This window comes from Streptomyces sp. NPDC104307, from assembly GCF_055584045.1.
Genome location: NZ_JBVJMU010000001.1, coordinates 1,394,214 through 1,450,118, shown reverse-complemented (window position 1 = coordinate 1,450,118; position 55,905 = coordinate 1,394,214). Strand labels below are relative to the sequence as shown.

The window sequence follows — 55,905 nt, the reverse complement described above, 5'->3', positions numbered from 1 at the left end:
GCTCCGCCGCCTCCTCGCCGTCGCCGTCGTCGTCGGCCGCCGACTGGGCCGGGTCCGGCCAGTGCACCCAGGACAGCTCGCTGTCCTGGCAGTAGCCGTTGTTGTTGCCGAGCTGGGTGCGGCCGAACTCGTCTCCGTGGCTCAGCATCGGCACGCCCTGCGACAGCATGAGGGTGGCGATGAAGTTGCGCATCTGCCGCTCGCGCAGCTCCAGCACCTCGGGCCGGTCCGTCTCGCCCTCCACACCGCAGTTCCAGGACCGGTTGTGGCTCTCGCCGTCCCGGTTGCCCTCGCCGTTGGCGTCGTTGTGCTTGTCGTTGTACGAGACCAGGTCGTGCAGGGTGAAGCCGTCGTGGCAGGTGGCGAAGTTGATCGAGGCGAGCGGCCGGCGGCCGTCGTCCTGGTAGAGGTCGGAGGAGCCGGTCAGCCGCCCGGCGAACTCGGCCAGGGTCCGGGGCTCACCGCGCCACAGGTCGCGGACCGTGTCCCGGTACTTCCCGTTCCACTCGGTCCACAGCGGCGGGAAGTTCCCCACCTGGTAGCCGCCCTCGCCGACGTCCCACGGCTCCGCGATCAGCTTCACCTGGCTCACCACCGGGTCCTGCTGCACCAGGTCGAAGAACGACGACAACCGGTCCACCTCATGGAACTGGCGGGCCAGGGTGGCGGCCAGATCGAAGCGGAAGCCGTCCACATGCATCTCGGTCACCCAGTACCGCAGCGAATCCATGATCATCTGGAGCACGTGCGGGGAGCGCATCAGCAGGGAGTTCCCGGTCCCCGTGGTGTCCATGTAGTAGCGCTGGTCGTCGGTCAGACGGTAGTACGAGGCGTTGTCCAGGCCCCGGAAGGAGAGCGTCGGACCCAGGTGGTTGCCCTCCGCCGTGTGGTTGTAGACCACGTCGAGGATCACCTCGATGCCCGCCTGGTGCAGCGCCCGTACCGCCTGCTTGAATTCGAGCACCTGCTCGCCCCGGTCGCCCCAGGAGGCGTAGGCGTTGTGCGGGGCGAAGAAGCCGATGGTGTTGTAACCCCAGTAGTTGGCGAGCCCCGCGTCCGCCAGCCGGTGGTCCTGCACGAACTGGTGGACCGGCATTAATTCGATCGCCGTGACGCCCAGCTCCGTCAGGTGCGCGATGACCTCCGGATGCGCCAGCCCGGCGTACGTGCCGCGCAGCTCCTTCGGCAGCCCCGGATGAAGCATCGTCAGGCCCTTCACATGGGCCTCGTAGATGACCGTGCGGTGGTAGTCCGTACGGGGGCGCCGGTCGTCGCCCCAGTCGAAGTACGGGTTGACCACGACGGACGTCATGGTGTGCGGCGCCGAGTCGAGGTCGTTGCGCGCGTCGGGCCGGCCGAAGGGATAGCCGTACACCGCCTCGCCCCACTGGATCCGCCCGGCGACCGCCCGCGCGTACGGGTCGAGGAGCAGCTTCGCGGAGTTGCAGCGGGCGCCGCGCTCCGGCTCGTACGGCCCGTGCACCCGGAACCCGTACCGCTGACCGGGCATCACGCCGGGCAGATAGGCGTGCCGGACGAACGCGTCGGTCTCCCGCAGTTCCACCGCCGTCTCGGAACCGTCGTCGTGCAGCAGGCACAACTCGATTCGGTTGGCGGCCTCCGAGAAGACCGCGAAGTTGGTCCCGGCGCCGTCGTACGTGGCACCGAGGGGGTACGCCTGTCCCGGCCAGACCTGCATAGATTTCGACTCTTCCACTCTGATGCGGTTGCCTGGGGAATGCGGGCTCCCTGCCAGATCTTCCCCGAAAGGGCGGCCCTTACCTAGGACCGACCGGCAATCGGGGGACGGCGTCGCACAGTCCGGTCAACATCGGGCCCCTTCTTGTCGCCCGGAACCCGAATCCGGTGGACCCGATCGGCCCGCTGCCCGGTATGCGGCTTGCCGTGGGGTGTTTAATCACTATGAATCCGCTCACTACGGCAGATCTCGTCCCCGAGAACAGGCTTGATCCGTAGGGGAGTTGAAGAAGGAGCCTGCGCATCCGGCTGCACCGGCTCCCGCTCCCGGAGTACCCTTCCTTGATCGTTGGTGGGGGAGTGGAAGGCGGTGTGCGGGTGAGCTCGGGAGGCTTCGAGCTGCCCCCAGGTGACGCTGGTCACGAGGGGGACGCCACCGATGTGCCGCCCGGCGCGGTCTCGCTCGCCCGGCCCCTGGAGATCGGCGCAGAGCTGGACTGGGGAGCGGACGCGTGGAGCGAGGTGCGCACCCGTGCGCAGCGGGCCGGGCGCGCCTACATCTGGCTGAATCTCGTCGAACAGCGGCTGCGCGCGGTGGTGGCCGCGGTGCTCCAGCCCATCTACGAGCCGGTGCACGGCGAGGACTGGGTGGTGGCCGCGGCGGGACCCGCCGGACAGGAGTGGGTGCAGCGCGCGGTCGCCGTGCGCGAGGTCTCCCGCCGCAAGGGCTATCTGCTCGACCCGGCCGACGACAACGTCCTGAGCTTCCTCACGCTGCCTCAGCTGCGTGAGCTGATGGTCCAGCACTGGCCCTGCTTCGAGCCCTACTTCGACGACCGCCGCGATGTGGAGCTGGCCCTCGACGAGCTGGAGGTCGCCCGCAACGTGGTCTCCCGCAACCGCGCGCTCAACGAAGCGGTGCTCGCCCAGGCCGAGCGCGCCTCGGCCAGGCTGCTGGAGATCCTCGGCAGCGGCGCCGGGGTGCCGTCCGCCGACCGGCTTCCCGTCGACGCCGTCGAGGAGCTGGTGGGCGACCGGTACGCGGACGTCGTCTCCGTCCACTCCGACCGGGTGCGGCTTCAGCGCCAGCTGCCCGCGGAGGACCTGTTCGGCGGAGCGCGCCGGCTGGACGCGATCGGCATAGGGCTCAATCTGCTGGTGCAGAACTTCTCGGGCCGCCGGCTGATCCGGCTGGCCGAGTCGGGCTGCCGGGTCCGGCTGCTCTTCATCAACCCGGCCAGCAGCGCGGTCAAGCGCCGGGAGCGGGAGCTGGGGCTCAAGAAGGGGGAGCTGAGCCGGACGGTGGAGATGAACATCCTCCACATGCGCCGGGTCCGCTCCAAGCTCCGCGATCCGGACGCCTTCGAGATCCATGTCTTCGACGAGACCCCGCGCTTCACCGCCTACCTGGTGGACGGCGACGGCGCCGACGCGGTGGGCGTCGTCCAGACGTATCTGCGCCGGGCCCGGGGCATGGAGGCGCCCGTGCTGGTGCTCAGGGGCGGCGGCCGCGCGGTGGTGCGGGCCGGGCAGGACAGCGAGCACGGCCTGTTCGAGACGTACCGCGAGGAGTTCGAGTCCGTGTGGACCGACTCCCGGCCGGTCTCCTGACGGACGGACCTCGGGAGGGTGCTGTCAGTGGCCCGTGCGAGGGTGGTCGTCACCTGGGGGAAGCACCACGAAGGAGGTATGGGATGAGCTGGCATCGGCATGCGCTGGTCGGCTTCGACCTGGAGACGACGGGTACGGAGCCGCTGGAGGCCCGGATCGTGACGGCCGCGGTCGTGGGTCTCCGCGACGGCGGCGCGGAGCCGGCGCGGCAGCGCACCTGGCTGGCGGATCCGGGCATCCGGATCCCCGCACAGGCCTCCGCGATCCACGGCATCAGCAGCGAGCGGGCGGCGGCGGAGGGCCGGCCGGTGCGCGAGGTGGCCGACGAGATCGCCGACACCCTGGCGGACTACTGGCGCCAGGGCGTGCCGGTCGTCGCGTACAACGCCGCCTTCGACCTGACGCTGCTGACGGCGGAGTTGCACCGGCACGGGCTCCCGTCGCTGAGCGAGCGGCTCGGCGGCGCGGGGATCGGCCCGGTCATCGACCCGTACACCATCGACCGGGCGGTGGACCGCTACCGCAAGGGCAAGCGGAACCTGGAGGCGGTCTGCGTCGAGTACGGCGTCGTCCACGGGGGAGCGCACGACGCCGCCGCCGACGCGCTGGCCGCGGTGCGGGTGGCGTACGCGATAGCCGCCCGGCACGGCTCTGTGGCCGCGTTGTCCGCGGCCGAGCTCCACGAGCGGCAGATCGAGTGGTACGCGGAGTGGGCCGCCGACTTCCAGCAGTTCCTGCGCCGCAAGGGCACGGCGGACGCGGTGATCGACGGCCGCTGGCCGGTACGGGAGCCGGTGCTTGAGCTGAATTCCAGCCCGTCCGGCGACTGAGGACACCCCTTGGGCCCGTCCGGCGGTTGAGGACGGAACGCTCAGAAGGGGTACCACCGCACGGCCGTGTCCCCGTCCCGCAGTGACGCCACGCGCCTGCGGAACTCCGCGAGCGCCTTCGGGTTGGCCGGTGCGTGCTGGGCGACCCACGCGCAGCTCGCCGTCTCCCGCGCCCCGCGCAGCACCGCGCAGCCGTCCCACTCCCGGACGTCCCAGCCGTACGCGGAGGTGAACGCGTCATAGGCCTCGGCCGGCAGCCCGTACCGGTCGCGGGACAGGGCCAGCACCACCAGATCGTGCTCGCGCAGATCCGTGGCGAAGGTCTCCAGGTCCACCAGGACCGGCCCGTCCGGACCGACATGCACATTGCGCGGCAGCGCGTCGCCGTGGATCGGGCCCGGGGGCAGCTGCGGCACCAGCGCGGCGGCGGCCGTCGCGAAGCCGTCGCGGCGCTCGCGCAGATACGCGGCGTCGGCCGGGTCGATCGCGTCGCCCGCCAGGGTCAGCCAGCGCTCGACCCCGCCGAGCAGCTCCCGCCGGGGCAGGGCGAGGTCCTCCGGGGCGGGCAGCGCGTGCACCGCGGTGAGCAGCGGCGCCAGATCCCTCGGCTCGGCCGGTCGCACCGGCTCCGGCAGCCGGTGCCACACCGTCACCGGGTGGCCCTCGACGAGCCGGGCACCGGGCTCCGCGCTCCGCACCGCGGGGACCCCGGACGCGGCGAGCCAGCGCGCGACGGCCACCTCGCGCTCGGCCCGCTCGCGCAGCTCCGGACTGCGCACGGCGTCCCGGCCGATCTTGACCACCAGGTCGCCCACGGCGAACACCGCGTTCTCGCCCAGCGCGAGGAGCTTCGCGTCGCCGGGGTGCCCGGCAGCGGTCAGTACCTCGCGCGCTCGCATCTCGTTCATGGATCCGATTTTCGCATCCGTGCAGGTTGTCTTGACGAACCGGCGGGGTCTCAGCACGATTGCGGAGGCCACCTGAGCGGCCGGAACGGTACCAAGCCGGTCGAATAACGCAAGGGGGCGCAACTATGACATTGGCGAATGCAACCGTGCAGTCCGGGCGGCACGGACCGCCGGGCGGCCCGCACGGCAAGGGGCACGCGAGGATCAACCGGAACGCCGGAACCTGGTTCCTGGTGCTGCCCGCCCTCCTCCCCATCCTGGTCCTCAGCGTCGGCCCGCTGCTCTACGGCATCGCCCTGGCGTTCACCGACGCCCAGTCGGGGCGCACCCGGTCCACCCAGTGGACCGGGGTACTGAACTTCCAGGACCTGCTGCACGACGGACTGTTCTGGGACTCGTTCCGGATCGGCCTGGTGTGGGCGGTCGGCGTCACCGTCCCGCAGTTCGTGCTGGCCCTGGGCCTCGCGCTGCTGCTCAACCAGAACCTGCGGATGCGGTGGCTGGCGCGGGCGCTGGCGATCATCCCGTGGGCGATGCCCGAGGTGGTCGTCGGCATCATGTGGCGGCTGGTCTACAACCCGGACGCCGGAATCCTCAACGAGACCATCCGCGATCTCGGCCTCGGCGACGGCCGGGACTGGCTGACCGGCCTCGCCACCGCACTGCCCGCGGTGATCCTGGTCGGGGTCTGGGCCGGCATGCCGCAGACCACGGTCGCCCTGCTGGCCGGCCTCCAGAACACCCCGCACGAACTCCACGAGGCCGCCGCCCTGGACGGCGCGGGCGCCTGGCGCCGTTTCCGTACCGTCACCTGGCCGGCGCTCAAGCCGGTCGCCCTCTCCATCACCGCGCTCAACTTCATCTGGAACTTCAACTCCTTCGCCCTGGTCTACGTACTGACCAACGGAGGTCCCGGCGGCCGCACCCGGCTGCCGATGCTCTTCGCCTACGAAGAGGCCTTCCGGTACGGACAGTTCGGCTACGCCGCGGCGATGGGCTGTGTGATGGTCGCGGTGATCTCCGTGATCCTCGCCGTGTACCTCGTGGGACGGCTCGGGGGAGGCGAGGACCGATGAGCATGCGTACCCGCAGGTCCGTGCGGGCCGGACAGTACCTCGCGCTGCTGTGCTACCTGGTCTTCCTGGCGTTCCCGTTCCTCTGGCTGATCTCCACCGCCTTCAAACCGGCGCCCGAGCTGGGCTCCCTGCACCCCACCTGGATTCCGCACCACCCGACGCTCGACAACTTCCGGGCCGCGTTCGACGAACAGCCGCTGCTGCGGGCCGCCGCCAACTCGCTGATCGCCGCCGTCTCCGCCGGGATCATCGCGGTCGTCATCGCCACCCCGATGGCCTATGTGATGGCCCGCCACCGCTCGCGGCTCTCCGCCGCCGCCACCGGCTGGGTCGTGGTCAGCCAGGCGTTCCCGTTCGTCCTGCTGATCATTCCGCTGTTCCTGGTGCTCAAGTACCTGCATCTGATCAACACACTGTGGGGGCTGATCATGGTGTACGTCGTGTGGTCGCTGCCGTTCGCGCTGTGGATGCTGGTCGGATACGTACGGGCGGTGCCGCCCGAACTGGAGGAGGCGGCGGCGGTCGACGGCGCGAGCCGGCTGCGGACGCTCGTCTCGGTCACCGCACCGCTGCTGGCCCCCGGGATCGTCGCGACCGCGCTCTTCGCCTTCATCACCGCGTGGAACGAGTTCTTCTTCGCGCTCGTCCTGCTCAAGACACCGGAGAAGCAGACCTTGCCGGTCGTACTGACCCACTTCCTCGGCGCGGAGGGTGCGAGCGACCTGGGTCCGCTCGCCGCCGCCGCGTTCCTCGCCACCCTCCCCTCGCTCGTGCTCTTCGCGTTCATCCAGCGCCGGATCACGGGCGGCATGCTGGCCGGGGCGGTGAAGAGCTGATGCGCGCAGTGGTACGCACGGCAGCCGCGGCGGCCACCGCGCTGGCCCTGCTGCTCACCGGATGCGGTGGGGACGGCGGCCGGACGGACGGCAGGATCACGATCCGCTTCCAGTCGCTGGCCTGGCAGAAGGAGTCCGTCGACGCCAACAAACAGCTGGTGAAGGAGTGGAACGCGAGCCATCCCGATGTCCGGGTCCAGTACGTCCAGGGCAGCTGGGACAGCGTCCACGACCAGCTCCTGACCTCCTTCGAGGGGGACGAGGCGCCCGACGTCATCCACGACGCGTCCGACGACCTCGCGGACTTCGCCTACGGCGGCTACCTCGCCGACCTGCGCACCCTGCTGCCCGGCCGGCTCACCGCCGACATCCCGCGGCAGAGCTGGCGCACCAGCACCTTCGACGGCGGCGTCTACGGCGTGCCCTTCCTCCAGGAACCGCGCGTCCTGATCGCCAACACCAAGATCCTCAAGGCCTCCGGGGTCCGCATCCCGACCCCGGAGAAGCCCTGGAGCTGGACGGAATTCGGGCAGGTCACCAAGAAACTCACCGGCGAGGGCCGTTACGGAGTGGCCTGGCCGCTCAAGGAACCGGTCTCCGTCACGCTCAACCTCGGCCTCTCGGCAGGCGGCGAACTGTTCCACCGGGGCGCCGACGGAAAGGTCGCGGTCGCCATGGACGAAGGCGATCTCGTCGTCCCCCGGACCATCCACGATCAGGTCAACACCGACCACAGCGCCGCCCGTACCGCGCTCGGCATGGGCGGCGGCGACGCCCTTCCCGGCCTCTTCGGCGGCAAGTACGCCATGGTGCCGCTGGGGTTCTCCTACCGTCAGCAGGTGGTCGAACAGGCCCCGAAGGGCTTCGAGTGGACGGTGCTGCCCGCCCCGGCCGGGAGCGCGGGCCTGGCCCAGGGCGTGAGCCCGCAGACCCTGTCCGTCGCCGAGGACAGCCCGCACAAGAAGGAGGCCGTGGAGTTCATCGATTTCCTGCTGCGGCCGGCGAACATGGTGCGCCTCGCCAAGGGGGACTGGATGCTGCCGACCGGCAAGGAGGCGCTGGCGGACCCCTCGCTGCACACCTCGGACCGGGGCTGGGCGACCGGCGTCGCCCTCGCGGGCGCACTGCGTTCCGCGCCCGCCCAGTCCGTGCGCGGCTACCCCGAGTGGAAGGACAAGGTCGCCACCCCCGCGTACCAGGAGTACTACAGCGGTGCGATCGACGCGGCCGAACTGAGAAAGCGTCTGGTCGAGGACGGGAACCGGGTGCTGGCCCGCTACCAGCGCTGAGCCGGAGGCGCCAGGGCGGCCCAGCACCCCGGCCGGGGTGTGCGGTCGGTAACGGGCAGTGATTGTGGAGGACTTGGGTGCGGGGCGTCGGCTTCCTGTGACGAATCCGTGGTGCGGGTGCCCCGGCGGCAGAGCGGGTCTTGATCTGAGCGCGTCAATAAGCGAGGGTTTCGAGCCAGCCCCCGGAGATCTTCCGGCCGAGGGTCAATCCCCCCACAAAGAATGACGAGGAGACCCCTCTTCATGGCACTTAACAAGCGCACCCACCGGATCAAGCTCACCGCCGCGATCACCGCCGTGGCGGCCGCAGCCGGCATCACCCTGCTGGGCAGCCCCATGGCCGGAGCGGCACCCGCCCCCGCGATGGGCAAGATCTACGGTGCCGACGCCGCAGCCGCCGTGTCCGGCAGCTACATAGTCATGCTGGACCACAAGGCCGACAAGTCGAACAAGTCGAAGCTCGCCAAGGAGTACGGCGGCACGCTGAAGCGCAACTACAGCTCCGCCATCAACGGCTTCTCCGCCAGCGGGCTTTCGCAGACCGAGGCCAAGCGGCTCGCCGCCGACCCGTCGGTCTCCAAGGTCGTCCAGAACAAGAAGTTCCACGTCGACGCCACCCAGGACAACCCGCCGTCCTGGGGCCTGGACCGCATCGACCAGACCGGGACCGCGGGCGACAACGCGTACACCTACCCGGACAGCGCGGGCGAGGGCGTGACCGCGTACGTCATCGACACCGGGGTCCGCATCACCCACGAGGAGTTCGAGGGCCGGGCCAGCTACGGCTACGACGCCGTGGACGACGACGACAACGCCGACGACGGCTACGGCCACGGAACCCATGTGGCCGGCACCATCGCCGGTGCGACGTACGGCGTCGCCAAGAAGGCCAAGATCGTGGCCGTCCGGGTCCTCGACGACTCGGGCTCCGGCACCACCGAGCAGGTCGTCGCCGGCATCGACTGGGTCACCGCGAACCACGAGGGCCCGTCCGTCGCCAACATGAGCCTCGGCGGCGGCGCGGACGAGGCGCTCGACGCGGCGGTCCAGAAGTCCATCGCCTCCGGAGTCACCTACGGAGTGGCCGCCGGCAACGAGTCGGGCGACGCGAGCGAGAGCTCCCCGGCGCGCGTCCCTGAGGCCATCACGGTCGCCTCCTCCACGGTGGACGACGAGCAGTCGTCGTTCTCCAACTACGGCTCGCTGGTGGACCTCTACGCCCCGGGCTCGGACATCACCTCGGCCTGGAACGACAGCGACACCGGGTCCGACACCATCTCCGGTACGTCCATGGCCACTCCGCATGTCGTCGGTGCCGCCGCCCTCTACCTGGCGGGACACCCCGACGCCACCCCGGCGGACGTCTCCACGGCCCTGACCGACGGAGCCACCCCGGACGCCATCAGCAACGCCACCGCGGGCACGGCGAACAAGCTGCTGAAGGTCGTCGAGTAACAGCACCGCTCCCTGAACCGGCGGCCACCGCGCCCTCCCCCACGGGGCGCGGCGGCCGCACGGCTCGGGCTGATCGTCCTATGGTGTGCCCATGACGATGTACGCGGCGCTGCTGCGCGGGATCAATGTGAGCGGCCACCGCAAGGTCCCGATGGCCGAACTCCGCACCCTGCTCACCGGACTCGGCCACGGCGACGTCGCGACGTACCTGCAGAGCGGCAACGCGGTCTTCAGCAGCGGGTCCGGCGACGAGAACACCCTCGCGGCGGAGCTGGAGCGGGCCATCGAGGACCAGTTCGGCTTCGCGGTGGAGTGCCTGGTGAGGGACGCCGCCTATCTCGCCGGCCTGGCCGCCGGCTGCCCGTTCCCGGCCGCCGAGCTCCAGGGCAGGCAACTGCACGTCACGTACTTCGACCGGCCCGTCGACGCCGCCCGCTTCGCCCCGCTGGACGCCACCGCCTTCCTCCCCGAGGAATTCCGGCTCGGTGACCGCGCCCTCTACCTCTACGCCCCCGACGGGCTGGGCCGCTCCAAGCTCGCCGCCGCTCTCTCCCGGCCGTCCCTCAACAAGGGCCTCGTCGGCACCTCTCGCAACTGGAACACCGTCGTCAAGCTCGTCGAGATGACCGGAGGCGAGGCGTGAGCGAACCGACGCCCGGCGTGGCCGCGGCGGTCGAGGGCGAACTCCGCCTCCTCGACCCGCTGGTGCGGGCCTCCGCCGAACTCCTCGTCCAGGTCCTGCACCCGGACTTCCGCGAGGTCGACACCACCGGCCGGCACCGGGACCGGGACACGGTCATCACCTCGCTCATCACCGGCACCGCCGCGCGCCCCGGACAGCTCACCGCCTCCCGCATGCGCGGGGTCCAGCTCGCGGACGGACTCGTCCACGTCACCTTCGACACCGAGGCCAAGGGGGCGCGCGCCCACCGCAGTTCGCTGTGGCGGCTCACCGCCACCGGCTGGCTGCTCTACTACCACCAGGCCACCCCGTTCGTCACCGGACCGGAGACCGACAGCCCCTGAGCCGGGCGGCACCGTCAGCGGCAACCGTCAGCCACGGGGCGTCCGCCGGGCCCGCGCCGCCCACCGGCCGTCCGTACGGGAGATCCGCACCGGATGGCCGAAGCAGTCGCTGACCCGCTCCGTGGTCAGCACCTCGTCCGCCGGGCCCGAGGCCAGACACCGCCCGCCGCGCAGCAGCATCGCGTGGCTGGTGGAGGCGGGCAGCTCCTCCAGATGATGGGTGACCAGCACCGTCGCCAGCTCCGGGTGTTCCTCGCGCAGCGCGTCCAGGCTGTCCAGCAACTGCTCCCGGGCGGCCAGGTCCAGACCGGTGGCCGGCTCGTCGAGCAGCAGCAGCCGGGGCTGCGGCATCAGCGCGCGGGCGATGAGCGTACGGCCCCGCTCGCCCTGCGACAGCGCGGGCCAGCGCGACCCCTCCTTGCCGCCCATGCCCAGCATCTCCAGCAGCCGCTCCGCCCGCTCCCGCTGCTCCGGGCCGGCCGACCAGCGCGGTACCGGCTCGACCGAGTTGGTCAGCCCCGTCAGCACCACGTCCTTCACCGAGAGCGGGGAGCGCAGCGGATGGCGCGGATCGACGTGTCCCAGCAGCGTCCGCAGCTCCCGCAGATCGACCCGCCCGAGGGTGCGGCCCAGCACCTCCACCGTGCCCGTGGTGGGGTGCCTGATCGCGCCGAGGAGCCCCAGCAGGGTGCTCTTGCCGGCACCGTTGGCGCCGAGCAGCGCCCAGTGCTCCCCGCTGCGCACCGTCATCGAGACCGAGTCGAGCAGGACCTTGCCGTCCCGTACGAGCGTGACGCCGTCGGCCCTGATCACCGGAACCGGAACCGGGTCCGTGGCCGAGGAAGGGGGCAGGGGTGCGGTGGTGGTCACGTGCGGTTACTCCTTCATGCGGATGCGAGCGCCTCCAGGAGGCTCATGTCGTCGGTCGACAGCGAGATCTCCCCGGCCCGGAGGTTCTCCGCGAGGTGAACGGGCGAACCGGTGCCCGGAGTCGGGCACAGGACGGGGGAGTGGTGCAGCAGCCAGGCGAGGGCGATCTGCCCACGGGTGGCGCCGTGGCGTTCCGCGATCCCGGCGAGCGCCTCGGCGCCCTCGCCGGTCAGCGCGCCGTTCGCCAGCGGGAACCAGGGCAGGAAGGCCAGGCCGTGGGCCTCGCACACCTTCAGTACCGCGTCCGACGAACGGTCCAGGAGATTGAACCGGTTCTGCACCGAGGCGATCCCGGTCAGGGAGAGCGCCTGTTCCAGCTGGTCGGCGGTAAGGGTGTCCAGACCGATGTACCGGATCTTACCCTCCTGGCGCAGCTCATCCAGAGCGCCCAGCTGCTCGGCCATCGGCACCTGCGGATCCAGCCGGTGCAGCTGGTAGAGGTCGATCCGCTCTGTCCGCAGCCGGCGCAGACTGGACTCGCACATCGCCCGCAGGTCCTCGGGCCGCCCCGCGATGTGCCAGGCGCTGTCACTGGTGCGCACGACACCGCCCTTGGTCGCGATCACCAGATCGTCGCGGTACGGGTGCAGCGCCTCGGCCACCAGCTCCTCGGCGACCCCAGGACCGTAGTTGTCCGCGGTGTCGATCAGGGTCACGCCCCGGTCGACCGCCGCCCTGAGTACGGCCAGCGACTTCTGCCGGTCCGCGGGAGGCCCCCAGTACCCCGGGCCGGTCAGCTGCGCGGTGCCGTAGCCGAGACGGCGCACGGGCAGCTCGCCGCCGAGGAGGAAGGTGCCATCGGGAGACCGGAACTCGTTGAACATGGAAGAACAGTAATCCACCCACCGGCTGTCGCTTTTGTTCAATACCCGGGGCTGGACCCCGTCCTAGCCTGGCGTGCATGAAGACAGAGCACGCCCATATGACCGAATGCGCGGCAGAGGCGGCCCGGGTCGCCCGCGCCGTCCGTCCCGTACAACTCGACGGCTCCGCCACCCCCTGCGAGGGCTGGGACGTCCGGGAGCTCGTCAACCACTGGGTGCTCTACACCTCGCACGGCATGGAGCACCGCGCCCTGCGCACCGAGATCCCCGAGGAGCTCACCACCCGTGACTTCACGGCGGACGCCGACTGGGCCGAGCGGTACGCGGCTCAGCTGGACCGCGCCGTCGCCGCCTGGTCGGACCCCGCCGTCTGGGAGGGCACCATCGGAGAAGGCGAATCGGCCTCCCCGGCCGAGGACACCGCCGAGATGCTCATCATGGAGACGGCGCTGCACGGCTGGGACGTCGCGCGGGCCACCGGCCAGGAGTTCCGGCTCTCCGACGGCACGGCCGGCTACGTACTGAAGACCGTGGAGAAGACGGCCGGGCTCTACCGGCGGTACGAGGGCTTCGCCGCCGAGATCACCGTCGGGAACCCGGTGTCCGGCTTCGAGCGGGCCCTCGCCCTCAGCGGTCGCGATCCGCAATGGACCGCAGCCTGAAAATGGCCCAGCCGGGAAGCTGCTGAATGGCCCGGGGGATTGCGCCACTGGCTGGCTAGGCTCATCCCATGACCACTCACCGCAGCGCGGAAAGCACCCCGGAACAGAGCCCCGAGCAGAGCCCCGAACGGAGCCCGGAACAGAGTTCGGAAGGCAGCCGGAACGCGGGCAGGCCTGTCGTCGACTTCTGGTTCGACCCGGCCTGCCCGTTCGCCTGGATCACCTCCCGCTGGATGCTGGAGGTGGAGCGGCGGCGCGACATCGAGCTCCGCTTCCATGTGATGAGCCTCTACCTGCACAACACCGGCAACGAACTCCCCGACTGGTACCGAGCCCTGGTCGACAAGTCGATCGGACCGGTGCGGGTCGCCGCGGCCGCGGCCGAGCGGCACGGCGAGTCGGTCCTGCGGGATCTGTACACCGCCTACGGCACCCGGATCCACCAGCGGAAGAACGAGGACTTCGACGAGGTGATCGCCGAGTCGCTCGACGAGCTGGGCCTGCCCGCAGAACTGGCCGCCGCCGCCAGCACGGAGACGTACGACGAGGCGCTGCGGCGCAGCCACGACGCGGGCAAGGACCCCGAGGCGGACGCGTATGTGGGTACGCCCACCCTCCATGTCGACGGGACCGTCTGGTTCGGCCCGGTCCTGCGCGCGGTGCCGCGCGGAGAGGAGGCCGCGCGGCTGTTCGACAGCTTCCGGGTGCTCGCCGGCTACGACGACTTCTTCGAGCTCAAGCGGACCCGCACGGGCAGCCTCGACGTGGGCTGAGCGGGGCCGGACTACGCGCTGAGCGACGCCATCCCGGCGGAGGCCGGCACCCGGGCCTCTTCGTACCGGTCCAGCAGCAGCCGCGCCAGCTCCGGCGACGGGCCCAGCACCCCGGCCAGTACCTCCGCACCGGCCTCGGCCGCCCCCGCCGCGATGCGGTCCGGGAGGCGGCCCGGCGCGATCACGTAGGGGGCCACCGCGATCCTGCGCACGCCCTCCGCCCGCAGGGCCCGTACCGCGTCCTCGGTATGGGGGTAGCCGCCGGCGGATACAGCGGAGGCGAACGCAGGCCGCACGGAACACCAACCGGTGTGCCGCAGCTCCCGCGCGATTTCAGCGATCACTGCGATCGCCTCCGGGTCTGTGGAGCCCGCCGAGGCCAGGACGAGCCCGGTCGAGCCTCTGTCACCGGGGCGGACCCCGGCCTCCTCCAGCCGCCGTTCCAGGGCGGAGTTCAGCAGCGGCGAGGGGCCGAGCACCTCGGCCTGGCGCACCCGCAGCCGGGGCAGCCTGCCGCGCGCCTCCCGCAGTACCGCCGGGATGTCGGACTTGGCGTGGAAGGCGTGGGTGAGCAGCAGCGGAAGCGCCACCACGTCACTCACGCCCTGCGCGTCCAGCCGTTCCAGGACCCTCGGCACCGACGGCGCGTTGAAGTCCAGGAACGCGGTCTCCACCCGCAGCCCCGGCCGCAGCGCCCGTACCCGTGCGGTGAGCGCGTGCACGGTCGCGGCGTGCCGGGGATCGCGGCTGCCGTGGGCGATGACGAGGAGGACCGGAGAAGTCATGTCGGAGCTCAGTTCTTGACGAGGAGACCGCGGCTGCGCAGCACCCACCGCTCCAGCGGGCTGAAGATGAGCAGGTCGATGGCGATGCCGACGATCAGGATCAGGAAGATGGCGAGGAAGACCATCGACATGCTGCTGGTCTCCCGGCCCTGCTCCAGCAGCTGTCCCAGGCCCACGCCCAGGTCGGGCGAGGAGGCGATGATCTCGGCGGCCATCAGTGAGCGCCAGGAGAAGGCCCAGCCCTGCTTCAGACCGGCCAGATAGCCGGGCAGCGAGGCGGGCAGCACGATGTGCCAGGTGCCCCGCAGCCCGGTGGCGCCCAGCGTCTTGCCGGCCCGCAGGTGCAGCGGCGGGATCTGGTCGACACCGGCGACGAGCCCGTTGGCGATCGACGGGACGGCGCCGAGCAGGATCACCGCGTACATCATCGTGTCGTCCAGCCCGAGCCAGATGACCGCGGGCGGCACCCAGGCCACCGAGGGCAGCGACTGCAGGCCCGAGAGCACCGGGCCGATCGCCGCGCGCACCAGCTTCACCCGGGAGACCAGCAGCCCGAGCGGGGTGCCGATGACGAGCGCGAGGAGGAAGCCGAGCAGTCCGCGCGAGACGCTGGTCCAGATGTAGCCGAGCAGGGTGCCCTGGGCCCAGGCGTCGGACACCTCGGACCAGACCTGGGACGGCGAGGGCAGCTTGTAGTCGTCGGTGACCTTCGCCCAGATCAGGATCTGCCAGATGATGAGCACCAGTGCGACGGCCACCACCGGAGGCAGCACCTTCTGCGTCAGTACCTGGCGCACCGGGGTCCGGCTGATCCGTACCGCGTCGAGAGCGTCCAGCCCCGCTTCGAGGCCCGCCATGTCCTGGGCGGCGTCCTTCGGGGCTCCGGCCCCGGCGGTGCCGCTCGCGGCGGTGGTCTCAGTGCTGGCCATGTCGGCGGATCTCCCCACGCAGTTGTTCGGTGATCTCGACGGAGAGCTCCGCCACGGCGGTGTCCTCGATGCGGCGCGGCTGCTCGATGTCGACCGTCCACTCCCGGGCGATCCGGCCGGGCCGTGAGGAGAGCAGCACGACCCGCTCGGCGAGCCGGACCGCCTCGCGCACGTTGTGCGTGACGAAGAGGACCGAGACGTTCGTCTCGCGCCAGATCCGGGTCAGCTCGTCGTGCAGCACATCCCGGGTGATGGCGTCGAGCGCGGCGAACGGCTCGTCCATCAGCAGCAGTTGGCTGTCCTGGGCAAGGGCGCGGGCCATCGCCACCCGCTGCCGCATACCGCCGGACAGTTCGTGCACCCGCTTGCCGTACGCCCCGCCCAGGCGGACGAGTTCGAGCAGCCGCTCCGCCTCCGTACGACGGTCCGACTTCGGTACGCCGCGCAGCCGCAGCGCCAGTTCGATGTTCTTGCCCGCCGTCAGCCACGGGAACAGGGCGTGCTCCTGGAACATCAGGGCCGGCCGCCCGCCGGGGGTCTCGATGGACCCCGCGGACGGACGGTCGAGCCCCGCCACCAGGTTGAGCAGCGTCGACTTGCCGCACCCGGAGGCTCCCAGGAGGGTGACGAACTCGCCGGGAGCGACATCGAGCGTGATGTCGTCCAGGACGAGCTGCTGCCCCTGCGGTCCGCCGAAGGACTTCGAGACGTGGTCGAGACGGGCGGCGTGCCCGACCGCCGTGCGGCCCTCGGCCGTGGTGAGCGTGGTCGTGGCCATGGTCGTCACCTCCTGGGAGATCCTGGAACGGGTCGGGTGCTTACTTGACGGCGAGCCCGGCGTCAGCGACCCCGGACTTGCCCGCGGCCTTGAGGACCTTGTTCAGCGGCCGCAGGTCGTAGATGCCCTTCAGGTCCGGCTCGTCCAGCAGACCGGCCTTCACCGCGTGCTCGGCCTCGGCGTCGAGCGTGGCGGCCAGCGGGTCGTCGGTGAACTCGATGGACTTCCACGCCGGGTCGATGACGTCGGCCGGAAGCTCCTTGCCGGACAGCGTCTTGAGCGCGCTGTTGGCGGAGGCCTTCGCCTTGTCCGGGTTGGCGTTGATCCACGCGTTGGTGTTGACCGAACCGCGCAGCACCGCCTCGACGACGTCCGGGTGCTGGTCGAGGAACTTCTGCGACACGATGATGTTCGTGATCACGAACTTGTCGTCCGGCCAGAGCTTCCGCTCGTCGAGGAGCACCTTCGCGCCCTGTGCGACCAGCTTGGACGCGGTCGGCTCGGGCGCCCACGCGCCGTCGATGGAACCGGACTTGTAGGCGTCCGGGGTCACCTTGTTGTCGGTGCGGACCACGGAGACGTCGCCCTTGCCGCTCTGGGCGTCGACCTTCCAGCCCTTCTCGGAGATCCAGTTGAGCAGCGCCACGTCCTGGGTGTTGCCGAGCTGCGGGGTGGCGATCTTCTTGCCCTTGAGGTCGTCCAGGGTCTTGATCTTCTTCGGGTTGACGACCAGCTTCACCCCGCCGGAGGCCGAACCGCCGATGATGCGCAGGCTCTTGCCCTTGGACTTGGTGAAGCCGTTGATGGCGGGCGAGGGGCCGATGAAGCCGATGTCGATCGAACCGGCGTTGAGCGCCTCTATCTCGGACGGGCCCGCGTTGAACGTCGAGGGCTTGACCTCGGTGGAGCCCAGCTCCTTGGCGATGATGCCTTCCTGGATGCCGACCAGGGCGGTGGCGTGCGTGAGGTTCGGGAAGTACCCGATCTTCACGGTGTCCGCGGAGAGCTTCTTCCCGCCGGCGGAGACGTCGGCCTTCTTGGCGTCGTCGTCCTTCGCGTCGGAGCCGTAGCCGCAGGCGGTGAGCGCCACGGCGAGCAGCGGCAGGGCGGCGGCAGCGGCGATGCTGCGGCGCAGCGTGGTACGTGGGGCAGACACGGGAGGGATTCCTCTCGGAGGCCCGGTTCTCACGCCCCCGGTAAATCGGGGGACGCGGCCGGGCGGTCGGCAGGTCTTCGTCTGAACTGGCTTTGCGGGCGGTGCGGTTGGAGCTGCCGGGCGCGCAGGCAGTGCGCGTACGTCATCGCGCACATCGTGCGACCCCGCCCTGCCCGCTGCCGAGGGCGCCGCTGCCGACGCGGCCGCCCTCCTTCGCGAAGGTCGAGAAGATGTCCCTGCTCATCAGAAGTCCCACTCCGCTTCGTCGTCCGCCGGGGCCGCCGCCCGCGCCACGGCGGCGAACGAGGCGCCCGCCATGCCGGCCGACAGGGTGGTGCCGTCCGCCGGGTCGATCAGCAGGAAGGAACCGGTGCGGCGCGAGTCCGCGTAGGCGTCGAGCGCGAGCGGCTCCGCGGTGCGCACCACGACCCGGCCGATGTCGTTGGCGACGAGTTGTCCCGGCGCCGGGTGCTGGGAGAGGTCGTCCAGGGTGAGGCGGGACGGGATGTCCTTGACTATCGCCTTGACCGTGCGGGTGGTGTGCTTGATCAGCACCCGCTGGCCGACGGTGAGGGGCCGGTCCGCGACGTGGCAGACGGTCGCCTCGACGTCCTGGGTGACGGCCGGGGCGTCGTCCGACGGTGCGATCAGGTCGCCGCGCGAGACGTCGACGTCATCGGTGAGCCGGATCGTCACCGACTGCGGGGCCCAGGCGATGTCCACGCCGGCACCGAGCAGATCGATCCCGGCGATCGTCGACGTACGGCCCGAGGGCAGTACGGTGACGGGCTCGCCGACCCGGAACACCCCGGCGGCGATCTGACCCGCGTAGCCCCGGTAGTCGCGGTGTTCCGGGGTCTGCGGCCGGATCACGTACTGGACGGGGAAGCGGGCGTGGCAGGTGGTGAGGTCATGGCTGACCGGGACCGTCTCCAGGTGCTCCAGTACGGTCGGGCCGCCGTACCAGTCCATGTGGGAGGACGGTTCCACGACGTTGTCGCCGGCCAGTGCGGAGATCGGGATCGCGGTGATCTCCGGGACGCCGAGCGAGGCCGCGTAGGCGGTGAACTCCTCGGCGATGGCTGCGAACACCGGCTCCGCGTAGTCGACCAGGTCCATCTTGTTCACGGCCAGGACCACGTGCGGGACGCGGAGCAGGGCGGCGACGGCGGCGTGCCGGCGGGTCTGCTCGACGACTCCGTTGCGGGCGTCGACCAGCACGACGGCCAGTTCGGCGGTGGAGGCGCCGGTGACCATGTTGCGGGTGTACTGCACATGGCCGGGGGTGTCGGCGAGGATGAACCGGCGCCGGGTGGTGGCGAAGTAGCGGTAGGCGACGTCGATGGTGATGCCCTGTTCGCGTTCGGCGCGCAGTCCGTCGGTGAGCAGGGCGAGGTCGGGTGCTTCCTGGCCGCGCTTGCGGGACGCGTCCTCGACCGCCTCCAGCTGGTCGGTGAGGACCGACTTGGAGTCGTGGAGCAGCCTTCCCACGAGGGTGGACTTGCCGTCGTCCACGGACCCGGCGGTGGCGAACCGCAGCAGGGTGGTGGTCGACAGCTGGTCGGCCAGCTGGGTGGGTGTGGTCATGTTAGAAGTACCCCTCGCGCTTGCGGTCTTCCATCGCGGCCTCTGACATCTTGTCGTCGGCGCGGGTCGCGCCCCGCTCGGTGAGCCGGGAGGCGGCGATCTCGGTGATGACGGCGTCCAGGGTGGTGGCGTCGGAGTCGACGGCGCCGGTGCAGGACATGTCCCCGACCGTGCGGTAGCGGACCTGGCGGGTCTCGACCGTCTCGTGCTCCTTGGGGCCGCCCCAGTCGCCGGCGGTCAGCCACATGCCGGAGCGGCTGAAGACCTCGCGTTCATGGGCGAAGTAGATCTGCGGGAGTTCGATGCCCTCGCGCTCGATGTACTGCCATACGTCCAGCTCGGTCCAGTTGGAGATCGGGAAGACCCGGACGTGCTCACCCGCGGCGTGCCGGCCGTTGTACAGCTGCCACAGCTCGGGGCGCTGGCGGCGCGGGTCCCACTGGGAGAACTCGTCGCGCAGCGAGAACACCCGCTCCTTGGCGCGGGCCTTCTCCTCGTCGCGGCGGCCGCCGCCGAACACCGCGTCGAAGCGGTGCTGCTGGATCGCCTCGGTCAGCGGCACGGTCTGGAGCGGGTTGCGGGTGCCGTCGGGGCGCTCGCGGAGCTTTCCGGCGTCGATGTACTCCTGGACGGAGGCGACGTGCAGCCGCAGCCCGTGCTCGGCGACCGTGCGGTCGCGGTACTCCAGGACCTCGGGGAAGTTGTGCCCGGTGTCCACGTGGAGCAGTGTGAACGGCACCGGCGCGGGCGCGAACGCCTTGAGCGCCAGGTGCAGCATCAGGATCGAGTCCTTGCCGCCGGAGAACAGGATCACCGGCCGCTCGAACTCCCCCGCCACCTCACGGAAGATGTGCACCGCCTCGGACTCCAGGGAGTCCAGGTGGCTGAGTGCGTACGGATTGGCGGTGCCTTCCGACACAGTCGCGACGGTCGTCACGCTGCACCCCTCTCGCTCAGCAGCGCGTACAGCTCCGCCGCGGACTCCTGCACGGTCTGCTGGTGCGACTCGATCCGCAGGTCCGGCGATTCGGGGGCCTCGTAGGGGTCGTCCACCCCGGTGAGCCCGCTGATCTCGCCCGCCGCCTGCTTGGCGTAGAGCCCCTTCACATCGCGCACCGAGCACACCTCGACCGGTGTGGCGACGTGCACCTCCAGATACGCGGTGCCCTGGGCCTGGTGCCGCTTGCGGACCGCCTCCCGGCTGTCCGCGTACGGTGCGATGACGGGGACCAGCACCTTCACTCCGTTGGCCGCCAGCAGTCCGGCGACGAAGCCGATCCGAGCCACGTTGGTGTGCCGGTCCTCGCGGGAGAAGCCGAGGCCCGCGGAGAGGAACTCCCGGATCTCGTCGCCGTCGAGCACCTCCACCCGGTGGCCCTCGCCGCGCAGCCGCGCGGCGAGTTCGCGGGCGATGGTGGTCTTGCCCGCGCTCGGCAGACCGGTCAGCCAGATGGTGGCTCCCGTCTCCGTCACGCTCATCGAAGTCTCCTGATCAGTCGTCATCAGCCGTGCAGCCCGCACTCGGTCTTGCCGCTCCCGGCCCAGCGGCCGGCGCGCGCGTCCTCGCCCTCCAGCACCCGGCGGGTGCAGGGCGCGCAGCCCACGGAGGCGTATCCGTCCATCAGCAGCGGGTTGGTGAGCACCCCGTGCTCCGCGACGTACGCGTCGACGTCGTCCTGGGTCCAGCGGGCGATCGGTGAGACCTTGACCTTCTGCCGCTTCTCGTCCCAGCCGACCACCGGGGTGTCCGCCCGGCTGGGGGACTCGTCGCGGCGCAGCCCGGTCGCCCAGGCGGTGTACGAAGTCAGGCCGTCCTCAAGGGGGTTGACCTTGCGCAGCTTGCAGCAGAGGTCGGGGTCGCGGTCGTGCAGCTTCGGCCCGTACTCGGCGTCCTGCTCGGCGACGGTCTGCCGGGGGGTCAGCGTGATGACGTTGACGTCCATCACCGCCTCCACCGCGTCGCGGGTGCCGATCGTCTCGGGGAAGTGGTAGCCGGTGTCCAGGAAGACCACGTCCACGCCCGGCAGGGCCCGGGAGGCGAGGTGCGCGACGACCGCGTCCTCCATCGAGGAGGTGACGCAGAAACGCGGCCCGAAGACGCGGGCCGCCCAGTCGAGGATCTCCGTCGCGGAGGCGTCCTCCAGCTCCCGTCCGGCCCGCTCCGCCAGCTCCCTGAGCTCCCGCGACGTGAGCTTCTCGACTTGCAGCGTGTCCGTCATATCCCGTCCCCTCCAACGTCGTTGCGCGTCAGCCCCCGGGACAGCAGGCCCAGGAACTTCAGTTGGAACGCCCGGTTGCAGGAGGCGCATTCCCAGGCCCCGTGTCCCGTCTCGTGCGGGCGCAGGTCCTCGTCACCGCAGTAGGGGCAGTGGAACGGTGCGGCGCGCTCGCTCATGACAGCGACTCCGCACTGGCCCGCGCCGCCCAGGTCGCGAAGCGCTCGTCGCCCTCGCGCTCCTTCTGGAAGTTCCCGAGGACCCGCTCGACGTAGTCGGGCAGTTCGTCGGAAGTGACCTTCAAGCCGCGGACCTTGCGGCCGAAACCGGCCTCCAGGCCCAGCGCACCGCCCAGGTGCACCTGGTAGCCCTCCACCTGGTTGCCCTCGCCGTCCAGCATGAGCTGGCCCTTGAGGCCGATGTCGGCGGTCTGGATGCGGGCGCAGGCGTTGGGGCAGCCGTTGATGTTGATGGTCAGCGGCTCGTCGAACTCCGGCATACGGCGCTCCAGTTCGTCGATGAGCGAGGCGCCGCGCGCCTTGGTCTCGACGATCGCCAGCTTGCAGTACTCGATGCCGGTGCAGGCCATCGTGCCCCGGCGGAAGGGGGACGGCTTCACCTGGAAGCCGAGCTCTTCGAGACCGGCCACCAGGGAGTCGACCTGGTCCGGCTCCACGTCGAGGATCAGCATCTTCTGCTCGACGGTGGTGCGCAGCCGGTCGGAGCCGTGTGCGGCGGCCAGATCAGCGATCTTGGCGAGGGTGGGACCGTCGACCCGGCCGACCCGGGGCGCGAAGCCCACGTAGAGGCGGCCGTCCTGCTGCTCGTGGACGCCCACGTGGTCGCGCCAGCGGCTGCTGGGCTGCTCGGGGGCGGGGCCGTCGAGCAGCGGCCGCTTGAGGTACTCGTCCTCCAGCACCTGGCGGAACTTGACGGGCCCCCAGTCGGCCATCAGGAACTTCAGCCGGGCACGGGTGCGCAGCCGCCGGTACCCGTAGTCACGGAAGATCCCGACGACACCGGCCCAGACGTCGGAGACCTCGGCCAACGGCACCCAGGCGCCCAGGCGTTCGGCGAGCCGGGGGTTGGTCGAGAGGCCGCCGCCGACCCAGAGGTCGAAGCCGGGGCCGTGCTCGGGGTGGACGACGCCGACGAAGGCGATGTCGTTGATCTCGTGGACCACGTCCTGCACGGGGGAGCCGGAGATCGCGGTCTTGAACTTGCGCGGCAGGTTCGAGAACTCCTTGCTGCCGATGTAGCGGTCGTGGATCTCGTCGACCGCCGGGGTCCCGTCGATGATCTCGTCGGCCGCGATCCCCGCCACCGGGGAGCCGATGATCACGCGCGGGCAGTCGCCGCAGGCCTCCGTCGTGGACAGGCCGACGGCCTCCAGCTTCTCCCAGATGGCCGGGACGTCCTCGATGCGGATCCAGTGCAGCTGGATGTTCTGCCGGTCGGTGACATCGGCGGTGCCCCGCGCGTACTCCTGCGAGACCTCGCCGATCGCCCGCAGCTGCGCCGCCGTCAGCCGGCCGCCGTCGATGCGGACCCGGAGCATGAAGTACCGGTCGTCCAGCTCCTCCGGCTCCAGGACCGCGGTCTTGCCGCCGTCGATCCCGGGCTTGCGCTGCGTGTACAGGCCCCACCAGCGCATGCGTCCACGAAGGTCGTTCGGGTCGATCGAGTCGAACCCGCGCTTGGCGTAGATCGTCTCAATGCGTGTCCGCACGTTGAGACTGTCATCGTCCTTCTTGAACTGCTCATTGCCGTTGAGGGGGGTGTAGTGCCCCAGGGCCCACTGACCTTCGCCGCGGTGGCGTCCCGCCTTGCGGCGAGGTGCGGCGGGCGCAGGCTGTTCCGGGGTAGCGGCCATGACGGTACGTCCTTCTGGACTGCGGGAGGGCGGCTCTGAACTGCACACTCGCGTCTGGGCGCGGCGGTGCGCAGGGTTTGCAGAGGAAAGGGATCGCGGCGGTGCTGGAAACTCTCAGCTCGCCGGACAGATGGCGCTGGACATGCGGCCGAGGTCGACGTGGCGTCGACTCACCAAGGCAATTCCAGTTCCAGACATGACGGAAGCGTGTCACGCGGATCTCGGAGCAGTCCACCACTATCCATGATGTGGACGAGACTGTCCCGTCAGGTGAGACACTGTGGCGCCCGTCACTGGGGAGACGGGCGCCGGGCCACCCGGATATCCGGACAACCGTGCGCATTTCCCCGGGAGTCGGGTTACGGAAGCAGCTCCCGGCCGGAACCCGCCCATGGCCCCGGAGTCGCCACGTCGGGCTCCAGCTCGGTCCTGGTGTCGAAGAGCCGGAAGCCTCGGCGCAGGTAGTTGTCCATGGCGTGCGGACCGTCCTTGGAGCAGGTGTGCAGCCAGACCCGCTTCGTCGCCGGCCGCTCCTGCCACCGCTCCGCCAGGTCCCAGGCACGGGCCACCCCGTACGAGAGCAGATGACCGCCGATCCGGCGCCCCCGGAACGCCGGTATGAGACCGAAGTACATGATCTCGACCACGCCGTCGTCCTGCGGGTCCAGCTCGATGTAGCCGGCCGGTGTCCCGTCCGCGTAGGCCACCCACGTCTCCGCGCCGGGCCGGTCCAGCGCCTCCTGCCACTGCGCATACGTCATCGACAGCCGGTCCGTCCACCGGATGTCACCGCCGACCGCCGTATAGAGGAAGCGGCTGAACTCGGGCAGCGGCACCCCGGACCGGACGATCCGGACATCCCCCTCCGGTGCGGCGGAGGGCCGCAGATCATCGGGGGAGGTCTGCTCCAGCGACCAGACGGTCACCTCGGCGGTCACCTCGGCGGTCGGTTCTGCGGTCGGTTCTGCGGGGCGCTCGGGGTTGCTCATGACTGCCAGAGAACCATGCCCCCGGGCCCCGGCCCAATCCGGTCCCGGCAGCCGGGCGGCCGCGACCTGCGCGAACGCCGTTCAACGAGCGCTCCGGCCGGGCGCGCACCCGTTCAACGCGCGCTGCGCGCCGCCGTCACCACCGGGGCGTTCGAGCGCGGCAGCAGATCGCCCGGGTGCTCCGGGTGGATCACCTCCACCTCGACCCCGTCACCGAAGCGGTAGGGGCGGTGTGCCAGGACCTCCGCGAGATGGCGCCGCAGCCGGGAGATCTCGGCCCGCACCGTCACCGTCCTGGTCGGATCACCGAAGATGTCCTGCGCCAGCTCGGAGGCGGTACGCCCCTCGCGGTGCAGCGCCAGCGCGAACAGCAGCTCCGCGTGGCGCGGGGACAGCCGCTGCGTCCAGGTGCCCACCGGGCTCACCACGTTCACCGCGAGTCCGCGCGGCCGGCTCAGGTCGAGCACGACCCGGCGCGGCGGGCTGTCCATCGCACCGTCCGCCACCTGCACCAGCCAGCCCCCCGGCAGCGGCTCGACCCGGCACATCCCGAGCGAGGGCAGCCACACCCGGCCCGGCCGCAGCGACTTGGGCAGCGGCAGCCGGTCCACCGGCGGCATCCCGGTGACCGCCGCCAGCCAGCCGTTGCCGTCCACGGCCAGCGCCCGGCCGCCCAGCCGGCACAGCATCGGCGCCGCCACCGAGCGCAGCCGGTCGATGGACTCCAGATGCCGGGTCCTGATCTCGCTCTCCGCCAGCCGCGCCACCGAACCCACCAGGGCGAGCGTCGTCGGATGGAAGGTCGACGCGGGGCCGCTGATGTCGACGATCCCCATCAGCCGGCCGTCCCTCGGATCGCGCACCGGGGCCGCCGCACACGTCCACCCGTGCAGACTGCGCACGAAGTGCTCCGCGGAGTGGACCTGCACCGGGCCGCGCGCGGCGATCGCCGTACCGATCGCGTTGGTGCCGGTGCTCTCCTCCGACCAGGCGGCGCCCTCCGCCAGACAGATGTCGTCGGCCCGGCGCAGCACCCCCGTGTTGCCCTGGCGCCACAGCACCCGGCCCTCCACATCGGTGACCACCATGATCTGCTGCGAGGCGTCCGCGATGGCCGTCAGGGCGTCACCGAGCAGCGGCATCACCTCGCCCAGCGTGGAGCTCCTGCGCCGGTGCTCGATCTCGTCCGGCTCCAGCAGGACGCTGTGGGTGGACTTCTCCGGATCGACCCCGCTGCGCAGCACCCGGTTCCACGAGTCCCCGATCTCGGCCCGCGGCGCGAGCGGGGTGCGGTCACCGGCCAGCCGCGCCTCGCGGGCCCGGTGGATCAGGCGGCTGGCCCGGTCCGACTCCCGGACCGCCAGCCGCATCACATCGACAGGACGTGCCTCCATGCCGGATCCCCCCTGGAGCCTTTGATACCCGTGTCAAGGACGCGGGGCCCCATCCTGCCGCTGCCGGGGTCCCGATGCCGCAACTCCACACAATGGTTGCAACCCTCTGCAACTCTGGCGACGCTCCCCGGTCCGTACAAGAGTGGCGGTACACCGGACGGCGCGGCCTCGGCCTCGTAGCCCGGTGTGTACAGCATGGGGGGTGGTGCCGTGTCGGCGCAGCACCACCTCCCGTTGCTGCCCCCGCGCGCGCCCGGGGACGGAGGTCAGCCCTCCACGGGCCGCGCCCGTGCCACGACCGACGCCAGATCCAGGGTGTGCGGCAGCGTCCCGAACGCCGAGCCCCAGTCGCCGCCCAGCCGTGAGGCGCAGAACGCGTCGGCGACCTCCGGCGGCGCCCAGCGCACCAGCAGCGAGCCCTGCAGCACCAGCGCCAGCCGCTCCACCAGCCGCCTGCCCCGCGCCTCGATCCCGGCCAGATCCGCCAGCTCGGTCAGCAGGTCCTTGATCGCCCGGTCCAGCCGGTGATCGGCGCCCCGCGCCAGGCCGACCTCGGAGAGGAACGCGTTCAGCGCCAGCGGCTCGCGTTGCAGCGCCCGCAGGACGTCCAGCGCCTGTACGTTCCCCGAGCCCTCCCAGATCGAGTTGAGCGGCGCCTCACGCAGCAGCCGGGGCATGCCGGAGTCCTCCACGTAGCCGTTGCCGCCCAGGCATTCGAGCGCCTCGCCCACCAACGGCGTGCACCGCTTCGTCACCCAGTACTTGGCCGCCGGCACCGCGATCCGCAAGAACGCCGCCTCGCTCTCCGTCCCGGCGTCGTAGGCGGCCGCCAGCCGCATCGCCAGCACCGTCGCCGCCTCCGACTCCAGCGCCAGATCGGCCAGCACGTTGCGCATCAGCGGCTTGTCCACCAGCACCCCGCCGAACGCGCTCCGGTACGTGGCGTGGTGCACCGCCTGCGCCACCGCCTGCCGCATCAGCGCGGCGGAGCCGGTCACACAGTCCAGCCGGGTCGCCGCCACCATCTCGATGATCGTGCGCACCCCGCGCCCCTCCTCACCGATCCGGCGGGCCCACGTACCGTCGAACTCGACCTCGGCCGAGGCGTTGGACCGGTTGCCCAGCTTGTCCTTGAGCCGCTGGATGGCGAACGCGTTGCGGGTGCCGTCCGGCAGCACCCGGGGCAGCAGGAAGCACGTCAGGCCGCCGGGCGCCTGCGCCAGGACCAGGAACCCGTCGGACATCGGCGCAGAGCAGAACCACTTGTGCCCGGTGAGCAGGTACTCGCCCTCGCCGGACAGCGGCTCGGCACGCGTCGTGTTCGACCGGACGTCCGTGCCGCCCTGCTTCTCCGTCATGCCCATCCCGAGGAGCACCCCGCCCTTGTCCCCGGCCGGCCGCAGCCCCTCCTCGTACACGTGCGAGGTCAGCAGCGGCTCCCAGAAGGCGGCCGCCGCCGGATCGGTGCGCAGCGCGGGCACCGCCGCGTGCGTCATCGAGAGCGGGCAGCCGTGGCCCGCCTCCGCCTGCGTCCAGACCAGGAATCCGGCCGCCCTGCGCACATGCCCGCCCGGCCGGTCCCAGGCGTCGGTCAGTCCTGCGGAGACCGCGTGCCCGAGCAGCCGGTGCCAGGCGGGATGGAACTCCACCTCGTCGACGCGGTTCCCGTACCGGTCGTGGGTGCGCAGCCGGGGCGGGTTCTCGTTCGCCTGCGCGCCCCACCGCTGCGCCTGCGCGGAACCGGCGGACCGGCCGAGCCGGACCAGCCCGGCCCGCGCCTCGTCGAGCAGTTCCGGCGGGAGGTGCCGGTCCACGGCCTCGGTGAGCGCGAGGTCCGCGGAGAAGACGTCGTAGCCGAGCAGGGGAGGGGGCTGGTTGGACACTGTGTGGGTGGTGGCTGCCATGCCGATACGGTAAGGACGTGCAGGCAGCAAATGAAACACCCGAGCGGCCACCGGGCCGGCTCCACCGGGCGCGAGTCCTCTACCGCAACGTCTCCAAGCGGCAGATGGCCTGGCAACTGCTCAAGGACACCGTCAACTCGTGCATGGAGTACCGCATTCTGGGACTCGCGGCCGAGGCGGCGTTCTTCACCCTGCTCTCCCTGCCGCCGCTGCTGCTGGGACTGATCGGCCTGCTCGGTTACGTCGACGAGTGGACCAGCACCACCACGGTCGCCTCCATCGAGAACAACATCCTCAGCGCGGCGCAGACCGTGCTCTCCCAGCGGGGCGTGAACGACTTCGCCAAACCGCTCCTGGCGGACGTCACCACCGGGGCCCGGCCCGACGTCATCTCGATCGGTTTCGCGATCGCGCTCTGGTCCGGCTCCCGCGCGGTCAACGTCTTCATCGACACCATCACCGTGATGTACGGGCTCGACGGCCAGCGCGGCATCGTCAAGACCCGGATGCTCGCCTTCCTGCTGTACGTGGTGGCGCTGCTGCTCGGCGCGATCGTGCTGCCGCTCCTGGTCGTCGGCCCGGACCGGGTCGTGGAGTACATCCCCTGGGGCACCGAGCTGATAAGCGTCATGTACTGGCCCCTGGTGATATTGCTGTCCATCGCCTTCCTGACGACCCTCTACCACGTGTCCGTCCCCGTCCGCTCGCCCTGGATCGAGGACACCCCGGGCGCGCTGATGGCGCTCGCGATCTGGGTGCTGGGCAGCTTCCTGCTGCGGATCTACCTCACGAGTACGGTCGAGGGCCCGACGATCTACGGATCGCTCGCCGCACCGATCGCGGTACTGCTGTGGATAGGCGTCTCCGCGTTCGCGGTGCTGGTGGGCGCCGCCGTCAACGCCGCCATCGACCGGGTGTGGCCCTCGGTCGCGACGGCCGCGGCCCGTGCGGCCAACGACCGGGTGCGCGCGGTCCAGGCGGCGGAGTTCGTGGCCCGCACCCAGGCGGAGAGCTGGGACGGGGACACGGACGACGAATACGGGGACGAGGGCGACAGCCCCTACATGCCGTCCGAGTTCCCGGAGCGCTGGTCCCGGTTCCTGCCGCCCGACGACGTGAAGTCCAGGCTCCAGCCGAGCCGCGAGAAGGAGCCGGACAAGCCGTACCAGCCCGGCGAATGAGAGCGGCCGTCAGCCGACGGCGGCGGGAGGCTGCGGCGGGGCCTGCGGGGCCTGCGGTGGCTGAGCGGCCTGGGCCGGCAGTACGGGCTGCGGCGGCGGGGTGGAGCCGGGCGACCATGACAGCTTGACCGTCAGATGGCCCTCCACCGCGCTCTTCGCGATCACGGCCCCGGCCTCGGTGGTGATCTTCACCCCGAACTCGATCTCCACCCCGTCCGGCTTCAGCGTGCCGTCCCGGAACACCGCGAGTGCCGATTCCGCCGCCGCCCGGATCCCCTGGAGCGCGTGGTCGAAGGTGTGCCCGGAGCGGGCCAGGGCGTTGCCGTCCCGCGCGACCAGCCGCGCACCCGGAGCATGCCGGTCGACCTCGACCGTCACCGTCGCGCCGCTGTCGGTGGTGAATTCCATCAGTGCAGCCATGACCGCCCCCGGGATGCCGATTCCGCCCGTTTTCCCTGCGCCCGTCCTCGGAAGAGACTAGTGGGATGGGTGACCGTTACGTAGAGCGCGCGTCGAGACTCGACGGCGCGAAAGTGTGGACGCTGACCGTGCCACCGGGCTCGGCCCACCCGGTGCTGCCCGACGGTTGCATGGACCTGCTCTGGATCGGCGGCAGGCTGCTCGTCGCGGGTCCGGACACCCGTGCGGAACCCACCTCCGTGACCGACGGCGGCAGCTTCGCGGGCATCCGCTTCGCCCCCGGCACGGCTCCCGCGCTGCTCGGCGTACCGGCGCACGAGCTGCGCGACCGCCGGATCGCGCTGGCCGGGCTGTGGCCGGACGCGGAGGTCCGCGAGCTCACCGAACGGGTCGCGGAGGCCGAGGAGCCGGCCGCCGCGCTGGAGGAGATCGCCCTGCGCCGGGCGGCCGCCACTGCGCCCCCGGACCCGCTGATGACGTTCGTCGCCGCGCAGCTGGACGGCGGCCGGTCCGTCGCGGACACGGCACGGGCGGCCGGTCTCGGCGCACGCCAGCTGCATCGCCGCTCCCTGGCGGCCTTCGGATACGGCCCGAAGACGCTCGCCCGGGTGCTGCGGCTCCAGCGCGCGCTGGCCCTCGTACGGTCCGGAACGCCGTACGCGGACGCCGCCCTCGCGGCGGGCTGCGCCGACCAGGCGCATCTCGCCCGTGAGGTGCGTGAACTGGCCGGCACCACCCTGACCGCATACCTCGCCGATTCCTAGGATGCGGCGGCGAACAGCGAGACCGCGCAGCCGTCCGGGTCGAGGACGACGGCGTACCGCTGCCCCCACACGGCGTCCCACGGCTTGAGATGGCCCCGGTATCCGGCGCCCGTCAGCTCCGCGTAGACGGCGTCGACCTCCGCCGGGCTGTCGCAGAGGAAGGCGAGACCGAGGCGCTCACCGCCCTTCGGACCCGACCACTCGGGGTCGAAGGACCGGACGACGTCCTCGGTGTCCCACAGCAGACGCTGTCCGCCCGGGAGCGTCACTTCGACATGGGGTGCGGATTCCGCCTCCGCCGGGATGTCGAGGCCCAGCCGACGGTAGAAGGCGAGTGATGCGGGCAGATCCGCGGTGGTGATGCTGATCGCGTCGAGTCGTGGAGTCATGATCCGACCGTAGGCCGGGCGCCCGCCGGAGGTCTTGTACGAATCGGTCATGCCCGGCCCCTCAGAGGCACTGCTCCGGGGAGGTGCCCGGATCCGTCAGGGCCAGGCCGAGGGCGGCGCGTTCGGTGACCCAGCGGGTCGGGCGGTGGCGCGGGTCGCCGGTCGTCGCGTACAGGGCCCGGTGCAGCTCCAGCATCCGGGCCGCGCCGATCCGGTCGCCCCAGGCCAGCGGCCCGACCGGGTAGCCGAGACCGGTGGTCACCGCCGGATCGATATCGGCGGGGGCCGCCAGCGCGCGTTCCGCGATCGACGCGGAGACCGACACGATGGAGGCGAGCAGCCGCTGCGCGACCGTGCCCGCCGTGTCCCGCACCACGGAGACCGCGAACGGCTCGCCGCCGTCCGCCGCCCGTGCCAGCACCGCGCGGGCGTCCCGCGCGGCCCCCGGTTCCACGGCGGGTGTCACCGCGAGGACCCGGCGGCGCCCGGCGGCGGGCAGCGGGTCCACGCCGAAGGTGCGCCCGGCGGGCAGCCGGTGCGCGGCGACCGCGGAGGCGACCGTGGTGCCCCAGACCGGAACCAGCACCAGCGCCCCGGCCGACGGCTGCGCCCCCGACTCGACCGTGGCGCCGGTCGCGGTCAGCGTCTCGCGCAGCGCGGCGGCGTCCCGGTCCTGGTGCGCGGCGGCGAAGACGTGCACCGGGCGGTCCGCGTCGCCGGAGACCGGCGCCTCCTCGGCCGGGGCGGGCGCCTCGGAGCCGTACGCGAACCAGCCTCTGCCGGTCTTGCGGCCGAGCAGCCCGGCGGTCACCCGGTTCGGGGTCAGGTAGGAGGGGCGCAGTCGGTCCTCGTGCCGGAAGCCCTCCCAGATCGAGTCGATGACGGCGGCCGTCACATCGAGTCCGGTGAGGTCCATCAGCTCGAACGGGCCCATCCGCAGGCCGAGTACGTCCCGGGCGATCCGGTCGATGCCCGCCGGGTCGCTGACGTTCTCCTCCAGCAGCGCGAGCGCCTCCGTCACGAGTCCCCGCCCGGCGTGGTTGACCAGGAAGCCGGGAGTGTCGGCGACCGTGACCGCGCGGTGGCCGCAGCTCTCCACGAGTGCGGTGAGCAGCGGCGGGATGTCCGGCCGGGTGGCCGCTCCGGGCACGACCTCGACGATCCGCATCAGCGGCACCGGGTTGAAGAAGTGCAGCCCGGCCAGGCGGGTCGGGTCCTTGAGCGTGGCGGCGATCCGGGTCACGGACAGCGAGGAGGTGTTGGTCGCGAACACGGCGGAGCCCGGCAGCGCCTGCTCCAGCCGGCCGAAGACCTCCGCCTTGGTGGTGAGGTCCTCCCGCACGGCCTCGATGACCAGTTCGACCTCAGGGCCCGCCGCCCACGGGTCCTCCAGCGGGACGAGACGTGCCACGGCGGCCGCCGCCTCTTCGGCGGTCGTCCGGCCCTTCTGGACGGCCCGCTCCAGCATGGAGCGTACGAAGCCGGCCGCCTCGGTCACCGCCTCCGTCCGAACGTCGCACAGCTCGACGGTGTGTCCGGCCACGGCTGCCCACTGGGCGATGCCGCGGCCCATGGCTCCGGCTCCGACGATCCTGATGCGCATGGCGGTTACGGTCCTCTCGGGGTGGGACAGCCGGATCGATCCGATGGTTCCCGCAGATCTTCGTGGGGGCTGCGGGTGCGTCGCCCCACCGTGTCAGCGCCCATTGATCGGTGTCCAATACCGAATTAAGGTCGGATCGAGACGATTCACTGATCAATGGCGGTTGAGGCAAGGGGCGGACATGGAACTGCGCCATCTGTCCGCGTTCGTCGCCGTGGCCGAGGAGCTGCACTTCGGCCGGGCCGCCACGCGGCTCCAGATGGCCCAGCCGCCGCTGAGCCAGCAGATCCGGCAGCTGGAGAAGGAGCTGGGCGTCCAGCTCTTCGAGCGCAACACCCGTTCGGTCCGGCTCACCGGTGCGGGGGAGTCGTTCCTCCAGCCGGTACGTACCGTGCTCGACGGCCTCGACGTCGCGGTACGGGCCGCGAAGGCGGCGGGCCGCGGTGAGTACGGCCGGGTCAGCATCGGCTTCGCGGGCGCCTCCAGCCACGAGACGCTGCCCCGGCTGACCCGGGCGGTGCGCGCCGCCCACCCCGGCATCGAGCTGGTGATGAGGGGCCAGACCTACGCCAACGTCGCCCTGGCACGGGTCGCGGACGGCTCGCTCGACCTGGGGTTCGTACGGTTGCCGGTGACGCAGCCGGGCGTGGCCCACCGGGTGATCGACCAGGAGGAGCTGGTCTGCGCGCTCCCGTCCGACCATCCGCTCGCCGCCCGGGACAGCGTCTCCATCGAGGCCCTGGCCGGGGAGCCGTTCGTCTCCTTCCCCGCCAACACCGGCTCCACCGTGCGCGACGCGATGGTCGGTGCCTGCGAGGCCGCCGGGTTCAACCCCCGGGTGGTGCAGGAGGCGCCCGACTCGTACACGATCATGGCGCTGGTCGCCGCGGGCGTCGGGGTGACCCTCACCGTCACCTCCGTCCAGCACATCCAGCAGAACGGCCTCGTCTACCGCCCGCTCGCCGGTCCGCCCATCCGCCGGCAGGCGGCCCTGGCCTGGCGGGCAGAGAACCCGTCCGCCGCCCTGCGCGCGGTGCTCGCGGTCGCGGAGGACGCCCTGCCCACACCGTCCGCGTGACCGTCCGCCCCGCCCCACCTCCCCGAAAGGCCCCGCCGTGCCCGACAGAGACGACGTCGTGATCTGCGAACCGCTGCGCACTCCCATCGGCCGCTTCGGCGGAGCGCTCGCGGGGCAGGCGCCGGCCTCCCTCGCCGCGCTCGTCATCGCCGAGGTCGTCGCCCGCACCGGAATCGACCCGGACCGGGTCGACGAGGTGATCCTCGGGAGCGCCTACCCGTCCGCGGACGCCCCCGCCCTCGGCCGGGTCGCCGCGCTCGACGCCGGGCTCCCTCAGTCCGTCACCGGCACCCAGATCGACCGCCGTTGCGGCTCCGGGCTACAGGCCGTCCTCGACGCCGCGATGCAGATCAGGGCCGGTTTCAGCGAGGTGGTGATCGCGGGCGGCGTCGACGTGATGAGCGCGGCCCCCTACTACACGCACGACGGCCGCTGGGGCATCAAGGGCCCCGGCCTCCAGCTCCACGACTCGCTCGCCCGGGGCCGGGTCACGGCGGGCGGCGTCAACCATCCGGTGCCCGGCGGCATGATCGAGACCGCCGAGAACCTGCGCCGGGAGTACGGCATCAGCCGCGCCGACCAGGACGCCCTGGCCCTGCGCTCGCAGCAGCGGGCAGGCCGGGCCGTGTCCGAGGGCCGGTACGAGGCGGAGACCGTCCCCGTCACCGTACGCACCGGCAAGCGCGACACGGTCGTCACCGCCGACGAGCACCCGCGCCCCGACACGACCGCAGAGCAACTCGCCGGGCTCCGCCCGATCATGGGCAAGTCCGACCCGGCGGCCACCGTCACCGCGGGCAACGCCAGCGGCCAGAACGACGCGGCCGCCGCCTGCCTGGTGACCGGCGCCGCCACGGCGGAACGGCTCGGCCTCACCCCGCTCGTCCGGCTGGTCTCCTTCGCCCGCGCCGGGGTACCCGCCGCGACCATGGGCATCGGCCCCGTCCCCGCCACCCGCACGGCGCTCTCCCGCGCCGGGCTCACCCTCGCGGATCTGGACCTGATCGAGCTCAACGAGGCCTTCGCCGCCCAGGTGCTGGCCTGCACCCGCGAACTGGGACTCGGCGAGAAGGACCACGAGCAGCGGATCAACGTGAACGGCTCCGGCATCTCGCTCGGCCACCCGGTCGGCGCCACCGGCGCCCGCATCCTCGCCACCCTCACCAGGGAACTGCACCGCCGCGAGGGCCGGTACGGGCTGGAGACCATGTGCATCGGCGGCGGGCAGGGACTCGCCGCGGTCTTCGAGCGCGTCGCGGCCTGACACCCGCCATATCCGGACAGCCCTCAGCGGCTTGGCCGCACGCGACTCGTGACCCTGTTCAAGCCCGTCCGGCGATTGAGGACAGCGCGGGACCGAAGGCCGCGCAACCCGCACCCCCGGCCCGTCACCCCGCCACCCTCCCGTGCAGGTAACTGTCCGCCCCGTCCAACGTCGCTCGGGACCACTCCGCCACCTCCGCCGCCCCCATCGCTTCCCAGTCCGGGGGCCGTTCGACCATCGCCCGCCCCAGCCTGCGCCCCAGGGCGACGAGCCGGGCCCCCTCCGGCTGCCGCTCCGCCGCGTACCCGCGCAACGCCTCGGCAGGGGAGGACGCCCCGCGCAGGACGCGCTCCAGACAGAGCGCGTCCTGCAACGCCTTGGTCGCACCGCTGGCGGTGTGCGGCCTGGTGATGCTCGCCGCGTCGCCCGCCAGCAGGAACGGCGGATCGGCCACCCGGGGCGGATCGAAGTCGGTCACCGGGTGGTACGCCATGGACGTGTGCTCGCCCCCGCCGACGAGAGCGGCCCAGTCCGCGGGGAAGTACTCCCGCGCGATGTGCCGTACGTACGTCTCGTGCGCGGCCGTCCACGTCGCCGGAGGAGGGGAGCCGTAGATGGCGTACGCGAGCAGCCGGGATTCCGGCGCGCTGCCGGGAATCAGATAGAAGATCCCGTGCCCGCCCCGGTATCCGAGCGTGATCCACGCGCCGCTCAGCAGCTCCAGCACCTGCGGGTGACCGGCGAGCGCGGTGAGCGGCAGCGTGCCGCGCCACACGGCGTACCCCGCCGGGACCGGCCCCGCCCCGGGGGCGACGGCCTCCCGGGTGACGGACCTCGGCCCGTCCGCCCCGACGACGATGTCGTACACGTGCTCCGCGTTTGCCGTCCGGAGCACGGCGCCGCCCGAGGGGTGACGCCGCACCCCGGTGACGGGCTGCCCGCGGTGGTACCGCACGGCGGCTCCGGTGTTCGCACGCAGGGTGCGCCACAGCAGCCCCCAGTGACAGGCAGTCACCGCACCTTCCTGGCGGGCCAGTTCCCGCGCGGACGGGTGACCGTCCTGCCGGGCGAGCCAGACCCTGGAGGGCGCCGGAACCGTCGGCATGCCCGCGTCCAGATAGCCGGCCGCGACCAGCTCCCGGTGCAGCCCCGGCGGAATCGCGATGCCGAACCCCCGGTCCTCCAGGGCCGCTTCGCTGCGCTCGTGGACCGTCACCTCCGCACCGGCCCTGGCCCCGGCGATCGCCATCGCGCACCCGGCGATGCTCCCGCCGACCACCCCGATCCGTAAGACCGCTCCCGCCACGTCCACCACCACTTCCCGGTCGCCCCGCCCGCTGTCCGTCGCACCCATTGAACGGTCGCGGGCCGGGGAACGTCCAACCGCGCTTCGGCCGTTGGACGTACGGCCTTGGGCCGGTTACGGGGAGACGGTCACCTCCGCGGTGCCCTGGGCCCGCGTGCACAGCAAGCTGGAGGCCCGGTCGGACAGCGTGTGCTGTCCGACCGGGCCTCCAAGGACTGTCGTTACCGCTCGGGGGGCAGGCTCCTCTCAGCCCTGCGACTTGCGGCTGCGGCGCATCAGCAGGCCGCCACCGAGCACCATCGCGGCGCTGGCGCCACCGGCGATACCCAGGTTGCTGTTCGCACCGGTGTGCGCCATCTGCGGCGGCTTGTGGTGGTGCGCCGGCTTGTGGGGGTGCCAGGCGTGCGTCGGCGGGTTGTGCGTGGGCGGGTTGTGCGTCGGCGGGTTGTGGGTCGGGGGGTTGTGCGTGGGCGGGTTGTGGTGCGGGGGGTGGTGAGGCGGGTTGTGCGTGGGCGGCTTCGGCGGGTTGTGGTGGTGGCCGGGAGGGCAGTCGCCGTTGTGGTGATGGTGGTGGTGGCCCGTCGTCGGGGGCTTCGGCGGGTGCGTGGGCGGGTTGTGGTGCGGCGGCTTGTGGTGCGTCGGCGGCTTGTGGTGCGTCGGGGGCTTCGGGGTCTCGTTCCCGCCCTCGCTGTTCTCGCACTTGTTGCCGAACGCCGGGTTCAGCAGACCGACCACGTCGACCGTGTTGCCGCAGGCGTTGACCGGGACGTCGACCGGGGCCTGGATCAGGTTGCCCGACAGCACACCGGGGGAGTTGGCCGCGACGCCGTTGGCGCTCGCGCCCTGGGCGTCGCCGCTGCCCGATCCACCGCCGCTGTTCTCGCACTCGTTGCCGAACGCCGGGTTCAGCGCGCCGATCACGTTGACCGTGTTGCCGCAGACGTTGACGGGCACGTGCACCGGCACCTGCACGGTGTTGCCCGAACCGACCCCGGGCGAACCGATGGCGGCCCCGTCGGCAGAGGCGTCCGCGAACGCGTAGCCGCCGGAGGCGGTCAGGATGCCTGACGCCGCCGCCATGACGAGCACGCTTTTACTCAAGGCTTTTCGCATTCGTTGCCCTTCCTTAGGACATTTCGCGCGGGCGCATTGCCCGCAGTTCATTCATCAGCCGTGCAGCAACCGTCGGGCGTGCCAGTACTGCTGGGTGAGCGTCCCGTCGGGCGGGCTTGACTTCACCCATAACGACGCCGGGGTGACAGGGAAACGTGGAATCCGTGAAAATAATGTGACCACCCGAACGGATTACGAAAGGGTGTTCGTTTCCTGGATTCGAGTCATTGGACCGTGCTCTGTGCCGTTCGGCTGAAAGGGAGTTGAGGTCTGAATCGAAACACATGACTACCGAATGTTCGGTGCATTTACGCGCCTCTTTCGTACGGGTGTCCGCCGACTCCCGGCATTCGGGTGAATGGACATAACCAAACGTCCGGAAGCGAGTTGGTCAGTGCGCTCCGGTACGGGGCATCCAGTACGAGAAGGGTTCATCGTGATCAAGAAGGTCCTGGCTACGGGTGCCGTTGCCGCCTCCATCCTCGGTCTCGGCGCCGCGCAGGCGATGGCCATCGGCAACGACGGCGGCACCACGTCGGTCAACGGGAACGGCGCCTCGCAGTCGTTCGGCAACGCCGAGACCCACGGCGACGGCAGCCCCCAGTTCGGCCTGGTCCAGGGCTCGCTGAACAAGCCCTGCGTCGGCCTGCCGCTCAAGGCCAACGTCGGTTCGCTGATCGGCCTCGTCCCGATCGCGGTCCAGGACGTCAACGTCCTGTCCTCGCCGCAGAACCAGCAGTGCACCGAGAACTCCACCCAGGCCAAGGGCGACGAGGCGCTGTCGCACATCCTGGACGACATCCCGGTCCTCTCCGGCAACGGTGCCGGCAACCGCTGATCCAGCTGTGCACAGGCCCCGGGCCGCCGGCGCTCCTCCTCCGCGCGGCCCGGGGCCTGCTGCTGCCCTCCAGGGGGCTCGCCCACGAGCGTTCCGCTGACCGTGACAGTGACGTCGCGTGACCGGAACTGCGTCATTCGGGCGGACTTCGAGGAATCTTCAGCCAGAAGAGTTTCGCTTACCGTCTTAAATCGTTACGAATTACAGCGGCGGAGTTACGAGTGGCCAGAACCCGCGCTCGTGCGGCACGAGATTCGTTGCCGCTCCGGACTCCGTCAAAGAAAGGGTTGAAAGTGAAGTACACCAAGATTGCCGCCGTTGCCGCCGGAACCCTCATGGCGATCGGTGCGGCCACCCCGGCCTTCGCCGACTCCGGCGCCGAGGGTGCGGCCGTGGGCTCCCCGGGCGTCCTGTCCGGCAACACCATCCAGGTCCCGATCCACGTGCCGGTCAACCTGTGCGGCAACACCGTGAACGTCATCGGTCTGCTGAACCCGGCCTTCGGCAACACCTGCGTCAACGCCTGACCGTTGTACCGCTGAGCCGGTCTCGGCACCGGTCTGCCCCGGATCGCATCTCCTGCGATCCGGGGCTTTCCTCTTTCCTGCACCCTCCGTCCCGGGAGTTCGCGGCCCTGCCCGGACACGGTGAAAAGACCTGAGCCGTTTCCACCGGCCCGGGGCGCGGTGCGCCGGCGGCTGGGGGCAGACATCCGGGCGGGCGCGCGGGACGGAGCACCGACAGTCCACCACCGAAATGTGTCCGCTGTCCCGCAGTCACACTCGATTCAGTGATTAGTCATGCAATCAATCGAGTGGTCCGGTGAGTCGTTCCGAGAAAAGCAGAAAGCTCCAGTTGCCCGGCCGCAATCGGGTCGTTAGCCATGGGGAAAGCGGCAGAAGTCACAGCTAAAGAAGGCTGGTGCGGCGCGGGGACGCGACCGAAACAGCTGCCGCCGCAGAAGGGAACCTGAAAGTGAAGTACGCGAAGACCGCCGCGTTCGTTGCCGGCTCCGTGGTCGCTCTCGGAACGGCTGCTCCCGCCTTCGCCGTTACCACCGCGACGGCTCCGAACTTCAGCCTCGACGGCGGGATCAACCAGGTGGTGGCCGCGGCTCCGCAGGCCGTCGACCCGATCGTCGACACCGTCGACGGTGCCACCAGCAAGCTGCAGAAGGACGGCACCGTCACCAAGCTCGCCGGACAGGCCACCGGTGCGGCCAAGGGTGCCGCCCCGCTCGTCGGCGGTCTCCCGCTCGGCGGCTGACCCCTGCCGGGACGGCGGTTGCCGATCCGAAGGGTTCCACACCGCTCCGGTGCCGTGCCACCCGTGAACGGGCGGATGACAGAAGCACCGTTCGAGTGAAGTGCCACAACCATTCCCGCAGCCGCGAGTTGATCAAAGCGCTCAGGTCAGCGGGCAACAGTAAAACCCAGAAGGGCTAGTCAATGATCAAGAAGATTATGGCCTCGGCGGCCGTCGCCGCCTCCATCGTCGGCGTCTCCGCCGCAGTGGCCCCCTCGGCCATGGCGATCGGCAACGACCAGGGCACCACCTCGGTCAACGGCAACGGTGCCATGCAGTCGTACGGCAACTCCGCCACCCACGGCGACTGGAGCCCGCAGTTCGCGCTCATCCAGGGCTCGCTCAACAAGCCCTGCATCGCGCTGCCCGCCAAGGTCAACGCCGGTTCGCTGCTCGGCGTCGTGCCGATCTCGGTCCAGGACCTCAACGTCCTGTCGTCGCCGCAGAACCAGCAGTGCACCGAGAACTCCACCCAGGCCAAGGGTGACGAGGCGCTGTCGCACATCCTGGACGACATCCCGATCCTGTCCGGCAACGGTGCCGCCAACGACTAGTCCCACCCGTTGTACCCATGGGGCCGACCCGTCCGCCCGGCAGCCGATCTCCGGCCGCCCGGACGCGTCGGCCCCATGTCGTTACCCGGGGTGCGGTCCTGCGGCTGCCCCGAAAAGGGCCGGTCCACTGGGCCGGTTGCCGTAGTGGCACCGGGCGCTTTCCGTCGTACCGGGTATGGCCACCTCATGGACCAGTACGACAGCAGGAGCCCCCAGGACCGCCGCCGGCCCGCGGAAGGCGGCACACCGATCTACGACCGCCTCGTCGCCGAATGGCAGGCGACCCGGGGCGATCCGGAGCCCGTGGAGCCCGATTCGCCCCGCACCGCCGGCCTGGTGCCGGCGGCGCGCACCTCGGGCGAGGGCTTCCCGGGTTGACGAGAGGGTGTCGAACTTACGCGGGATCGAACCCATTTGAGTGGTACTGCGCAACTGTCGGGGCTGTACGCGGTTGATCAGTACGTCCCAGAACGGGGCGTTCCGAAAGGTGAAGTGTGATGAAGAAGATGATGGCCGGCGCGGCCGTAGCCGTGTCCATGGTCGGCCTGTCCGCCGCGATGGCACCTGCGGCCATGGCGATCGGTAACGACCAGGGCACGACGTCGGTCAACGGCAACGGTGCCCAGTCCTCCTACGGCAACAGCGTGACCCGGGGCGACGGCAGCCCGCAGGCCCAGCTCATCCAGGGCACGCTGAACGACCTCTGCCTCGGCGTGCCGGTCAAGGCCAACGTCGGTTCGCTGATCGGCCTCGTCCCGATCGCGGTCCAGGACGTCCAGGTCCTGTCCAACCCGCAGAACCAGCAGTGCGCCGACAACTCCGTCCAGGCCAAGGGCGACGAGCCCCTGTCGCACCTGGTGGACGGCATCCCGGTCCTCTCCGGTAACGGCGTCGCCAACAACTGACGCCCGACACACGTGCTGCGGGCGGTCCGGGAAGTCCCGGGCCGCCCGTCGTGCGTCCGCGGTGCACCCGGGAACGCACGATGCCCACCACTCCACGGGGGGTGGTGGGCATCGCGCTTTCCCGGTGCGGTCAGCCCAGGCTGCGTACCGGCAGCACGCAGTGCGCGGAGGTCGCGATGACGTCCGGGTGTCCGGCGAAGGACCGCAGTGCGTCCTCGGTCACCGGGTTGCCCGGCGCACCCTGCGGCCAGGGGCGGGTGGCGAACATCGCCTGTACCTCGCCCTGTTCGCGGGCGGCGGCCAGCCACTCCGGCCGGGCCGGGTACTGGGCGGTGAAGTGAGGCAGCGTCAGGACGGCCTGGCCCGCCTGGATGAGCAGTTTCACCGGGAGGCCGGGGGTCTCGTCGGCGCGCACCGGGGCGCCGCCGATGTGCAGCCCGCTGCGTTCCAGCGCGATGCGCATGGCGCCCTCGCCGGCCGCCGGGCCGTCCGATCCGTCGCCGAGCGAGTACCCGAGCAGGAAGGCGACTTCCCGGCCGTTGTGGGGATGTTCGCCGCTCCAGCCGATCAGGGTGAGGGTGCCCAACTGGGCCTGGGTGAAGGTGCCGCTTGCTGTCTGGGGGGAGGTCATGTCCGGCACCCTAACCGGCTGTGACAGGTCGATCCCCACGCGGATCACTCGATCGAGGGATAGTTCGGGATATCTTCGCTCCCGGGCTTTGGAGCGGTCCGCTCCGGAGCACCCGGTGTCGAGTGCCGGGACAGGGCGTCGCGTTAATTCGGTTGACGCCACCCGGCCGCCCCGCGCTATCGTTTGGGACGTTACGGACGGCGGGACAACAGCGCCGGTCCCGGACCGGGTGTGACCAGGAGGTGAGGACATTGATGACTGTCATTGCGGTGGGCGCTGCCCACGAGCCGAAGTGCATCTGTCCCACCCCCGTGGCCGCCGGCTGACCTTCTTCGACTTCTGCGCCGCCGTGCGCAGTGCCGGGGCCACCCTGTGAAGGGTTTCCCTTGTCTCTCCCGATCTCCTCCTCTTCCTTCTCCTCCTCCCCGTCGCACCCGCTGGCCGCGTACGGCTGGGACGACGGCTGGGCGGCCGAGTTCGCCCCGTACGCCGCACAGGGGCTGCTGCCTGGCCGCGTGGTCCGGGTGGACCGAGGGCAGTGCGACATCGTCACCACCGTGGGCACCGTCCGCGCCGACACCGCGTTCGTCGTGCCCCGCGACCCGATGCGCATCGTCTGCACGGGCGACTGGGCCGCCGTCGACCCCGAGGGCGACCCGCAGTTCGTCCGTACGCTGCTGCCCCGGCGGACCGCGTTCGTCCGCTCCACCTCGTCCAAGCGCTCCGAGGGACAGGTGCTCGCCACCAACGTCGACCACATCGCCATCTGCGTCTCACTCGCGGTGGAACTCGACCTGGGGCGGGTCGAACGGTTCCTGGCCCTCGCCATGTCCAGCACCGGCGGCGACGCGCTGCTGCGTGACGGGGATTCCGCCGGCGACGGGGCGGCCGAGACGATCGTCGTGCTCACCAAAGCCGACCTGGTCCCGGACGCCGCCACACTGTCCTACCTCGTCCAGGACATCGAGCGCCTCGCCCCGGGGGTTCAGGTGCTGCCCGTCAGTTCCGCCACCGGTGAGGGCGTCGACGTGTTCGCCGCGATCGTCTCCGGCGGTACGAGCGTGCTGCTCGGGGCCTCCGGCGCGGGCAAGTCCACCCTCGCCAACACCCTGCTCGGGTACGACGAGATGGAGGTGCAGGCCACCCGAGACATGGACGGCAAGGGCCGGCACACCACCACGACCCGCAACCTCCTGGTACTGCCCTCCGGCGGTGTGCTCATCGACACCCCGGGACTGCGCGGGGTCGGCCTGTGGGACGCGGAGGCCGGCGTCGGCCAGGTCTTCTCCGAGATCGAGGCGCTTGCCGAGCAGTGCCGGTTCCACGACTGCGCCCACGAGGCGGAGCCGGGCTGCGCGGTGCGGGCGGCGCTCGCGGACGGGTCGCTGCCCGAGCGCCGGATGGACAGCTACCGCAAGCTGCTGCGCGAGAACCAGCGCATCGTCGCCAAGACCGACGCCCGGCTCCGCGGCGAGATCCGGCGCGACTGGAAGCGCAAGGGTGCCGAGGGCCGGGCCGCCATGGAGGCCAAGCGCGGCCGGGTCCAGTAGGCCTGTCCGCGAAGCCTCCTCCGGCCGGGGCCCTGGTCGGCGTCCGAAAACCGCGAGTGCGATGACGCGGGGTGCCGCACACTGGACGGTGTGATGGACGAAGAGACCAGGTACGAGGCGGTGAGCAGCCGCGACGCGCGTTTCGACGGGGAGTTCTTCTTCGCCGTCGAGACGACCGGCATCTACTGCCGGCCGAGCTGCCCCGCCGTCACCCCCAAGCGGAAGAACGTCCGCTTCTACCCGACCGCGGCCGCCGCCCAGGGCAACGGCTTCCGGGCGTGCAGGCGCTGCCGCCCGGACGCCGTTCCCGGCTCCGCCGACTGGAACGTCCGGGCCGATGTGGTCGGCCGCGCCATGCGGATGATCGGCGACGGCGTGGTGGACCGGGAGGGCGTCCCCGGTCTGGCCGGCCGGCTCGGCTACAGCTCCCGGCAGGTGCAGCGGCAGCTCAACGCGGAGCTGGGCGCCGGCCCGGTGGCCCTGGCGCGCGCCCAGCGCGCGCACACGGCCCGGGTACTCCTCCAGACCACCGCGCTGCCCGTCACCGAAGTCGTCTTCGCCGCCGGTTTCGCCAGCGTGCGCCAGTTCAACGACACGATCCGGCAGATCTACGCCCGCACCCCCAGCGAACTGCGCGCCGAGGCGGGCACCGGGCTGGGAGCGGCGGTCAAGGAGGCGCGCAGCACCGGAATCCCGCTCCGGCTCGCGCACCGGGGACCGTACGCCGCCCGCGAGGTCTTCGATCTGCTCGCCGCCGGGACGGTCGCCCGGATCGAGGAGGTCAGCGGCGAGCCCGGCGGCCGCACCTACCGCCGCACCCTGCGCCTTCCCTACGACACCGGTATCGCCGCCGTGGACGAGCGGTCCGCCGGGAGCTGGCTGGAGGCCCGCATCCACCTCACCGACCTGCGCGACCTGACCACGGCGGTGCAGCGGCTGCGCCGGCTCTTCGACCTGGACGCCGATCCGTACGCCGTCGACGAACTGCTCGCCGCCGATCCGCTGCTCGCCCCGCAGGTCGCCGCCCGCCCCGGGCTGCGCTCGCCGGGCGCCGCGGACCCCGAGGAGTTCGCCGTACGGGCCCTGGTCGGTCCGTCGGCCGCCGCGGAGCTCGTCGAGCTGTACGGGAAGCGGCTGGACGTGCCCTGCGGCGGGCTCACCCATGTGTTCCCCGAACCGGGCGTGCTGGCCGGTGCGGCGCCCGGTCCTGAGCTGCGGGCGCTGGCCACGGCACTGGCCGACGGCGGCGTACGGCTCGACGCGGGCGCGGACCGGGACGAGGCGGAGCAGGCCCTGTCGCGGCTGCCGGGCGTCGGACCGGAGACCGCGGCCCTGATCCGGATGCGCGCCCTTGGCGACCCGGACGTCGACCCGTACGGGACACCCGGCTCCGAGCGGTGGCGGCCGTGGCGTTCCTACGGCGTACGCCACGCGCGGTCCGTGAGCCGGGTGCCGGGCTGAGCCTCAGGCGGGCAGGCCCCAGCTGGGTGCCGGTTCGTTGGCGGTGACCGGGCGGACGGTGAGGTCCGGGCGGTCGCCCGCCGCGGTGATCAGCGCCGAATCGCCCTTGCGGAGCGGGATGCGGACCGAACCGTCGGGCAGCTGCTCGTGGTCCAGGCGGCGCCCGCGCCCGTCGCGGACCTCGACCGGGCCCTCGATGCCGTGCCGTACGACGCAGGGCGCGCCCGCCTCACTGGTGAGGCGCACCCACCGGGTCCGGCCCCCCTCCCGTACCGCGCTGAGCAGGAAGGCGCCCTGGGTGCGGAAGTCGTGCACGGTCAGCTCCTGCCAGGCGGCGGGCAGGGCGGGGAAGACCCTGACCGTGCCGCCCCAGGACTGACAGACCATGTCGTGCAGCGACTGGGCGGCAGAGAGCGGGGTCTCGATGACCGGTCCGGACTCCTTGTACATGGTGTTGGCCTGGATGAACCGGCTCATCAGCTGGCCCAGGTACTTCAGGGCGTCCTCGCCCTTGCCGAGCAGCGCCGACATGGAGGCCGCGCCGGTGAAGGTGTAGCCCTGGAGGGCGCCCTCGAAGCCGACCCAGTGCGCGAGGGACTTCTCGATCAGGGCGCGTTCGGCGTCGGTGGAGCCGTTGATCTCGTACAGCGGGTAGACCGCGAGCATGTGCGAGTAGTGCCGGTGGGACATCGCGAACGGCACCCCGGCGCCGATCATGAAGCCGTTCTCGTCCACCGGGTAAGGGGTGAGCCGGGCCAGGACCTCTTCCCAGCGGGCGGTCAGCGGGTCGCGGACGCCCAGTTCCCGGGCCGAGTCGAGCAGGGTGCGGCAGCCCCAGCGCAGCAGCATCAGGTCGTAGTTGCAGTCGGGGGCGTTGACGCCGTACTCCGGGGAGAAGGTCGCCGGCAGGTGCAGCTTGCCGTCCGCGCCCGGGGTGAGGAAGTGCAGGTAGTAGTTGACCGCCTTGCGCAGCAGCGGGAACAGGGTGTCCCGCAGGATCGAGCGGTCCATGGTGTGCCGGTAGGAGAGCCAGACGTTGTGCAGGGCCCAGGTCAGGTTGCCGACCTCCGGGGTGGGCGGGTCCTGGCCGGGGATGCCGACGCCGTACCCGCCGTCGGCCACGGCCGCGCCGTTGACCAGTTGCGGGTCGGTGGTGCGGGGGATGCCCGCCGAGTCGGCCCGGTAGGGGGCGGCGACTTCGCGGGAGAGCTGGTCGCGGAACTCGCTCAGGGCCCGGGTGACGGCGTCGAGTTCCAGGTGGTTGGAGCCGTGGATCAGCCAGTACTCCAGCTGGACGTTGAGGTTCCACCAGGTGTTGGGCCAGGGCGTCGGCTCCAGCCAGGGGCCGGAGGTGGCCATCACGGGCGCGTCCTTGCGGGCGGCAGAGGCCGTTTTGTACAGCTGGATCCAGTAGAACCGCTGGAGCCGGGCATCGGGCAGCGACAGGAAGCTCTGCCGGTAGAAGCGGTCCCACCAGACGCGGTGCGACACGGACAGCAGGGTGTACGGGAGGGCGGAAGCGACCGTGACGGTGCGCAGCGCGCGGTCGCGGGCGGTGTTCTTCGGGTAGGAGTGCGCGACGGTCGCGTACAGCGTGCGGGCCGCGCCCCGGGTCCGCTCGCGCCAGGCGGTGACGTGCTGTCCGCCGCCGAGCAGCGACTGCACGGCCGTGGAGGTGGCGCCGTGCTTCTCGACGACGGCCGGGGGGTTGCCGGTGTAGCCGTCGGGCAGCGGCTTGAACGCGGCCCTGGGGCTGATCGCCTCTGCCGGGTGGAAGATCCAGCGGAATTCCTTCTCGCCCGCGCTCGGGGTCACCTCGACGGCCAGTACGTCGCCGGTGGACTGGACGAAGGCGCGCAGCGTGAGGGTGCCGGCGGTGGTGGTGACGGTGCCCTGGAGTTCGGCCGTGTGCAGCCGCATCCGCCAGTCGACGCCGGTGATGGTGCCGGCCGGTTCCAGGGTGAAGTGGCCGATCGGGAGCCGGGCGAGGCCGAACAGTGAGCCGTACTCGGGGCGGTGGTCCTGGACCTCGGAGTGCTGGACGTTGAACCGGATCGCGGTGGTCTCGGCGCCGGGCTCCGCGTAGATGCCGGAGCCGAGCCGGCCGTTGCCCAGATAGGGGCCCTCGTACCAGGTCTTCGGCAGCTTCTGCCAGTGCAGATCGGCGTCGTCCAGGACGGTGTTCCAGCTGTCGGCGGGGGAGTGCACCGCGACCGGTGCGGCGGCTTCCGGGGCCGGGGCGGCGGCCTGGGCCGGGACGGCCGCGCCGCCCACCACGAGGGCGCCGCCGAGCGCGGTCCCGGTGGCGAGAACGGTTCGGCGGGAGGGCGCGGGCGAGGGGGGATCGGTGCGGGTGGAGGCGGCGGGGTCCGGTGCTGTGGGCAAGGCATCTCCTGGCGATTCGTACGCAGGCGGGCGCAGCAATTCATCCGAGCTATGTCTTCACGGAAGGTAGACTTGAGCCATCGGAGCGTCAATAGGGTGCGAGAGATCCGATGTGTTTCTATCCATGTGATTGGGCGCCGAATACGTGACGCCGAAGACGTAGCCACCGACCGGGGCGCGTCAGTGCCAGAGCAGTACGCCGAGCCAGGCCCCGGTCACCAGCAGACAGGCGAACAGTTCGGCCAGTACGGAGTAGCCGGTGGCCCGCATCACCGAGCGGACCGAGGCCCAGCCCGCCCCCCGGCTGCCCAGCCGCACCCGCTCCGCCCCGTAGATCACGCCCACGTACCCGAGGATCGCGCCCACCACCGGGACGACGAAGAAGCCGGCGATGGCGCCGACCCCGCCCAGCAGCAGCGTCCCGCGCGGCGCTCCCGACTCGCGCGGGCGGCGCGGCGGCAGGAGCGGCTTCAGCGCCTGGTTCAGCAGGAGGAGGGCCGTGGCGCCGATCAGTACGCCCCAGGCCGCCGGGGTGTTGTCCGCCAGCGCCCACCACAGCACCGCGGCCCAGACGATCGCCTGGCCGGGCACACCGGGCAGAAGTACGCCGATCAGGCCGAGCAATATGACCAGGCCGACGGCGACGAGCTGCCACACACTCATCTGACCAGCCTGCCGGACTCCGGCCGCTCCCGCCCGTCGTCGGTCCCGGGAGGCCCGTCGGTGCGGCGCGGCGGTGCGGCCCGTCGGCGTGGCTCGTCGGGCGGTGGGGTCAGGCGCGCGGCTCGCGGGACACCCAGCCCCGCTCGTAGGCGTGCCAGCCCAGCTGCAGCCGGGTCGACACCCCGGTGAGCTCCATCAGGCCCTTGACCCGGCGCTGCACGGTCCGCAGCCCGAGCTCCAGCTGTTTCGCGACACTGGCGTCGGTCAGCCCGGCCAGCAGCAGCGACAGGACCTCCAGATCCGTCGGATCCGGCCCGGTCGTCTCCTCCCGCACCATCCCGCTCTCCCCGAGCCGCAGCGGCATCGCCTCCCGCCACACCGCCTCGAACAGCCCCATCAGCGACTCCAGCAGCCCGGAGGCGTGCACGACCAGGGCCGCCGGCTCCGCGCCGCGACCGGTCAGCGGCACCATCGCCAGAGCGCCGTCCGCGACGACCAGCTTCGTCGGCACCCGGTCCACCACCCGGCAGTGCTCGTCACGGCTCAGCGCCGCCGACAGCTCCAGGATGCCCGACGGCAGCGCGAGCACCTCGCGCTCGACGACCACTCGGAACGTCACCCCCCGGGTGGCGGCCCGTTCCTCCGACTCGTTGTCGAGACCGCTGACCGCGATCGGCTTCCCGGTGACCAGGGCGCACACCTCGCTCGTCGCACCCAGCTGGAGCTGATGGAACCGGTGTGCCACCGCGCTCGCACCCGTGACCACCTCCACCAGGTCGTGGACGGCGGGCTCCGCGGCGTCCGCCCGGTACTCCTCCGCCAGCAGCGCCGCCGCCAGCTCCGCCTGCTCCAGCTCATGGCGCTGCTGCGTCAGCAGTGCGCCCAGCGCGACCCCCGGCGGCGCCGCCACCCACCGACCCGTACGGGCGGAGGACTGGGCGGCCAGACCGTGCTGCTCCAGCCGGCGCAGCGCCCGTTCGGTCTCCGGCTCCGGAAGGGCCAGCCGGTGTGCGAGATCGGGGACCTCCGCTGCCCCCACCGCCACCAGTGCGCGGTAGGCCGACTCCTGTATCTCGTCGAGTCCTATGGCTCCCAGCATCCCCGGACCCCTCCCCGGACGCAGTACTTCCGTGTCATCTCGTGCTCCCCGGGCGACCGGCCGTGGCGGAAAGCGGCCACGGCGTAAACCCGCCTCCGCACATCATCCCTGTACCGCCCGCCCCTCTGCCAATGTGGCGCCACCGCAGCACCAACAACTTCCGGATCAAGGCGCTTTGCGCTGCCTGTTCCGGTATCACTTGGGGAGAGCGATGCGTCCGATATCGCGTACGGCACTGGGGGCGGCCACCGCCGCCGTCCTGGCCGTCACGGTGATCGCGCCGTCCGTGGCAGCGCCACAGGACGACGCGACCGCGAAGAGACCACTCACCGGCAGCGCGGCGGCGGCCGCCAAGGCGGACAAGCCGGTCACCGTCACCCTGGTCACCGGCGACAAGGTGCTGGTGAGCACGGACAGTTCGGGGAACGCCACGGCCAACGCACTGGCCGGCGCGGACGGCACCGTCCCCCTCGTTCAGACCCGCCGCTCCGGCAAGGACCTCTACGTCTACCCGGACACCGCGGCCGAGGCGCTCGCCGCAGGCACGGTGGACGAGGAGCTCTTCAACGTCACCGGGCTGATCCGGCAGGGCTACGACGACGCGCACGCGGACTCCGTACCGCTCATCGCCACCTACACGGGGGACACCGCCCGCAGCGCGCACGCCACCCCGCGCGGCGCCGAACGCGGCATCGCCCTCCCGGTCATCGACGGGGTGGCGCTCAAGGCGGACAAGGAGAAGGCGGCCGGGTTCTGGGCCGACGTCACCGGCCCCCGGGCCCGCTCCGCCACCGGGCTGAAGAAGCTCTGGCTGGACCGCAAGGTCGCGGCCAGCCTCGACCGGTCCACCAAGCAGATCCGCGCCGACCTCGCCTGGGCCGCCGGATACGACGGCAAGGGCACCAAGGTCGCCGTCCTGGACACCGGCGCCGACGCCGGACACCCCGACCTCAAGGGCCGGATCGCCGCGTCGGAGAACTTCACCGACTCCGACACCACCGACGACCTCCAGGGCCACGGCACCCACACCCTCTCCACCGTGGGCGGTTCCGGCGCGGCCAGTGACGGCAAGCAGAAGGGCGTCGCCCCCGGCGCGGACCTGCTCGTCGGCAAGGTCCTCAACGACAGCGGCTCCGGCGACTCCTCCTGGATCATCGCGGGCATGCAATGGGCCGTCGACCAGAAGGCCGACGTCGTCTCCATGAGCCTGGGCAGCGCGACACCGACCGACTGCACCGACCCGATGAGCATGGCCGCGGAGGAGTTCGGCAAGAGCAAGGACACCCTGTTCGTCGTCGCGGCCGGAAACGCGGGCCCCGCCCTCAACACCGTCTCCTCACCCGGCTGCGCGCCCAGCGTGCTGACCGTCGGCGCGGTCGACCGGGACGACTCCACCGCCCAGTTCTCCAGCCGAGGCCCCGCCATCGGCGCGCACACCCTCAAGCCCGAGATCGCCGCGCCGGGCGTCGAGATCTCGGCGGCCGCGGCGGGCGGCCGGGGGATCTACGCCTACCAGTCGATGTCCGGCACCTCGATGGCCACCCCGCATGTCGCGGGCGCCGCCGCCATCGTCAAAGAACGCCACCCGGACTGGACCGCACAGCAGGTCAAGGCGGCACTCGTGTCGTCCGCGAAGAGCGACATCCCCGGTGACGTACGCGAGACCGGCGGCGGCCGGGTCGACGTCAAGGCGGCCATCGACACGACCGTCACCGGCGCGTCCGCCGTCCAGGGCGGCACCTTCAACTGGCCCCAGGACAAGACCGACCGCACCACCGTCCAGCTCCCGTACACCAACTCGGGCAGCAAGCCGGTCAAGCTGGCACTCAAGCTCCAGAGCGTCACCGGCAACGACGGTTCGGCCGTCGGGTCCGCCGTCGCCGCACTCGGCGCGAAGAGCGTCACCGTGCCGGCCGGAGCCACGGTCCAGGTCCCGCTGAAGCTCGACCCGACCGCGAAACTCCACGACAGCCAGTACGGCGATGTCACCGGCCGGGTCCTGGCCACCGCCCCCGGCGGGGTGAAGGTCTCCACCCCGTTCTCGCTGTACGTCGGCGCCGAGACCGTCACCCTGCGCGTCAAGCTGATCGACACCAACGGCGAACCCGCCGACGGCTCTTCGTCCCTCGACGTCATAGGCACCGACACCGCGAGCGGTGAGCGCCGGTTCAACGACGGCTCGACCGACCAGGTGTACCAGGTGCGTCCCGGCGCCTACTTCGTCTCCAGCTTCATCGTCTCGCCCGACCCGGAGGACGCCACCGGCACCCTCGCCAAGTCCGTCGGCTACCTGGCCAGGCCGCAGCTGAACGTCACCAAGGACACCACCCTGGTGCTCGACGCCCGCAAGGCGCACCGGGTCCAGGTGAAGACCCGCGACCGGGCCAGCGAGACCCGCAGCGGCACCCTCGCCTTCGGCCGCAGCTGGGACGATGCCTGGCTGCACGCCGGGTCCATCGCGGGCGGTAGCGCCATCAAGGACTACCGGGCCGACATCCGGGGCAAGGCCACTGACGGCGACTTCGAGTTCGACAGCTTCTGGCGCGCGTACGCCCCGCAGATCGAGAAGCTCTCGGTCGTGGGCGGCGCCACCCTCCACCCGACGACCGCGTCCGACGGCTCCGTCAACCTCGACGGCACCGGCCGCGCCGCGCTCGTCGACGCGGGGACCGGCACCCCAAAGGAGCTGAAGGCCGCCGGGGTCTCCGGCAGGATCGCGCTCGTCGGTGTCCCGGACGGTGGCAGCATCGTCACCCAGGCGCGTGACGCCAAGGCCGCCGGCGCGGTGGCGATCATCACGCACCGCCCGTCAGCGGGCCCCTGGCAGCCCTCCGTCGGATACGGCTCCGCGCCCCTGCCCTCGCTCGGCATCCAGGCCGACGAGGCGAAGGCCCTGACCGAGGCGCTGGCCGCCGGACCGGTGAAGCTGAGCTGGAAGGCCACCGCCGTCAGCCCGTTCGTCTACAACCTGGCCTTCTCCGAGACGGGCGACCTCACCTCGAACCGCACGTACGAGGTCAAGGACAAGGCGCTCGGCGCGGTCGAGTCCACCTATGAATCGATGGGCGTCAAGACCGACTTCGTCGACACTCTGCTCGTCTCCCGCCCCAATGGTGCGAGTTACGGTGTCGGCGCGTTCGACACCGTCGCCGCACCCGGCAAGCGCACCGAGTACTACACGGCGGGCGACACCAACTGGCAGCAGGCACTCTCCTCCAGCTTCCCCTGGGGCGAGTTCATGGTGGACAAGTTCCGTACCTACAAGGCTGGTTCCAAGCGTTCCTCGGAGTGGTACCGGGGCGTCGTCGTGCCGTCTGCACCCCGCGACGACCAGGGCGTGGAGCAGCTCGCCGCCGAACGCCAGGACAATCTGATCGGCGTCGCCCCGGGCTTCTGGAGCGACACCGAACACAGCGGCCTCCAGGGTTCCTTCGGGGACCTGGGCAATATGCGGCTCAGCAGCGGCGGCAAGGTGATCGGCGAGTCCGGCTGGCCGTCCGGGGTGTTCACCGTCCCGGCGGCGGACGCCGCCTACGAACTCACCATGATGACCGCGAAGTCGGGGCAGCCCGCCGCCGTGTGGAAGCGGTCCACCTCGACCGAGACCACCTGGAAGTTCCGTTCGCACCGGGACAAGAACGTCTACTCGCAGGGCATCCCACTGCTCTTCCCGGGCTATGACCTGCCCTCGGACGGGATGAAGACCCTTGCGGCGAAGGACGGTCAGAAGATCGGACTGAGCGTCACGGGCCATGCCGGCTACACGCCCGGCAAGGTAACCGCCGCCAAGGTCTCGTACTCGTACGACGGTGGCGAGACCTGGACGGCGGCCACCACCGCCCAGCGGGGCGGGCGCTGGACCGCGACCGTGAACCACGCGGACGCGGCCGGCAAGCCGGTCACCCTGCGGACCGAACTGACGGACGCCAAGGGCAACTCCGTCGTGCAGACCGTGACCGACGCCTACGCCGTGCGCTGACGCCGGATCACCCGACCGGTCCGCCGGGCGTCCTTCCCGTGGGGGGTGGGGCCGCCCGGCGGACCTCTTTCGCGGGGGGCCGAGGGCACTTTTTCGGGATGACCCGTTTTGCCGGGGCCCTCGCGGTGGACAATATGGGCATGAGTCAGCAGGGGGAGAGGCCCGCCGCCCAGGAGGACGACTGGTGGCGCAGGCTGTATGACGAATCCGCCCCGGACACCGGGGCGAGCCAGGCGGCCGACAGTCTCGACGACCGCTTCGACTCGGCGTCGGACGCGGTGGGGCCCGAGGACCGTGAGGCGTACGGGGCCGCGATACCTGAGCCGCGCATCGCGCCGACTGTCACGCCGCCCGGTCCGCCACCGCCACCACCCCTGGAGGAGCCCCCGCGCGCTCCCTGGGAGCCCCCGGCCGGAATCTCCCGGCCCCGTACGTTCGCGATTCCGGTGCCGGTGCCGGAACCAGAGCCGATACCGGAACGAGTACTGGCACCGGAACCAGTGCCGGCACCAGAACCGGAACCGGCGGACCCGGTTCCGCCACTCGCCGTCGCGCCGCCGCCCCCCGTCGTCGCGTCCCCGTCCCCGTCCCCCGCCGTCGACCCCCGCCTCGCGCAGCGTCCGCCGTCCGGCCGGGACGCCGAGGTGCCGTCCGGCCGGGACGCCGAGGTGCCGCCGCTGCCCAGGCGGCCGGTCTTCGAGCGGAACGAGGACGAACGGCAAGACGCCGACGCGGAGGCCCCGGCCGCCCCCGACGCCGGGGCGCGGGAGCCGCAGGAGCCGGAAGCGCACCGCCCCGTCTCGTACGTGGGTGCCAGGCCGCCCACGTACGACGCCGAGCCCACCGCGCTGCCCGCCACGGACCCGCACGAGATCCATGCGCTCGTCGCCGACACCGTGCTCGACGGCGCCCGCTACGGCACGTACACCCTGCGGGCCGCCTCCGTACGTGGTGACTCCGCTCGGTTCCGGGGCGAGCCCCGGCGCGACGCGCTGGTCACGGTGCGCTTCGGCGCCGCCGAGAACGCCCTCGTCCTGGTCGCCGTCGCGGGCGGCGCGCGCACGGCGGAGAGCGCGCATCCGGCCGCCGCCGACGCCTGCCGCTGGATCGCGGAGGCGGTCGGGCGCAGCCATGCCCGGCTCTCCGAGGACATAAGGGAGGGCCGCCGCGGCGAACTGAAATCCGGCCTGCACCGCCTTGCCGACCGCACCTACGGCAGGCTCCGCGCCCGCGCCGCCGAACTCGGTCTCGAACCGCACGAGTACACCGCGGGCCTGCGCTGCCTCCTGCTGTCCGGGGACCCCGGCTGCCGTACCCGGGTTTTCTTCGGCGTCGGCGGCGGAGGACTCTTCCGGCTGCGCGACGGCAGCTGGCAGGACCTCGAACCGGTGGTCCCGCACTCCGGCGAACTCACCGGGGAGGGAGTGGTCGGCTTCGGCTCCGCGTCACCCGAGAGCGGGCCCGACGGCGAACGGCTGACCATGGACCTGGGGATCACCACCGGTCCGGCCCCGTACATCGAGAGCCCGGTCCCACCGCCCGCAGAACCGTTCCGGTTCCGGGCCTCTGTCGCCCGGCCGGGCGACACCCTGCTGCTGTGCAGCAACGGGCTGGCCGATCCGCTGCGCGACGAGCCGGAGCTCGCCGCAGAACTGGCCGGACGCTGGGCACCGGGCCCCGCGCCGGGTCTCGCGGACTTCCTCGCGGACACCCAGCTCAGGGTCAAGGGATACGCCGACGACCGCACGGCCGTCGGCGTCTGGGAGGCGTAACCGCGCGGGCCATGGGTTGATGGACTCCGGAGAACCCGTCCGGGCGAGGTTTCGCGCCCCGGGGTCCCGGACAGCCGAACGTGCACGGAGCACAGGCAGAGGGAGCACGCACCCATGGCCAAGCAGAACGTGGCGGAGCAGTTCGTCGATGTCCTCTCCCGCGCGGGGGTCAAGCGCCTGTACGGGGTCGTCGGTGACAGCCTCAACCCGGTCGTCGACGCCATCCGCAGGCACGCGGACATGGACTGGATCCAGGTCAGACACGAGGAGACGGCCGCGTTCGCCGCAGGCGCGGAGGCGCAGATCACCGGCACGCTGGCGGCCTGCGCGGGCTCGTGCGGACCGGGAAACCTGCACCTCATCAACGGCCTCTACGACGCCCACCGCTCCATGGCACCCGTGCTCGCGCTCGCCTCGCACATCCCGTCGAGCGAGATCGGCCTCGGCTACTTCCAGGAGACCCATCCGGAGCTGCTCTTCCAGGAGTGCAGCCACTACAACGAGATGATCTCCAACCCCAGGCAGATGCCTCGGCTGCTCCAGACGGCCATCCAGCACGCGATCGGCCAGGGCGGCGTCAGCGTCGTCTCGATGCCGGGTGACATCGCCTCGCAGGCCGCGCCGGAGAAGACCATCGAGCACGCCCTGGTCACCTCGCGGCCCAGCGTGCGGCCCGGGGACGCGGAGATCGAGAAGCTCTGCCGGATGGTCGACGAGGCCAAACGGGTGACGCTGTTCTGCGGCAGCGGTACGGCGGGTGCGCACGCGGAGGTGATGGAGTTCGCGGAGCGGGTGAAGGCCCCCGTCGGGCACGCGCTGCGCGGCAAGGAGTGGATCCAGTACGACAACCCGTACGACGTCGGCATGAGCGGCCTGCTCGGTTACGGCGCCGCCTACGAGGCCACCAACGAGTGCGATCTGCTGATCCTGCTCGGCACGGACTTCCCGTACAACGCCTTCCTGCCCACCGATGTGAAGATCGTCCAGGTCGATGTGCGTCCCGAGCACCTGGGCCGCCGCTCCAAGCTCGACCTGGCGGTCTGGGGGGACGTCCGCGAGACGCTGCGCTGTCTGACCCCTCGGGTGAAGGCGAAGTCCGACCGCAAGTTCCTCGACCGGATGCTCAAGAAGCACGCCGACGCGCTGGAGGGTGTGATCAGCGCGTACACCCGCAAGGTCGAGAAGCACGTCCCGATCCATCCTGAGTACGTGGCCTCAGTCCTGGACGACCTCGCGGACGAGGATGCGGTGTTCACCGTCGACACCGGTATGTGCAACGTGTGGGCGGCCCGCTATCTCACCCCCAACGGCAAGCGTCGGGTGATCGGTTCGTTCAGCCACGGCTCGATGGCCAACGCGCTGCCGCAGGCCATCGGGGCGCAGTTCACGGACCGGAACCGTCAGGTCGTCTCGATGTCCGGGGACGGCGGATTCAGCATGCTGATGGGCGACTTCCTGACGCTGGTCCAGTACGACCTGCCGGTCAAGGTCGTGCTGTTCAACAACTCCGCGCTGGGCATGGTCGAACTGGAGATGCTGGTGGCGGGGCTGCCGTCGTTCGGTACGACCAACAAGAACCCGGACTTCGCGGCCATCGCGCGGGCCTCGGGCGCGTACGGCGTCCGGGTCGAAAAGCCCAAGCAACTCGAAGGGGCCTTGAAGGACGCGTTCAAGCACAAGGGCCCGGCGCTCGTCGACATCGTCACCGACCCCAACGCGCTCTCCATTCCGCCGAAGATCAGCGCGGACATGGTGACCGGGTTCGCGCTCTCCGCGAGCAAGATCGTGCTGGACGGCGGGGTGGGCCGGATGGTCCAGATGGCCCGCTCCAACCTCCGTAACGTGCCCCGCCCCTGAGGCCCCACGGCCGGAACGGCCGGAGCGGCTGGAACGGCCGGAGCCCCGTGGGGCCCCGGCCGCTCCGGTGGAGTCCTACGCGTCCACCTCGTACTGGCCGTGCTCCAGGAAGTAGCGCAGCTCCTCCGGAGTGCCGTCGATGACGGCCTCGGCCGCAGCCCGGAGCGCGCTGCTGATGTCCGGCTTGGCGAGGATGCGGGCTACGGCGACCCGGTCGTCCTCCGCCTGGGCGAGGCGGTAGCCGGTTTCGAGCCAGGCG

At 71.4% G+C, this 55,905-nt stretch carries 53 protein-coding genes (1 of these 53 cut by a window edge); 25 read left to right on the top strand and 28 right to left on the bottom strand.

The features are described from left to right. On the bottom strand, window positions 1-1,699 hold the 5' portion of the coding sequence (gene glgX / locus ACZ601_RS06010) for a glycogen debranching protein GlgX (protein ID WP_469533447.1). Its footprint begins 476 nt before the window's first position; only the first 1,699 of its 2,175 coding nucleotides appear in the window; its start codon is at window positions 1,697-1,699; its stop codon lies beyond the left edge, outside the window. Window positions 1,700-2,076: 377 nt separating this feature from the next. On the opposite strand from glgX, the gene ACZ601_RS06005 reads away from it, so the two are divergent. Both ACZ601_RS06005 and ACZ601_RS06000 read left to right on the top strand, forming a co-directional pair. Next, window positions 2,077-3,309 carry an SAV2148 family HEPN domain-containing protein gene (locus tag ACZ601_RS06005; RefSeq protein WP_440577059.1) on the top strand — a complete coding sequence of 411 codons (1,233 nt, stop codon included), beginning with the start codon at window positions 2,077-2,079 and terminating at the stop codon, window positions 3,307-3,309. Between the two features lie 83 nt (window positions 3,310-3,392). Then, a complete protein-coding gene (locus ACZ601_RS06000) occupies window positions 3,393-4,139 on the top strand; it encodes an exonuclease domain-containing protein (RefSeq protein WP_469533445.1) in 747 nt (248 codons plus the stop codon). Window positions 4,140-4,180: 41 nt separating this feature from the next. Here the strand turns inward: ACZ601_RS06000 and ACZ601_RS05995 are convergent, their stop codons facing one another. Then, window positions 4,181-5,047 carry a phosphotransferase enzyme family protein gene (locus ACZ601_RS05995; RefSeq protein WP_469533442.1) on the bottom strand — a complete coding sequence of 289 codons (867 nt, stop codon included), beginning with the start codon at window positions 5,045-5,047 and terminating at the stop codon, window positions 4,181-4,183. Between the two features lie 125 nt (window positions 5,048-5,172). Between ACZ601_RS05995 and ACZ601_RS05990 the strand changes: the two genes are divergently transcribed. From ACZ601_RS05990 to ACZ601_RS05965, 6 genes are all read left to right on the top strand, one after another. Further along, a complete protein-coding gene (locus ACZ601_RS05990; RefSeq protein WP_469533440.1) occupies window positions 5,173-6,123 on the top strand; it encodes a carbohydrate ABC transporter permease in 951 nt (316 codons plus the stop codon). Continuing rightward, window positions 6,120-6,959, top strand: a complete 840-nt coding sequence (locus ACZ601_RS05985) for a carbohydrate ABC transporter permease (protein ID WP_440577063.1) — start codon at window positions 6,120-6,122, stop codon at window positions 6,957-6,959. Before ACZ601_RS05990 ends, ACZ601_RS05985 begins: the two co-directional genes overlap by 4 nt. Then, window positions 6,959-8,248 (top strand): ABC transporter substrate-binding protein, encoded by a 1,290-nt coding sequence (locus ACZ601_RS05980; protein WP_469533438.1) that lies wholly within the window; start codon window positions 6,959-6,961, stop codon window positions 8,246-8,248. The genes ACZ601_RS05985 and ACZ601_RS05980 overlap by 1 nt, the downstream gene beginning before the upstream one ends. 243 nt (window positions 8,249-8,491) lie before the next feature. Further along, window positions 8,492-9,703, top strand: a complete 1,212-nt coding sequence (locus tag ACZ601_RS05975) for a S8 family peptidase (protein ID WP_469533436.1) — start codon at window positions 8,492-8,494, stop codon at window positions 9,701-9,703. 91 nt (window positions 9,704-9,794) lie between these two features. Further along, window positions 9,795-10,346 carry a DUF1697 domain-containing protein gene (locus tag ACZ601_RS05970; RefSeq protein ID WP_469533433.1) on the top strand — a complete coding sequence of 184 codons (552 nt, stop codon included), beginning with the start codon at window positions 9,795-9,797 and terminating at the stop codon, window positions 10,344-10,346. Then, the gene (locus tag ACZ601_RS05965; RefSeq protein WP_440578117.1) at window positions 10,343-10,729 is read left to right on the top strand and encodes a nuclear transport factor 2 family protein; all 387 of its coding nucleotides are present in this window, start codon (window positions 10,343-10,345) and stop codon (window positions 10,727-10,729) included. Before ACZ601_RS05970 ends, ACZ601_RS05965 begins: the two co-directional genes overlap by 4 nt. A 27-nt stretch (window positions 10,730-10,756) precedes the next feature. Here ACZ601_RS05965 and ACZ601_RS05960 read toward each other — a convergent pair whose 3' ends face one another. Together ACZ601_RS05960 and ACZ601_RS05955 are read right to left on the bottom strand one after the other, a co-directional pair. Then, window positions 10,757-11,599 carry an ABC transporter ATP-binding protein gene (locus tag ACZ601_RS05960; protein ID WP_469533431.1) on the bottom strand — a complete coding sequence of 281 codons (843 nt, stop codon included), beginning with the start codon at window positions 11,597-11,599 and terminating at the stop codon, window positions 10,757-10,759. A 14-nt stretch (window positions 11,600-11,613) separates the two neighbouring features. Continuing rightward, the gene (locus ACZ601_RS05955; protein ID WP_469533428.1) at window positions 11,614-12,483 is read right to left on the bottom strand and encodes an aldo/keto reductase; all 870 of its coding nucleotides are present in this window, start codon (window positions 12,481-12,483) and stop codon (window positions 11,614-11,616) included. A gap of 77 nt (window positions 12,484-12,560) precedes the next feature. On the opposite strand from ACZ601_RS05955, the gene ACZ601_RS05950 reads away from it, so the two are divergent. Both ACZ601_RS05950 and ACZ601_RS05945 read left to right on the top strand, forming a co-directional pair. Then, window positions 12,561-13,145 (top strand): TIGR03086 family metal-binding protein, encoded by a 585-nt coding sequence (locus ACZ601_RS05950; RefSeq protein ID WP_469533425.1) that lies wholly within the window; start codon window positions 12,561-12,563, stop codon window positions 13,143-13,145. 68 nt (window positions 13,146-13,213) lie between these two features. After that, the gene (locus ACZ601_RS05945) at window positions 13,214-13,918 is read left to right on the top strand and encodes a mycothiol-dependent nitroreductase Rv2466c family protein (RefSeq protein WP_469533422.1); all 705 of its coding nucleotides are present in this window, start codon (window positions 13,214-13,216) and stop codon (window positions 13,916-13,918) included. A gap of 11 nt (window positions 13,919-13,929) precedes the next feature. Here the strand turns inward: ACZ601_RS05945 and ACZ601_RS05940 are convergent, their stop codons facing one another. From ACZ601_RS05940 to ACZ601_RS05875, 14 genes are all read right to left on the bottom strand, one after another. Beyond that, window positions 13,930-14,703: a sirohydrochlorin chelatase gene (locus tag ACZ601_RS05940; RefSeq protein ID WP_469533419.1), complete on the bottom strand. Its 774-nt coding sequence runs from the start codon at window positions 14,701-14,703 to the stop codon at window positions 13,930-13,932. Window positions 14,704-14,711: 8 nt separating this feature from the next. Beyond that, window positions 14,712-15,632 (bottom strand): ABC transporter permease, encoded by a 921-nt coding sequence (locus ACZ601_RS05935; RefSeq protein WP_073734953.1) that lies wholly within the window; start codon window positions 15,630-15,632, stop codon window positions 14,712-14,714. Then, window positions 15,619-16,410 carry an ABC transporter ATP-binding protein gene (locus ACZ601_RS05930; RefSeq protein WP_440578124.1) on the bottom strand — a complete coding sequence of 264 codons (792 nt, stop codon included), beginning with the start codon at window positions 16,408-16,410 and terminating at the stop codon, window positions 15,619-15,621. The genes ACZ601_RS05935 and ACZ601_RS05930 overlap by 14 nt, the downstream gene beginning before the upstream one ends. Before the next feature lie 40 nt (window positions 16,411-16,450). Continuing rightward, window positions 16,451-17,566, bottom strand: coding sequence for an aliphatic sulfonate ABC transporter substrate-binding protein (locus ACZ601_RS05925; RefSeq protein ID WP_469533416.1), 1,116 nt, complete (start codon window positions 17,564-17,566; stop codon window positions 16,451-16,453). Window positions 17,567-17,809: 243 nt separating this feature from the next. Then, window positions 17,810-19,153, bottom strand: a complete 1,344-nt coding sequence (locus tag ACZ601_RS05920; protein WP_469533413.1) for a sulfate adenylyltransferase subunit 1 — start codon at window positions 19,151-19,153, stop codon at window positions 17,810-17,812. A gap of 1 nt (window position 19,154) precedes the next feature. Beyond that, a complete protein-coding gene (gene cysD, locus ACZ601_RS05915; protein ID WP_469533411.1) occupies window positions 19,155-20,090 on the bottom strand; it encodes a sulfate adenylyltransferase subunit CysD in 936 nt (311 codons plus the stop codon). Continuing rightward, a complete protein-coding gene (gene cysC / locus ACZ601_RS05910; RefSeq protein ID WP_469533408.1) occupies window positions 20,087-20,632 on the bottom strand; it encodes an adenylyl-sulfate kinase in 546 nt (181 codons plus the stop codon). Before cysC ends, cysD begins: the two co-directional genes overlap by 4 nt. A 23-nt stretch (window positions 20,633-20,655) precedes the next feature. Then, on the bottom strand, window positions 20,656-21,372 hold the full coding sequence (locus ACZ601_RS05905; RefSeq protein WP_469533405.1) for a phosphoadenylyl-sulfate reductase: 717 nt from the start codon (window positions 21,370-21,372) through the stop codon (window positions 20,656-20,658). Then, on the bottom strand, window positions 21,369-21,548 hold the full coding sequence (locus ACZ601_RS05900) for a hypothetical protein (protein WP_440573918.1): 180 nt from the start codon (window positions 21,546-21,548) through the stop codon (window positions 21,369-21,371). The genes ACZ601_RS05905 and ACZ601_RS05900 overlap by 4 nt, the downstream gene beginning before the upstream one ends. Further along, a complete protein-coding gene (locus ACZ601_RS05895; protein ID WP_469533403.1) occupies window positions 21,545-23,242 on the bottom strand; it encodes a nitrite/sulfite reductase in 1,698 nt (565 codons plus the stop codon). The genes ACZ601_RS05900 and ACZ601_RS05895 overlap by 4 nt, the downstream gene beginning before the upstream one ends. 114 nt (window positions 23,243-23,356) lie before the next feature. Beyond that, on the bottom strand, window positions 23,357-23,440 hold the full coding sequence (locus ACZ601_RS05890; RefSeq protein ID WP_309486338.1) for a putative leader peptide: 84 nt from the start codon (window positions 23,438-23,440) through the stop codon (window positions 23,357-23,359). Between the two features lie 161 nt (window positions 23,441-23,601). Further along, window positions 23,602-24,231 (bottom strand): GNAT family N-acetyltransferase, encoded by a 630-nt coding sequence (locus ACZ601_RS05885; protein WP_469533400.1) that lies wholly within the window; start codon window positions 24,229-24,231, stop codon window positions 23,602-23,604. Window positions 24,232-24,344: 113 nt separating this feature from the next. Further along, window positions 24,345-25,625: a helix-turn-helix domain-containing protein gene (locus ACZ601_RS05880; RefSeq protein WP_440573915.1), complete on the bottom strand. Its 1,281-nt coding sequence runs from the start codon at window positions 25,623-25,625 to the stop codon at window positions 24,345-24,347. A gap of 266 nt (window positions 25,626-25,891) precedes the next feature. Then, on the bottom strand, window positions 25,892-27,529 hold the full coding sequence (locus ACZ601_RS05875) for an acyl-CoA dehydrogenase family protein (RefSeq protein ID WP_469533396.1): 1,638 nt from the start codon (window positions 27,527-27,529) through the stop codon (window positions 25,892-25,894). Between the two features lie 17 nt (window positions 27,530-27,546). Here ACZ601_RS05875 and ACZ601_RS05870 point away from each other — a divergent pair, with 17 nt between their 5' ends. Continuing rightward, window positions 27,547-28,710 (top strand): YihY/virulence factor BrkB family protein, encoded by a 1,164-nt coding sequence (locus tag ACZ601_RS05870; RefSeq protein ID WP_469533393.1) that lies wholly within the window; start codon window positions 27,547-27,549, stop codon window positions 28,708-28,710. Window positions 28,711-28,719: 9 nt separating this feature from the next. Here ACZ601_RS05870 and ACZ601_RS05865 read toward each other — a convergent pair whose 3' ends face one another. Beyond that, window positions 28,720-29,130 carry a CU044_2847 family protein gene (locus ACZ601_RS05865; RefSeq protein WP_440573912.1) on the bottom strand — a complete coding sequence of 137 codons (411 nt, stop codon included), beginning with the start codon at window positions 29,128-29,130 and terminating at the stop codon, window positions 28,720-28,722. A gap of 65 nt (window positions 29,131-29,195) precedes the next feature. On the opposite strand from ACZ601_RS05865, the gene ACZ601_RS05860 reads away from it, so the two are divergent. Beyond that, window positions 29,196-29,894: a DUF6597 domain-containing transcriptional factor gene (locus ACZ601_RS05860; protein WP_469533390.1), complete on the top strand. Its 699-nt coding sequence runs from the start codon at window positions 29,196-29,198 to the stop codon at window positions 29,892-29,894. On the opposite strand, the gene ACZ601_RS05855 is transcribed toward ACZ601_RS05860, so the two are convergent. Further along, complete coding sequence (locus tag ACZ601_RS05855) at window positions 29,891-30,334, bottom strand: VOC family protein (RefSeq protein WP_469533387.1); 444 nt, start codon at window positions 30,332-30,334, stop codon at window positions 29,891-29,893. The genes ACZ601_RS05860 and ACZ601_RS05855 overlap by 4 nt on opposite strands. A 10-nt stretch (window positions 30,335-30,344) precedes the next feature. After that, a complete protein-coding gene (locus ACZ601_RS05850; RefSeq protein WP_469533386.1) occupies window positions 30,345-31,886 on the bottom strand; it encodes a 3-hydroxyacyl-CoA dehydrogenase in 1,542 nt (513 codons plus the stop codon). 181 nt (window positions 31,887-32,067) lie between these two features. On the opposite strand from ACZ601_RS05850, the gene ACZ601_RS05845 reads away from it, so the two are divergent. Then, entirely contained in the window at window positions 32,068-32,964 is an 897-nt protein-coding gene (locus ACZ601_RS05845) for a LysR family transcriptional regulator (RefSeq protein ID WP_469533383.1), read from the top strand. A gap of 37 nt (window positions 32,965-33,001) precedes the next feature. Further along, a complete protein-coding gene (locus ACZ601_RS05840; protein WP_469533380.1) occupies window positions 33,002-34,228 on the top strand; it encodes an acetyl-CoA C-acetyltransferase in 1,227 nt (408 codons plus the stop codon). A 124-nt stretch (window positions 34,229-34,352) separates the two neighbouring features. Here ACZ601_RS05840 and ACZ601_RS05835 read toward each other — a convergent pair whose 3' ends face one another. Together ACZ601_RS05835 and ACZ601_RS05830 are read right to left on the bottom strand one after the other, a co-directional pair. Beyond that, window positions 34,353-35,582: an FAD-dependent monooxygenase gene (locus ACZ601_RS05835; protein ID WP_469533378.1), complete on the bottom strand. Its 1,230-nt coding sequence runs from the start codon at window positions 35,580-35,582 to the stop codon at window positions 34,353-34,355. Between the two features lie 198 nt (window positions 35,583-35,780). Beyond that, window positions 35,781-36,647 carry a chaplin gene (locus ACZ601_RS05830; protein WP_469533376.1) on the bottom strand — a complete coding sequence of 289 codons (867 nt, stop codon included), beginning with the start codon at window positions 36,645-36,647 and terminating at the stop codon, window positions 35,781-35,783. 436 nt (window positions 36,648-37,083) lie between these two features. Between ACZ601_RS05830 and ACZ601_RS05825 the strand changes: the two genes are divergently transcribed. The 6 genes from ACZ601_RS05825 to ACZ601_RS05800 all read left to right on the top strand — a co-directional run bounded on the left by ACZ601_RS05825 (window position 37,084) and on the right by ACZ601_RS05800 (window position 40,249). Next, window positions 37,084-37,485: a rodlin gene (locus tag ACZ601_RS05825; protein WP_311302463.1), complete on the top strand. Its 402-nt coding sequence runs from the start codon at window positions 37,084-37,086 to the stop codon at window positions 37,483-37,485. 293 nt (window positions 37,486-37,778) lie between these two features. After that, window positions 37,779-38,012, top strand: a complete 234-nt coding sequence (locus tag ACZ601_RS05820) for a chaplin (protein ID WP_440578447.1) — start codon at window positions 37,779-37,781, stop codon at window positions 38,010-38,012. A gap of 448 nt (window positions 38,013-38,460) precedes the next feature. After that, window positions 38,461-38,751 carry a hypothetical protein gene (locus ACZ601_RS05815; RefSeq protein WP_371775459.1) on the top strand — a complete coding sequence of 97 codons (291 nt, stop codon included), beginning with the start codon at window positions 38,461-38,463 and terminating at the stop codon, window positions 38,749-38,751. Between the two features lie 182 nt (window positions 38,752-38,933). After that, window positions 38,934-39,344 (top strand): rodlin, encoded by a 411-nt coding sequence (locus ACZ601_RS05810; protein ID WP_123527393.1) that lies wholly within the window; start codon window positions 38,934-38,936, stop codon window positions 39,342-39,344. 186 nt (window positions 39,345-39,530) lie between these two features. Further along, window positions 39,531-39,722, top strand: a complete 192-nt coding sequence (locus tag ACZ601_RS05805; RefSeq protein WP_469533369.1) for a hypothetical protein — start codon at window positions 39,531-39,533, stop codon at window positions 39,720-39,722. Window positions 39,723-39,841: 119 nt separating this feature from the next. After that, complete coding sequence (locus tag ACZ601_RS05800) at window positions 39,842-40,249, top strand: rodlin (protein ID WP_311302458.1); 408 nt, start codon at window positions 39,842-39,844, stop codon at window positions 40,247-40,249. 130 nt (window positions 40,250-40,379) lie between these two features. Here ACZ601_RS05800 and ACZ601_RS05795 read toward each other — a convergent pair whose 3' ends face one another. Beyond that, window positions 40,380-40,880 (bottom strand): DUF5949 family protein, encoded by a 501-nt coding sequence (locus tag ACZ601_RS05795; protein ID WP_440578700.1) that lies wholly within the window; start codon window positions 40,878-40,880, stop codon window positions 40,380-40,382. Window positions 40,881-41,266: 386 nt separating this feature from the next. Between ACZ601_RS05795 and rsgA the strand changes: the two genes are divergently transcribed. Then, window positions 41,267-42,430, top strand: a complete 1,164-nt coding sequence (gene rsgA / locus ACZ601_RS05790; protein ID WP_469533366.1) for a ribosome small subunit-dependent GTPase A — start codon at window positions 41,267-41,269, stop codon at window positions 42,428-42,430. A 93-nt stretch (window positions 42,431-42,523) separates the two neighbouring features. After that, window positions 42,524-43,891: a DNA-3-methyladenine glycosylase 2 family protein gene (locus ACZ601_RS05785; protein ID WP_469533892.1), complete on the top strand. Its 1,368-nt coding sequence runs from the start codon at window positions 42,524-42,526 to the stop codon at window positions 43,889-43,891. A gap of 3 nt (window positions 43,892-43,894) precedes the next feature. Here ACZ601_RS05785 and ACZ601_RS05780 read toward each other — a convergent pair whose 3' ends face one another. From ACZ601_RS05780 to ACZ601_RS05770, 3 genes are all read right to left on the bottom strand, one after another. Beyond that, a complete protein-coding gene (locus tag ACZ601_RS05780; RefSeq protein ID WP_469533364.1) occupies window positions 43,895-46,276 on the bottom strand; it encodes a glycosyl hydrolase family 95 catalytic domain-containing protein in 2,382 nt (793 codons plus the stop codon). 180 nt (window positions 46,277-46,456) lie between these two features. Beyond that, the gene (locus tag ACZ601_RS05775; RefSeq protein ID WP_469533361.1) at window positions 46,457-46,939 is read right to left on the bottom strand and encodes a DUF456 domain-containing protein; all 483 of its coding nucleotides are present in this window, start codon (window positions 46,937-46,939) and stop codon (window positions 46,457-46,459) included. A 109-nt stretch (window positions 46,940-47,048) separates the two neighbouring features. After that, window positions 47,049-48,038 carry a helix-turn-helix domain-containing protein gene (locus tag ACZ601_RS05770; protein WP_469533358.1) on the bottom strand — a complete coding sequence of 330 codons (990 nt, stop codon included), beginning with the start codon at window positions 48,036-48,038 and terminating at the stop codon, window positions 47,049-47,051. 211 nt (window positions 48,039-48,249) lie between these two features. Here ACZ601_RS05770 and ACZ601_RS05765 point away from each other — a divergent pair, with 211 nt between their 5' ends. The 3 genes from ACZ601_RS05765 to ACZ601_RS05755 all read left to right on the top strand — a co-directional run bounded on the left by ACZ601_RS05765 (window position 48,250) and on the right by ACZ601_RS05755 (window position 55,646). Next, the gene (locus tag ACZ601_RS05765) at window positions 48,250-52,017 is read left to right on the top strand and encodes a S8 family peptidase (RefSeq protein ID WP_469533355.1); all 3,768 of its coding nucleotides are present in this window, start codon (window positions 48,250-48,252) and stop codon (window positions 52,015-52,017) included. A gap of 140 nt (window positions 52,018-52,157) precedes the next feature. Continuing rightward, complete coding sequence (locus ACZ601_RS05760) at window positions 52,158-53,789, top strand: protein phosphatase 2C domain-containing protein (RefSeq protein WP_469533353.1); 1,632 nt, start codon at window positions 52,158-52,160, stop codon at window positions 53,787-53,789. 114 nt (window positions 53,790-53,903) lie between these two features. Beyond that, window positions 53,904-55,646 (top strand): pyruvate dehydrogenase, encoded by a 1,743-nt coding sequence (locus tag ACZ601_RS05755; protein ID WP_469533350.1) that lies wholly within the window; start codon window positions 53,904-53,906, stop codon window positions 55,644-55,646. A gap of 75 nt (window positions 55,647-55,721) precedes the next feature. Here the strand turns inward: ACZ601_RS05755 and ACZ601_RS05750 are convergent. Further along, a partial coding sequence (locus ACZ601_RS05750) for an ALF repeat-containing protein (protein ID WP_469533347.1) occupies window positions 55,722-55,905 on the bottom strand: 184 nt, incomplete at its 5' end.

Coding starts and splice junctions, on each gene's coding strand:
- ACZ601_RS06000 (WP_469533445.1), top strand. CDS start 3,393: ATGAGCTGGCATCGGCATGCGCTGGTCGGCTTCGACCTGGAGACGACG.
- ACZ601_RS05995 (WP_469533442.1), bottom strand. CDS start 5,047: ATGAACGAGATGCGAGCGCGCGAGGTACTGACCGCTGCCGGGCACCCC.
- ACZ601_RS05990 (WP_469533440.1), top strand. CDS start 5,173: ATGACATTGGCGAATGCAACCGTGCAGTCCGGGCGGCACGGACCGCCG.
- ACZ601_RS05985 (WP_440577063.1), top strand. CDS start 6,120: ATGAGCATGCGTACCCGCAGGTCCGTGCGGGCCGGACAGTACCTCGCG.
- ACZ601_RS05980 (WP_469533438.1), top strand. CDS start 6,959: ATGCGCGCAGTGGTACGCACGGCAGCCGCGGCGGCCACCGCGCTGGCC.
- ACZ601_RS05975 (WP_469533436.1), top strand. CDS start 8,492: ATGGCACTTAACAAGCGCACCCACCGGATCAAGCTCACCGCCGCGATC.
- ACZ601_RS05970 (WP_469533433.1), top strand. CDS start 9,795: ATGACGATGTACGCGGCGCTGCTGCGCGGGATCAATGTGAGCGGCCAC.
- ACZ601_RS05955 (WP_469533428.1), bottom strand. CDS start 12,483: ATGTTCAACGAGTTCCGGTCTCCCGATGGCACCTTCCTCCTCGGCGGC.
- ACZ601_RS05950 (WP_469533425.1), top strand. CDS start 12,561: ATGAAGACAGAGCACGCCCATATGACCGAATGCGCGGCAGAGGCGGCC.
- ACZ601_RS05945 (WP_469533422.1), top strand. CDS start 13,214: ATGACCACTCACCGCAGCGCGGAAAGCACCCCGGAACAGAGCCCCGAG.
- ACZ601_RS05940 (WP_469533419.1), bottom strand. CDS start 14,703: ATGACTTCTCCGGTCCTCCTCGTCATCGCCCACGGCAGCCGCGATCCC.
- ACZ601_RS05935 (WP_073734953.1), bottom strand. CDS start 15,632: ATGGCCAGCACTGAGACCACCGCCGCGAGCGGCACCGCCGGGGCCGGA.
- ACZ601_RS05930 (WP_440578124.1), bottom strand. CDS start 16,410: ATGGCCACGACCACGCTCACCACGGCCGAGGGCCGCACGGCGGTCGGG.
- ACZ601_RS05920 (WP_469533413.1), bottom strand. CDS start 19,153: ATGACCACACCCACCCAGCTGGCCGACCAGCTGTCGACCACCACCCTG.
- cysC (WP_469533408.1), bottom strand. CDS start 20,632: ATGAGCGTGACGGAGACGGGAGCCACCATCTGGCTGACCGGTCTGCCG.
- ACZ601_RS05905 (WP_469533405.1), bottom strand. CDS start 21,372: ATGACGGACACGCTGCAAGTCGAGAAGCTCACGTCGCGGGAGCTCAGG.
- ACZ601_RS05900 (WP_440573918.1), bottom strand. CDS start 21,548: ATGAGCGAGCGCGCCGCACCGTTCCACTGCCCCTACTGCGGTGACGAG.
- ACZ601_RS05895 (WP_469533403.1), bottom strand. CDS start 23,242: ATGGCCGCTACCCCGGAACAGCCTGCGCCCGCCGCACCTCGCCGCAAG.
- ACZ601_RS05890 (WP_309486338.1), bottom strand. CDS start 23,440: ATGTCTGGAACTGGAATTGCCTTGGTGAGTCGACGCCACGTCGACCTC.
- ACZ601_RS05885 (WP_469533400.1), bottom strand. CDS start 24,231: ATGAGCAACCCCGAGCGCCCCGCAGAACCGACCGCAGAACCGACCGCC.
- ACZ601_RS05880 (WP_440573915.1), bottom strand. CDS start 25,625: ATGGAGGCACGTCCTGTCGATGTGATGCGGCTGGCGGTCCGGGAGTCG.
- ACZ601_RS05875 (WP_469533396.1), bottom strand. CDS start 27,529: ATGGCAGCCACCACCCACACAGTGTCCAACCAGCCCCCTCCCCTGCTC.
- ACZ601_RS05865 (WP_440573912.1), bottom strand. CDS start 29,130: ATGGCTGCACTGATGGAATTCACCACCGACAGCGGCGCGACGGTGACG.
- ACZ601_RS05860 (WP_469533390.1), top strand. CDS start 29,196: ATGGGTGACCGTTACGTAGAGCGCGCGTCGAGACTCGACGGCGCGAAA.
- ACZ601_RS05855 (WP_469533387.1), bottom strand. CDS start 30,334: ATGACCGATTCGTACAAGACCTCCGGCGGGCGCCCGGCCTACGGTCGG.
- ACZ601_RS05850 (WP_469533386.1), bottom strand. CDS start 31,886: ATGCGCATCAGGATCGTCGGAGCCGGAGCCATGGGCCGCGGCATCGCC.
- ACZ601_RS05845 (WP_469533383.1), top strand. CDS start 32,068: ATGGAACTGCGCCATCTGTCCGCGTTCGTCGCCGTGGCCGAGGAGCTG.
- ACZ601_RS05835 (WP_469533378.1), bottom strand. CDS start 35,582: ATGGGTGCGACGGACAGCGGGCGGGGCGACCGGGAAGTGGTGGTGGAC.
- ACZ601_RS05830 (WP_469533376.1), bottom strand. CDS start 36,647: ATGCGAAAAGCCTTGAGTAAAAGCGTGCTCGTCATGGCGGCGGCGTCA.
- ACZ601_RS05810 (WP_123527393.1), top strand. CDS start 38,934: ATGATCAAGAAGATTATGGCCTCGGCGGCCGTCGCCGCCTCCATCGTC.
- ACZ601_RS05805 (WP_469533369.1), top strand. CDS start 39,531: ATGGACCAGTACGACAGCAGGAGCCCCCAGGACCGCCGCCGGCCCGCG.
- ACZ601_RS05800 (WP_311302458.1), top strand. CDS start 39,842: ATGAAGAAGATGATGGCCGGCGCGGCCGTAGCCGTGTCCATGGTCGGC.
- ACZ601_RS05795 (WP_440578700.1), bottom strand. CDS start 40,880: ATGACCTCCCCCCAGACAGCAAGCGGCACCTTCACCCAGGCCCAGTTG.
- ACZ601_RS05785 (WP_469533892.1), top strand. CDS start 42,524: ATGGACGAAGAGACCAGGTACGAGGCGGTGAGCAGCCGCGACGCGCGT.
- ACZ601_RS05775 (WP_469533361.1), bottom strand. CDS start 46,939: ATGAGTGTGTGGCAGCTCGTCGCCGTCGGCCTGGTCATATTGCTCGGC.
- ACZ601_RS05770 (WP_469533358.1), bottom strand. CDS start 48,038: ATGCTGGGAGCCATAGGACTCGACGAGATACAGGAGTCGGCCTACCGC.
- ACZ601_RS05765 (WP_469533355.1), top strand. CDS start 48,250: ATGCGTCCGATATCGCGTACGGCACTGGGGGCGGCCACCGCCGCCGTC.
- ACZ601_RS05760 (WP_469533353.1), top strand. CDS start 52,158: ATGAGTCAGCAGGGGGAGAGGCCCGCCGCCCAGGAGGACGACTGGTGG.
- ACZ601_RS05755 (WP_469533350.1), top strand. CDS start 53,904: ATGGCCAAGCAGAACGTGGCGGAGCAGTTCGTCGATGTCCTCTCCCGC.